This window comes from Vibrio sp. M260121, from assembly GCF_036533715.1.
In the GTDB taxonomy this organism is placed as follows: Bacteria; Pseudomonadota; Gammaproteobacteria; order Enterobacterales; family Vibrionaceae; genus Vibrio.
On the sequence record NZ_JATABF010000047.1, the window covers coordinates 1 to 41,121 of the forward strand.

Below are 41,121 nucleotides of genomic sequence, written 5' to 3' on the forward strand. Positions count from 1 at the left end.
AGCGCTTCAATCATGGCTTTCAAGCCTTTGATGCCCACATCCTCACTCAATATCGTACCACCTGCCGCTTCGAGGATGGGCTTGACCACTCCTGGCGCTTTTTCCATCACAGGAACTAAGCTCTGCATGAATGCGGCATAGGCTTCATCAGTGCCTTGTCCTGTGTTTACCGCGTGGCGCATTCTTAACGCCGCTGTCAGGACGTTCTTGCGCTCCTTGTCATCGGTAATGGCTGCAATGGCACCTGTCGTGTTGTCATCACCGACTAGCTTGGTAAATTCACCTTGATCGCTAAATCTTTCTTGGAAACTTCCTTTTAAGCTGTCCCCTAATTTGTCATAGTTCCATACGCCAGCCTGACGACCAGCGGTTAATACAGCAGAATACTGATCCAATGATATCTTATCGCCAAGCAAAGGGGCGTATTCTGCAAAGGTATCTAAGAGGTCATGGTTGTCATCACCCGTTGTCTGTCTAATTGCCGCAATGCGCTGAGCGGCTTCATTGATGCTGACACCAAACGCCTTTGCCGTATTACCAATGGCTCTCGTTAACTCTTGTGGGTCAAAGTCAGGAAAAACTTGGTTGATTCGTACCGTTGCCGCTGTAAGCGCATTTGTATCTTTATCATCAAAGCCCTGCGTTCGAGCTAATCCCATCGCTGTAAATATTTCGCCACTGGTGGCACCATCTGCAACGAGCGACGCTCTGAACTTACGCTGCTCATCTGACTTCAGCTCTGATATATCTGTGTTAGTTTGAGCTGCGTACATGAGCATGTGCTTTGCCATGTCGTTACCACGATAAAGCGTATAACCAGCTGCAGCAGTGATACTGCCAATCACGCCGAGCTTGTCGCTAAGACCTTCCATTTGAGCACTGGCATCACCAAACTTATTGAGCGCTTGAGTTTGTTCTTTTAAGGCACTGGTGGTCTTCTCTATTTTGTTTTGCAGTTTGGCTTCTTCACTGGATAAATCGTTCACATCAATGCCAGCTTTTGATAAAGAGCTGCGCATGCGTCGTAACTCTCGTTCATTCTCATTACTTGATGATGTAAGGTCTTTATTTTGCTTTTCTAGCTTACCCAGTTCGCGTCTATGACGTTCAAACTCCGAAGTGTCGCTTGCTTCTTTCTTGAGCTTTTTAAGTGCAGCGTTGTGTTTTTCAATCGACGTTAGGGTTCTGCTTTCCGCTTTGCTTAAGTCGTTGGCATCAACGCCTACTTGTTCGAGTGCTTTGCCTAGTTTACGCAATTGACGTTCGTAATCGCGAGAGCTGGTGGTAATGTCTCGATGTTCTTTTTCTAGCTTTTGCAATGCTTGAAGTTGAGGCTCAAGCATGTCTTCACTTTGCGTGCCTTTCTTGATCTCCTTTTTGAGCTCAGCAATAGCTGCCTTCTGCTTGTCGACGGCTACTTTGCTTTGTACTTGCTGCTTTTCCAAATCACCAAGCGCTTGCTTAGCTTTTTTGTAGGCAGCAATGTCACCAACGGTTTTATTGAGACTTTTGAGCTCCGCTCCTAACCGTTTAGATTCCTGAGCAGACTCTTTGCTTTGCTTATCCAGTTGACCAAGCGCAGCTTTGTGCTTTTCAACGGCGCTAGTATTTTGCTTTTGTTGCTTTTGCAACTCTTCGAGTGCTTTTTGAGATTTTTTGAATTTAGTGATGTCACCTGTCGTTTTTTGAAGTGAATCCACTTCTTTACTCAAACGCTTAGTTTCTTGCTCGATAGCTTTTGACTTGCCTGAGAACTCGTCCTGAATGCCAACAAGAAGCTCTAGAGCATAACCGTTACTTTGTTTTCTTGTTGACATTGTTGAATCTCTCAATCATGTAGGACATCTCATGCCAGTTCATACTCATTAGCTCTGAGACTGACACATTCATCTTGGAGTTTTTATTAGATAGCGATTCAAACGCCTGGTTGAACATCTCGCTACTCATTCGAGCCAGGCTTAAGCCTTTCCCAGCATGTGCGACACGTTTGCGTAATCCTTAACGGCCAGCGAATCAACAATGCAGTCAACAGGTAGTTGAGTGCTTTCCGTTAATGCTGCTTCAGTAACTCGAACGAAATTGTTCTCTTGAGTAGTGTTCATCTCTAAAACACCAAATCGGCAAGTGTCCGCAATAAAGAAAGCGCGAACGGCATCGATGTAGACACTCTCAAATTCACCAATTGACCATTGCTCTGCATGAATGCGATCTCGAATCACAGCTTCACGCTCTCGAATCATGCAGTCATAAACCTTGTTGTTGTATTTGATAGGAGCCTTAAGTGGACAAACGTCGAACTCAACGATGCACTGACCAATGATGGAGTCTGTCATTTGAACTGCTTGCGATTGTTCCGCCATATCAGTACTTACTAATTCTGTTGTTGATGCTTCTTGAGTCATGTTTTAAACCTCTTTTAAAAGACGTTTAAAGCTTATCTGCAAACAGTCACAAGCAAGGCAGCTGCCACGCGCGCGTAATAAAGATAGATAATATTTGCCCATCAAATATTGGAGTGAATCATGCTGCCAAAAATCCTAAAAAATGACATTCGAATGGAAGCGCTCTATGAGTTGACCGTCGAAGAATTTAACTCATTGCGGACTGTGATAAAGCGATTGGACATCATGGATGTATACAACGTCGATGCATCATTTTTGCCTTGGTTAGCTTGGTGGTTTCGAGTCGATGCCTGGAATGATGGCTGGAGCGAAGAACGTCAAAGAGAATCGATAGCGAATGCTCTCATTTTACGTAAGTACAAAGGAACAATCTGGGCAGTAGAGCATGCGCTTGAATTATCTCTATTCGAAGCAACAGTTGTACCGTGGTACGAGATGCTCCCAGAGGGTGAGCGAGGCACATTCCGCATCGATGCCATGCCGAGTGATAGCCGCAGTCTAACTCAAAGTGACTACGCCACATTCATTACTCTCACTGAAAGCAACAAGCAAGGTTCGCAGCACTGGAAGGGCAACATCAAGCACGACCCTAGTTTGGGTTCTGCATATGCAGCCCCAGTCATTCGAACTCGCAAACGCTGGACTTCAAAAAGCATTGTGCCACTGTACGTCTCCGACATATCTATCGAACCATCCAGCGCAACCATTCGCGAGCATGAGGGAACGATGTTAGTGTTTACGACGGTGAGCATGAGCGATGGTACAACAACACAAGACGTGCGGTATGAATCAAGTGACCCGACTATCGCCACTGTTGACAGTGATGGCCTAGTCTCCTATGTCAGTGAGGGTTCTGTAATCATTTCAGCTATATCAACGTTTGATAATGTCAGTCGAGCTGATTGTAAAATCACAACTATCGCTATCACATTTGTTATGTCAATTGGAACTAGTACGTCAGGTGTTGGATTTAGTTCGTCTGTTCCATTCGGAGGGTTAGAACCCCGTGAGTGGCATGAGCTCGCCGATACGGATTCTCTGAAAATTCATGTTGATACATTAAAGCTAACACGAAACTCCGCCTCGGTCGGCTCTCTGCTGTACAACAAGAACTACGCTGTCGGTGCAGTATTTTCAACGATGTCGTATGGATATTGGGATTTAAAATGGAGCGGATATGACGCGGTTACATTTGAATTTATTGATAGCGACGGCAATGAACATACGAGTAAGCCAATTCCGTTTTCAGGCTCGGGTGCCAACTACAGGATTGACGAGTTTAACTACGACTTAAATACCTACGATTGGCTGTATGACCGACGAAATCAAGATGTATATATTTATGTAAAGGACGGAAGTAGCGATGTCTAACGATTACTTTTCTTATGTGACCAACCTTGGTATCAACAAAATCGAAGCGGCGTACAACGCTGGGAAAACCATCAATCTGATCGAAATGGCGATTGGTGATTCGAATGGTGCTTACGTAGAGCCCGACGCTAGTTTTACTTCACTTGTTAACGAATTTTCACGAGTAGCACTCAATGACGCATCGACAGATGGCCACTTGATTCATGTCATTTCATATATAAAACCCACAGCTGAGACAGCAGAGCAAACGCTGCGCGAATACGGCATTTATGATGATGAGGGGGATATGATTATTTATGGTGCGTATCCAGAGTCACTGATTCCAAGCCTCGACAGCGCAGAGTACCTTCAGCTAGAAGTTGAGAACATTACAGAGTTAGAGAACGCTGATGTTGTGAATGTGACAGTAAGCCCTATTGTTCCTTACGCAACAGAAACTGAAGCGGGCATCGCCAAAATCATCAAAGAGGAAGATGTTGAAGCTGGCACTGATGACTCAAAAATCTTAACCATCTTTAAAATGTTGAAGCGTACAGCATCAACGATTCGCGCTGGCGTTGTTCAACTGTCTAATAAAACGGACGGCACCAGTGAAACCCTAGCCGCAACAGAAAAAGCTGTTGGAGAAGCTAAGGCGGCTGCAGATGCAGTTCAGGATGCACTGGACGACTTCAAGGCTGAGGATAATCCGTTTCCGCAATATTTGCACAATGACGAACACGCCACACAAGCACAAGCAGAGGAAGGAACAAGCGCAGGCGTTTGGATGTCCCCACTACGAGCTCGACAGTCATTTACTGCATGGTTATCTCAACTAGTTAATGGCACAAGTCAAACAACAGGTGCCAGTGAGTATGCTCTTGGTCTTGTGAACACAAAAGCAGAAAATGCTCAAAACACAGCAGACGAGAAATGGACAGCTCAAGATGCCACCGACACACAAAAGGGCATCACGACGCTCTCTCACAAGACTAATGGCACAGACAAGACTAAAGCAGCTAGTGAGTATGCTCTTGGGCTGGTTGAGAACATCGCCCAAGAGGCTATGTTAAACGGCGGCGTTGAATATGTTTTGGTTAAATCAGGTTCGTGCGACATTCCGCTTAAAAACAGCGCGCAAGGCACATACGCTGGCACAATCTCAACGGGCCTCGCTGTAAGCAGTCGTCGCCATAGCACAAACCGTTTTAAAGTAGTTTTAAAGACTGACGGAGGCGTTGAATCATCAAGCCCATCATCATGCTCATGGGGTGGCTATGTAGTTTGCCGTGAGGTCACGTATTGGAGTAGCACGCCAACCTTGGAGCTGGATGTTTTCGCATATGGTTCAAGCATTGTCTCCGGCAATTTCTCTGGTTATGAAGTTTGGGAGCTAAAAAAATGACACATTATCAACCGCTATTGCCACCCAAGAAAATTTATTTTTATTCACCATCAAAGGAGGTCTTTATACTCACCACGAACTACGTACTATTGCCACCCGATTACATAACCATGAGCTGCGATGAAATGTTAACCAAAGAAGCAGAGCTAGCAGTCAACCAAAATGAAACTAGCTGAACACCAAAGGGGACAAACTGTAACCGCATTCTGTCTCACTTAATCCCAGATAATCCCAGGTAGTCTCACATTAAAACGTGTTATTTTTGGTTTTCCGGTTTGTTATTTTTGGTTTTACGCCGTCACCAGTACCGCTGTTGAAAGTAATGCTGCCCGAACTTGGATCGGTTAACTGAACATTGCTAACAGTGAGGTTGTCGTTTTCTACGTCTGTCGCATTCGCAATAAGATCCGCTTCAGAGATAGAGAACACACCACTGTCTTCTTCAATATCCGGTAGCGTCACTGGCGTAGTTTCCGGGGTATCGTTCACCGCTGTCACTTCAATATTGAAGCTGCCGCTGTTGGTATTTAGGGTGTCATCTACCCCACCAATCACAATACCTTCATTGCCTTGGTCATCAACTGTCACGTCCACCTGAACGTCACCAAAGAAGTTCAGGTCTGGGTTGAACTCAATCAGGCCGTTTGCAATGGCATTGTTTAGATCGGCCACAGTGCCTTTCAGCTCAACGGAATCCGTACCATCACCGCTCACGGTTAGGTTGTAAGTAGTGATGAGCGTTGGGTTGAGCTCCAAGATACCGCTGTCTACATTAACATTGAGCACATACTCTGCGTTCGGATCATCTAACACCGCATCAACGTCTGTAATGCTGAAGCCATCAAGCAGTAACGGAGTATCCTCTTGTGTTTCAACATCCACTGTATTCACGAACTCTGGGCGGTCGTTAACAGCTTCTACTTCGACATTAACATCGAACTCTTTCGGTGTGCCTAGGCTTTGACTTCCATCTAAGCCAGTATCAACGGCCTGCACTTTAAACTCTAATGTGCCATTCCAAGAATTGTCGTTGCGATCGCCAGAGTTAAAGACCACTTTATCCAGATCTTGAGCATCAATCTCTAGAACGAACACACCGCCACCTTGATCGACAAATGCAGTGCCATCGGTGAGTTCAATGCTTGCACCGTCTGGCACATTCGCGATTTCTACACGAAGTGTTTCTGGATCGTTCTCTTCATAATTCGCACCATCACCAATCGACTCTTGCTTGTCGACCACGAGAGCATTGATATTGATTTCAATGTCTTCACCCTCATTACCTGAAACTAAGGTATCTGGGTTTACATCAACATCATCACCAATTGGATCAATGATCACTTTAAAGTTGCCAGTGTGTTCCGTAGGTACTTTAAGCAACTCTTCCTGTGTGAACGCTGTAATGCCAATATCAACTTCACCACTGAAGTTTTTCGGTGGTTGGATTTGAATTGAACCCAAATCAACAGATGTTTGTGTCAAATCATTCAGTTGAATACTCCACTCACCACCACCGTTGTTTTTCACCGTGTAATCAGGAGAGCTAGAAGTAACAATAAAGTCTGTCGGTAATCCAGTAAGCTTCAAGGAAACAAACTGCTCTGAACCATCATCATCATTTAGACTCACCGATACGCCGGAGCCTGACTGCGTCAATGAAATAAGAGTATCTTCATCACCTGTGACAACAATAGGTTGAGAAGGATCTGCACCACTTATCGTAATATCATCAACCACTGGTGTGATTTCAAACGACACGTTATCAGTGAAGGTGCGAACATCGGTATCGTCGCCAGGGTTAGCAAGCGTTGTTTGATCGATGATTGCTGTATCCGTGATCTCCCCTTCGATATTAATTTGAACGGTATTTTGACCGCCACCAACTGGGTAATTCTCTTTCGGCTTGAACAACACTTCATCCAATGCGCCCGCAGCAATTTCAGCAGCACTGAACTCGATACTTGTGCCTAATGAGTTGCCACTCGCGTCAACAAACTCACCTAACGTCGTGTCATCAAGCGTGAGCTTAATGTTGGTGAGCGTCTCTCTGCCCGCTTGCAAGCTATTACGGTTGTCAGCAAAGTCGACATTCAAGTTGAGCTGAATCAAGCCGTCTTCGTAGCCAATACCATCGTTGGTTGGGACATCATTGTTAAGGTCGTTCACTGGTTGCTTGTCAGCATCTAAGCCTAACGTACCAGTAATATCGACTGTAACATCTGGTGTCACATTGCTATCAAGAGGCTGATCACCCGAAGAACCTGGGACATCCGCAACTGGCAAGATCTGAACAGGTAGCGACTCTAGCGTCGTGTTTTCATCACCCGATTGAGTATCGGTGGTAACAAACAGAACTGGCAGCGTGAAGTCACCTGCCCAGTCTTCGGCAACACGTAGGGTCAAACCATCGAGGCCAGTAATGTTGCCACTCGCATCAATCGAGGCTTGGAACACGTATTTGCCGTCAACGAAGTCAACATCAGTGCCACCAATAACTAGGCCCGGAGGTACATCAGGTGATGAAGGGTCAATAACCAGCGTTAGGACATCTTCTACGCCATCGGCATTGATGGTGGTGACTTTCGATGACAATTGCGTACCCAAATCAACAGTATTGTCTTCGTTGCCATCAATTTGAACCGTGTTATCAAGGTCAATTTCAGCTGCTACGCTGGTTTGAGGCGTGATATCTGTTGGGAACTCAAGTGTGATGTCAGTTTGACGTTGAACTGTTGCGTCTTCTTCGACCGCATCTTCACCCAAGTCGTTCACTTGTGCGTAGATGGTTAAGCCAATTGAAGAAATACCGTTGTTATCACCGTCGTCGGTGTCATCATTAGGTGTAAGATCCAAACCTGCTGGCGCAATAATCGAGAAGTTCTCTTCATCAGTGATCGTCCAGCGACCACCACCTTCATTCGATGCACCAACAATGACTAGCTGATTCAAGATTTCTGGGTCAGTAATACTGAATTGAACCACCAATTGAGTCACGACTTCATCAGAAGAATCATCAAACTCTTGATATTTGATGATGTTAGCACCGGCTTGGCCACCAGCACTGGTGTTAATCGTGAAATCGATATGGCCTTGAGCATCGGCACGAACTACATCGGTCGTTGCACCACCAGATTCTTCAACCAGAAGACGAGTTTGATCAGCGACATCACCTGTTAAGCCCTCTGGTTCAACAACCGGATTCACCTGAACATTGACTGTACCATTGATCACGGTAGATGCGATGCCCTCACCCGGATTACCTGAGTCGACATACTCTGCATCAATTTCTTTCACCGTCACCTGTGTACTCAAGTTAAAGTCAGTACTTGAGTTCGGTTCAAGCTGAACTTGAATATAGCCATCTTGAGTGATTCTGGCAGAGAAGTCTTGCTCTGACTCATTGGTTCCCGGAGTGAGCGTAATACTGCCACCTGTCACGGTTTGCGCGACACCGTCAACATAAACAGTACTACCATTTGGGAAGCCACTGATTGTTAGGGCAGCAAAGAATTCGTCCGCATCCGGGCTTTGCGTTGCTGTCGGCTCCCAATCAATATTAATGCGCGTGTCTTCGTTGCCTTCAGAGCTAACGACATAGTTGTCTTGAGCATCAATCACAGGGGCAACTTTAACGCGGATTTCACCGGTTACCTCACGCGTATGACCATCGTTCTCAGTCACGATAGTGGTTGCTGTGATGGTAATATTTTCTGTCGACGAGGCTTCAGGTCGAATAACGATGCCCGAGTTTACGTTAGCATTGGTAATGTTAGCTTCGTAAATCGGTTGGCCTGATCCATCGTATCCAACAAACGTCAGGTCGATAGAGGCACCATCGTTATCAAACAGTTCTACACCATCAGGGATATTAGACAGCAATACCGTGATGGATTCTGAACTATCAGCGGGATTGTCTTTCAGCTCTCCTGACACCACGCTAAACGCGAGATCAACTTGACCGTTCTCATCGATTTCGGCTTCGATTCCTCGAACGGTACCATCATCGAACACGTTCCAAATGCCGGTTTTATCGTTCAGTTCGATGTCTGGGATATCCGCAACACCTTTCACCGATACAATCACCGATTGCGTGCCCAAAGAACGAACGTCCTGAGCGGCGCCACCTGATAGAGAGGCGTTGTCTTTCACAATACCTTCTACGTCGAACGTGAAGTCTTCATTACTGTGTAACGGAGGAAGCACTTCAACATTAGCAAGGCTTGATTCTGGAATCTCGTAGTAAAGAACATTACCGCCACTGTCTGTAACTGTATTGATTTGGCTTGAATTTGCTGTATCAAGCCAAACTAACGTCACACCATCAATGGAGAAATTGTCGATGCGTACAAACAGTTCTTCAGAGCCATCAATATCATCTGATGGGCTCATCGTAATGACCTCGCTCAACTGAAGCGGATCGTGGTCTGTCACTGGATCGACAGTATCTTGAGTTCGAGCGTTATCCTCAAAAATGTTGATGCGATTCACCACAAAGTCTGCTTGGTCAGCAACAGGGTTAACATCAATCACAATTTCTTCGGTTTCAGAACGCGCCGTTTCTTTGCCCGCCAGAGGGTTGGTACTCTCAGTCGTAATCGCGGTTACATCTAGCTTAATTTGGCCGGAGAAGTGCTCCGAAGGATCCACTTCAACCTCGTCAATACGACTCGCATCCACTAGGTATTTGCCACCCACTTCGGTAATAGGTGTACCATCAGAGTAAACCAACGTCGCATTGGCCCCCCCCTCAGTAAAGACGAGTTCGTATACGATGGGCTCTGGGTTGCTGATATCTTGCGTGTTCGCTTCAATGTCTAACTCAACATTGTTGCCATCTTCGTCAACGGTGTAATCGAAGGTGCTGCTAGCGTTCCATGTCGCAATATCTGCAACGGCATCGACCTGGATATTTAGACGTCCACCAATCGTATGGTCTGGCGCACCATTGTTGAGAATCTCAACTGTAATTCTTGGATTAAACCCTGCATCATTGGTTGAATAATGGCGATCAGGAACAAAATACAGGTTGTCTAAGCTTACAAACTCGCCGTTAAACGACTGAATAACATTAGACGCATCAAGCACTACTGTGTTACCCACAGGGGTTAGCTCAACATAGTTACCGCTACCATCACGATAATAGAAAGTGCCGTTGTGCGTGTTCGCGTTGCGAATAGTGATATCACCTAAACTCTCGTTACGGTCGATATCATGAAGGTTCACAACGAGATCAACTTTAGCTGGAGTAATATCTAATGTTGAAAGGTTATCTTGGGTATTCGCCGAGTCTACGCCTGCAACAATACCGCCTCGACCTTGGTCTTCAAATGCTAGAACGGTTGATGTATCGATTTGAGCGTTACGGTCAGTGATTGAGATATCAACATCAGCGTCGCTGGTATCGCCGTCGCCATCGGTCGCGACAACGTTAATAGTGAAATCAATGGAATCTGTTTCTGTATGATCAAGATCGTCATTCGGACGGAAAGACACGCGGCCGTCGGTTCGTACAATCAAACGACCGATTTCGGTATCCACTCCGTCAAGAACCTTGTGAACGAACACAACTTGGTTGCTGCCGTTTAAATCAACAGAGTCCGAGTCAACACCGTTTTGCTTGAAGTAAATTCCTGAGTTATCTGCGGTAAATGAGGTAATCTCTGCACCATCAGCACCGTAATTTAGGTCCCCTTCAACCGGGTCTGTAAACAGTTGTACTGTTCGACCACCCTGACCTTCTACGCGCGAGATTGATGCATCATAAATGGTTGGAACGTCATCAGTAATAGAAACAGGCAGGGTGATTCCAGCCGTGTCACCATCAACATCTGTAGCAAATACAGGAAGGTTGAGGGTTAGCTCATCCTCCCCTTGTACAGGATGATCTAATATCCCTTCCAAGGTAAATTTGTAAGAGCCATCAGCATTCAGTTCTAAGGTGAATACTGAGTTTCCATCCGGAGTCTGCCCTTGATAGGTGTAGTTGTTGTTGCTTACTGCAGTTTGAACTAACGTCACCGCGAGGCCACCTGAAGTGACTCCCGGGATCGGATTAGAAGTAAGATCCAACTGGTAAGAGACAACGGTATCTGCCCCTTCCACCGTATCGAAATTACCCGTTGCTTCTAGGCTGTCTTTATTGGTCAACTGCGAGCCGTCAACTAAGTCATCCTCGTCTAATGAAAGCGCGTCGGCTGATGTGATTTCAGGAATATCATCAACAATGGTGATTGGAAGGTTCAGTGATGATGACGTATCACCATCAAAATCTGTAACTGTAATTGGGATATCAATGACAAGGTTGTTTTCACCTTGAACAGCGTCATGGTCGATTGGCCCCAATAGTTCAAATTGGTAGCTGTCGTTATTCGCATCAAGAGACAGCGTGAAGATCTTAGTTGATGTGCCAGTAATGACCGCTTCATAACTGGTTACACCACCAACCGAGCTCACCACATTCAACTCGATACTGTTGCCGTTGGAAGTTAACCCTGACACAACAGAATTAAGGTCGGAAACTTGATAGCTGACAATCTCATCCGCCCCATCAACAACTTCAAATCCACCAGTTAATACCGTTGAATCGCTACTTGTCGTATCAGAGCCACCAGCAAGATCATCTTCATCAACGGTTTGTTGACTAGAGTCTGTCACTTTCACAATCGCTGGAACATCGTCCACCACGGTGATCGGCAAGGTGATGTTATTGGACACATCGCCGTCAAAATCGGTCGCGTTGACTGGGAAGTTGATGACTAACGAGTTTTCATCGTTACCCGCAGGATGATCAAGTGCACCCAACAGTTCAAATTCATAACTGTCTGCTGAACCATTTAGCGTCAGTTTAAAGACGGTGTCCGTCGTACCTTGTACATAAGCTCGGTACTCAATCACACCATTTGAATTTGAAAACTCAACCAACTCAAGCGGTTGACCACCTGAGGTAAGTCCAGAAACAGGCGACGTTAAGCTATCCAACTGGAAGCTAACGATAGAGTCGGCACCATCAGTAACGTCAAAGTTGCCGACAATGATATTGGATTCTGGCGTGTCGTCCGAACCTTGGCTTGGAATATCATCCTCATCCACAGACAAGGTACTACCAGAGCTAATAGCATCAATGGTTGGTTTGTCATCTACGATCGTCACTGGCAAGGTCGCAGTGATGGTATCGTTGTCGCCATCCGTAATCTTCACAGGTAGATTCAACAAAATCTCATCAGAGTTAACCGCGTGATCTAACTGACCAGATAACTCAAATTCGTATTTACCATCTTGATGAAGTGTCAACGTGAAGACCGTCACTCCACCCGGAGTTTGTCCCACGTATACAAGCGCGTCAGCAGTTGAAGCGCCAACGTCTTGAGAAAGTGTTACCTCTTCTCCATTCGATTTCAGGTTCGGGATTGGATTTGAGCTTAGATCCAATTCGAAAGCATCAATACCATCTGCGCTAGTGACTTCGAACTCACCTGATACCGTTAATGGCTCTTTAGTACCATCAGAACCGAGAGGTAAGTCATCTTCGTCGACACGCAGACTTTCAATATTGGTAACAACTGGAACATCGTCCACAACGGTAATTGGCAATGTGAAGGCTGGTGAAGTATCACCATCATTGTCTGTCGCCGTCACAGGGAGGTTAATAACAATCTCGTTTTGCTGATTACCATCTGGATGATCAAGCGGCTTCTGTAAATCAAACTCATAGGAGTTGTTCGTTGCATCCAGCGTCAGTTCGAAAACCACTTCAGCAGGATTGCCAGCGACACCTTGGTATACGTTCACGCCGTTTGCGCTAGAAGACAGAACTAAGGTGATAGCTTCACCATCTGAAGTCAGTGACGCAACAGGGGTGGTCAGGTCACTCAGCTGAATAGAAGCGACTTGGTCAGCACCTTCGGTGATATCAAAAGTACCTGAAATAACAGTATCTTCTGCACTTGCAGCATCCGTACCTGCTGGTAGGTCATCTTCATCAACGGTTTGTTCGCTGCCTACTAGTAAACCATCAATGGTCGGAACATCATCCACAACCGTAATTGGTAAGGTGATGTTGTTCGACACGTCTCCATCAAAGTCAGTCGCGTTTATCGGTAAATTGATGACCAGTTCATTTTGGCCATCAGCATTTGGATGATCGAGAGGAGCAAGCAAATCGAACGTGTAGCTATCATCAGAGGTATCGAGGGTCACACGGAATACCGGTGTCGTCGTGCCATCAATACGAGCTTCGTAAACAGAAACGCCACCTGCGTTTGATACTTCAACCATAACCAGAGATTGACCACCAGAGGTCAGGCCTTGTACTGGCGTCGTTAGGTCAGAAACGCCGTACTCCACAATGCCATCAGAGCCATCAGTCGCGATGAAGTTACCTGCAATGCTGTTCGACTGCGTACCATCAGATCCGACTGTTGGGATATCGTCCTCGTCAACCGTTTGCACACTTGTGGCTTCGATGCCACCAAGTGTCGGTTTGTCATCAACGATCTTGACAGGAATTGTCTCAGCAGACGTGTCGCCATCAAAATCTGTTGCGATGATTGGGAAGTTAAGCGTTAACTCATCACTATCAACAGCATGATCAATTGGCCCTTCTAGCGTGAAGTTGTAAGAGCCATCAGTATTCACTGTTAGCGTAAAGACCGCTTCAGTACCCGCTGTCGCCTCGTAAGTAAAGCTTCCATCACCATTTGCAGTTTCCGTCAGTGTGACTGCCACGCCTTGTGATGTAAGGCCAGCCACTGGTGTTGCAGACGCGTCAAGCTGATAGCTCACCACTCGGTCCGAGCCTTGTGTGGTGGTGAAGTTGCCATCGATTGAAATCGGGCCAGTCTGATCTGAGCCAATCGTACTTAAGTCATCTTCATCAACGGTAATCGCATCGACATCGGTAATAGTTGGCTTATCATCCACGATGGTGACTGGGATCGTTTCTGTGGTGGTATCACCATCAAAATCCGTTGCGATGATTGGGAAGTTCAGTGTCAGTTCATCACTGTCTGTCGCATGGTCGATTGGACCTTGAAGCGTGAAGTTGTATGAGCCATCCGTATTCACGGTCAGCGTAAATACGGCTTCAGTTCCTGCTATCGCTTCATAAGTGTAGCTACCGTCGCCGTTTGCAGTTTCCGTCAGGGTCACTGCCACACCTTGTGATGTTAGGCCATCAACTGGCGTTGCAGCAGCATCCAATTGGTAGCTTACTACCCCATCAGAGCCTTGCGTTGTAGTGAAGTTGCCATCGATTGAAATTGGATCTGAGCCGTCAGAGCCAATCGTCGCTAAATCATCTTCATCCACACGGATTGCGTCTACGTCAGTGATCGTTGGTTTATCATCAACGATGGTGACAGGCAATGTTTCTGTCGACGTATCGCCATCAAAATCTGTCGCGATAATCGGGAAATCAATTTGTAGGCTGTCGCTATTCACCGCATGGTCTAGTGGGCCTTGCAGAGTAAAGGTGTAGCTGCCGTCTGGCTTCACCAACAATTCAAATACGGCATTGCCATCTGCTGTAGCAGTGTAAGTAAAGCTACCATCACCATTTGCCGTCTCAGCAAGCACGACAGGATCACCATGAGAGGTTAACCCTGATACTGGATCTGCTGTTGCATCAAGCTGGTATTTAACAACGCTGTCCGAGCCTTCCGTTGTGGTGAAAGAACCCGACATAAACGCATCATCGTTTTGGTCTGATCCAATTGTGGCAAGGTCATCTTCATCCACCGTGAGTGGAACAACGTTGTCGATGGTTGGAACGTCATCAGTAATCGTGACGGGAATGGTCGCGGTTGTCGTATCACCGTCAAAGTCTGTTGCAATGATTGGGAAGTTCAGAACTAATTCATCGCTGTTTAACGCGTGATCAACCGGACCTTCCAGACGGAAGTTGTATGTGCCATCAGCATTCACATTCATGGTGAAGACCGGATTGCCATCCGCGGTAGCCACGTAAGTGAAGCTGCCATCGACATTTGCAGTCTCTACCAAAGTAACAGGCTCACCTTGAGAGGTTAACCCCAAAACAGGATCGGCCGTTGAATCAAGTTGGTAGCTCACCACACTGTCTGAACCTTGAGTAGTCGTGAACGCGCCTTCAACAAACACTGCGTCACTTTGGTCTGAGCCAATGCCTGATAGATCATCTTCGTCTACAGCCAGAGGCACAACATTATCGATGATTGGTGCATCATCCGTAATGGTGACTGGAATGGTTGCCGAAGTCGTATCACCATCAAAGTCGGTGGCAATAATTGGGAAATCAATAGTCAGGCTGTCGCTGTTGGCGGCATGGTCAATCGGGCCTTGCAGCGTAAAGTCGTACGTACCATCTGTTGCTACATTCAACGTGAAGACAGGATTGCCATCTGCGGTCGCAACATAGGTAAAGCTGCCGTCACCATTCGCGGTTTCCACCAAGGTAATCGCCTCACCTTGAGACGTTAGCCCCGCAACAGGATCAGTAGTTGAATCCAGTTGGTAGCTCACCACTCGGTCAGAGCCTTGAGTGGTCGTAAACGCGCCTTCAACAAACAGATCGCCGCCTGGGTCTGAGCCCACACCGCTAAGGTCGTCTTCATCGACACTCAACGCATCCACCGCTGTAATGGCCGGTACATCATCAACAATCGTGACTGGAATGGTTTCAGTAACGGTGTCGCCATCAAAGTCGGTTGCGATAATTGGGAAGTTAAGTGTCAACTCGTCACTATCAACCGCGTGATCAATCGGCCCTTCTAGCGTGAAGTTGTAAGAACCATCAGTATTTACAGTCAGCGTAAAGACCGCTTCAGACCCCGCTGTTGCTTCGTAGGTAAAGCTGCCATCACCGTTTGCGGTTTCTGTTAGCGTTACCGCTACACCCTGCGACGTTAAACCGTCCACTGGTGTTGCAGAAGCATCAAGTTGGTAGCTCACTACTCGGTCAGAGCCTTGTGTCGTAGTAAACGCGCCATCAATAGAAATGGGATTGCTTTGGTCTGAGCCAATTGACGCTAGATCATCTTCATCAACCGTGATTGCGTCGACGTCAGTAATCACTGGCTTATCGTCCACGATCGTCACAGGGATAGTGGCGTTTGTGGTATCGCCATCAAAGTCGGTCGCGATGATTGGGAAGTTGAGCGTCAACTCGTCGCTATCAACAGCATGATCGATTGGGCCTTCAAGCGTGAAGTTATAGCTTCCATCAGTATTCACTGTCAGTGTAAAGACCGACTCAGTGCCTGCTGTTGCTTGGTAGGTAAAGCTGCCATCACCGTTTGCGGTTTCAGTTAGCGTGACTGCCACGCCTTGTGATGTAAGGCCGTCAACTGGTGTTGCAGAAGCATCGAGCTGATAACTCACCACTCGGTCCGAGCCTTGTGTGGTGGTGAAGTTGCCATCAATTGAAATCGGGTCAGTCTGATCTGAGCCAATCGTACCTAAATCATCTTCATCAACGGTAATCGCATCGACATCGGTAATGATTGGCTTATCATCCACGATGGTTACTGGGATCGTTTCTGTGGTGGTATCACCATCAAAGTCCGTTGCGATAATTGGGAAGTTCAGTGTCAGCTCATCACTGTCTGACGCATGATCGATTGGACCTTGCAGCGTGAAGTTGTATGAACCATCCGTATTAACGGTCAGCGTAAATACGGCTTCAGTTCCGGCTGTCGCTTCATAAGTGTAGCTACCGTCGCCGTTTGCAGTTTCCGTCAGCGTCACGGCCACACCTTGTGATGTAAGGCCGTCAACTGGTGTTGCAGAAGCATCGAGCTGATAACTCACCACTCGGTCAGAGCCTTGTGTGGTGGTGAAGTTGCCATCAATTGAAATCGGGTCAGTCTGATCAGAGCCAATCGTTCCCAAATCATCTTCATCAACGGTAATCGCATCTACATCAGTAATGGTCGGCTTATCATCCACGATGGTAACAGGCAATACGATTTGACTTGTGTCACCATCGAAATCGGTAGCAATAACATTAAAATCGAGGGCTAAGCTGTCGCTATTTGCCGCATGGTCGATTGGACCTTGCAGCTCAAAACTGTACGAGCCGTCGGTATTCAAAATTAATGTGAAGACTGCGCTGCCATTTGCCGTTGCGCTGTAGGTATAACTGCCGTCTGCATTTTGCGTTTCGGCAATGGAGACGGTTTGCCCTTGAGATTGCAGGCCATTTAAAGGATCAGCATTTACATCCAACTGGTACTTTACGACGCCATCAGAGCCCTGAGTTGTCGTGAAACTGCCTTGCGCGAGCACAGAATCACTTTGATCGGAGCCGATGCTTGATAAATCATCTTCATCGATGGCTAGTGCATCAACGCCATCAATCGAAGGAACGTCATCTTGAACTTGAATGACAATTTGCGCTGCTTCTGGTGTGTTCGAACCTTCGGTAATCGAGGAGCGATCGCCATCTGCATCTACCGCATAAAGTGGCAGTGAGAAAGTAAGCGAGTCATCGTTAGCACCCGTATGGTCAAGTTGTTCATACAAATTGAATTGGTATTCGCCCAATGCAGGTGCATCAATCGCCACATCAAATACGGTGATACGCACGCCATCCAGCTCGATGAAGCCTTCGTAAGTGCGCACGCCGTTACTCTCGGACGCAAGTTCCAGTTGAACAACCTGCCCTTGAGATTGGAGTTCTCCACCAACATTAAACTCTGTAGGTTCCAACTCATAGTGCTCAATGATGTCACTTCCGAGCGCTGTCATGATCGACCCAGTACCACTTGTTAGTACCGCGCCTTCCTGTGAACCTTGGTCAACCCCCGCCTCGTCTAAAGACAATCCCGTGACGTTTTCAATCACTGGATCATCGCCATCAATAACGGTTGTTGTGAAATCGATAGACGCTTGAGTGCTGTTACCACCAATATCTGCGCCTGTAATATCAAAAGCGATATTGATTTGATCGCCGACGATCGATACTTGGCCATCAGCAACAGACGCGACGTGGTCAATACCCTGGCTAACCGTGGTAACGACCTCTAACTCTAAATCACGGCCTAAAGATGTCGCTTCGATCTCGATACGAAGTACTTCGTTACCTTCTTGGGTACCGATAATGGCATTTTGCGCTTCGTCATAAACGAACACTACTGGCTGACCACCAGAAGTAATATCACTGTTAAGCTCAGTTAACAGCGACTCTAATGAGGACGTCTCAGGTACAAATGAAGCAGCATCAAGTGCGAGATCACCAGCTTCAACCTGCACAGTGGAAGAAATGGTTTGCGGGTAGCTTGATAGAGAAATGGAGCCTTCTACTACTTGAGAAGAAAGAGATTGGCCACCATCGGCAAAAACCGTGACATTTAAGCCGTCAGGATCATCTTCAGTATCCGTGTTACCTGTCGGAGCTGAGGTTTCAAAAAACGTTGAGGCCAATACTTCAGGGTTATTGTATTCAACAGTAACAAAGCCCGCATTCGCAGAACCGGAACCACCGCCTCCGCCAGGACCTGCAGCAGTTGCTTCTAAAATGGCGGTAGGGTCGGCACCTTCCAAAATGGCTTGTTGAATCGCAGCCACGTCTTCTGCACCAAACTCAGCGTTTGCCGCTGCCGTTGGGTCAACATTGACTTGTCCGTCAACAGGCGCTTGAACGACCGCTTCCGTCGGTGCAGCTTCAGATGTCGGCGCTGGTATGCACGCCACACAATTCTCGTCTATTAGATAAAGAGAACCTTCCGCTATCACTTCAATTGAAGCGCCATTTTCCGTGATGATTACATCACCCGGGACCAATACATCTCCGACGTTAATCGCTCTAACCTTCCCCTCAAGGTTTAAAGCGTAAACATCCCCTTTGACAGCATCTACTAATACTTCTTGCGGCACAGCTTGTGTACTCATCTGACCCCCGCTAAATGGCTAACGTCTTAACGCTAGATCTTTATAAATTATTCTAGTTTATCGAAATGTGATTTACATATTCTCATAGGTCGATTTAACTAACTATTGCGTCAATAAACAATCATATTTTGCAGTTTCGTTAATGGTCAGATACGAAAACTGCACCTAGTCACAATTATGTGAAACCAAAAAAGCACTAAAATACCAACCAAAAATATGAAAACAATAGACTATTAATGAAAGCTTAGTATTTATAAATAAAAAGACGAAGTGACGTGAAATTATGAAGTTAAAACTAGTCCGCCCGTACCGATAAGAAGCGGCAAAAATGCGAACAAAATGTCGTAGCTTGAAGATCGTTTCGCAAGTCGGATAAGGAAAGGTGAAGAGAAAAACATCACCATCAAATACTGAACGACATAGTCAGACGGAATCAGAATCAACATCAGAACATGTGTTAATACGTGGATAGACACTCCCCACGAATGAGGTTTGGTACGCATCATCAAGGCAAATGAAAACAAAAAGCTAATGGCAACAGGCATAAATTACACTTAATCAATAATAATTCTCATTTTCAATGTTATGTTATCGTCCTTATTCCTTCAACTCAGTTTTGTCTATTGTTTACATCGGTATTATCAATCAACATAATAAGTAAAATTATCAATGAATTTTTTCCTAAACGTTTGCGTAATCGCTAACCTTCTCTTAACCTTGATTTGAGGCTTTCATCACGGTTTTTCCATTGCTATAGTTCATCCATCAAAACGAACAAGACCATTCGAGGCATGGAGCTTCCTCGTTAATCTCAAGATGAGAAGAAGTGGTACCGACAAAATTCGGCAGATTTAAGAGGGTCAAATAATGGAAATGAACATGGTTGAGATTCTAGGCTACGCGGCTTCTATCATGGTTGCTATCTCACTAACTATGAAAGATATCGTTAAGCTTCGTATCCTTAACTTTATCGGCTGCGCACTTTTTACAGCGTACGGTTTGATGATCGATTCATGGCCAGTAGTTCTAACTAACGGCTTTATTGCATGTGTTAACGTGTACTTCCTTGCTAAAATGCAGCAGGAAAAAAAAAGCCTAGCGCCTGAAGAAGCCTAGGAAAAACGATTTTGGAAAGCCCGTAAGTATCATGCTTACGGGCTTTTTTGTTTGCCAAATTTTCAGCACACTGAATCGACGGACGAAAAACAACATTAAAAGTCGTTTTTGAACATCAACACTTGGCGTTATACTCGCGAGAAAGGTTATCTGAAATACAGAGGTCATCATGAATATTGGTGCAGTTGCGAAATTAACAGGGTTGTCTTCTAAGTCGATTCGTATGTACGAAGACAAAGGCATCATCTCGTCACCAGCTCGCAACGATTCAGGCTATCGCGAATATTCTGACAAACACATCCAAGAGCTCAACCTTGTTTCCCGAGCGAAAAACGCAGGATTTTCACTGCAAGAATGCAAAGAATTTGTGCAACTGGCGCACAATCCAAATCGCAAGAGCAGCGAAGTGAAAGCGCGTACGATGGATAAACTTCATGAAGTGGAGCAAAAGATCGCTCACTTGTTGGAGATTAAAAAGCAATTAGAAGGTTGGGTTTCATCTTGCCCAGGCGATGCCGAGAGCCGATGTCCAATCATTGACGAGCTCACCAAGTAAGCTCGCCAACATTTCCATTTCGTTTTAATTTAATGAACATAGCTTTAATGGTAAGTGCACATACGCTTGCCATTGAGTTTAATTATATTAAAAGGTGTCTCGTAGATATCTTCGAACGTGGATGCCTGAATCACCTTCTCTACCTTGCCAGTAGCAACCACTTTGCCCTTCTTCAACGCCAGGATCTTGTCGGAGTAACAAGCCGCAAAGTTAATATCATGAATCCACTACGACCATAGCTTTATTCATATCGTGAGCAAGGCGCTGAACAACTCTCATGATCTGCAATGAATGTTTGATATCAAGGTTATTCAATGGCTCATCAAGGAAAACATAATCGGTATCTTGTGCAATCACCATCGCAATAAACGCCAACTGTCGTTGACCACCACTTAATTCATCTAAGAACTTATCTTGAATTTCTTTTAGGTCTAAGTAGTCGATTGCTTGGTCGATGATCGCATGGTCATCTTTGGACAAGTTGCCTTTTGAATAAGGGAATCGTCCAAATGAGACCAACTCTTTGACAGTAAAACGCATCGTAATCGTGTTTGCTTGGCGTAGCACCGCCAAGTTTTTCGCGAGCTCTTTGGTATCCCATTCAGCAATCTCTTTGCAATCAATCATGACACTCCCGCCATCTCGATCGGTCAATCGCGATGCCATCGAGAGCAAGGTACTCTTCCCTGCCCCATTAGGGACCAATAATCGATGTCACCTTCCCTTTCTCAAATTGGGTATCCGCGCCATCAACCACTTTGTTGGAACCAAATGCTTTGGTTAATTTATCTATAACTATCATGTTTATACGACTTTGTTTTTCAGCAGTAGATACAAGAAGTAGATACCACCAATAAAGTTAATCACCACGCTCAGCGTCGTTTCAAATGAAAACAGGTTTTCTATAATCCACTGCCCCGACAACAAGGCACAAATTGCCATCAATGAACAACCGACTAACAAGATACGATGCTGGTAAGAGTGGAACATTTCACGGCTCAAATTCGTCACCAATAAGCCAAAGAACATGATGGGCCCAACCAACGCAGTAGAAATAGCGATGAGCACCGCAGAGAGAACAAAAACGTTGCGCGTCACATTAGGGACATCAACCCCAAGACTCTTAGCATTGTCTTGGTCTAGCCAAAAAACATCTAAAGTACGATGCATGCGATACAACAACCAGCAAACGATGAGCAATATTGGTGAACTGAGATACACCAAGTTCACCTTCACATTATTGAAACTCGCGTACAGTTTAGATTGCACAAACGCAAAAGTATTTGGGTCCATAAGAAAGGAAAAGAACACCGCAATGTTGTTAAACAACTGCCCAAAGATCAGCCCAACCAATAGCAAAGTGATGAGGTTGCGCCCGCCTTTTGAAAAATAAAACCCAAACAGCAATAGCGAAAATCCCACCATGACCAGCACAGCAATCGAGAAGTTGATGTAGACATTCAGAACGAGAGCGCTTAAACCACCAAACAACAAAACAATCAGTACTTGCGTTAACACATACAACGCATCAAACCCCATGATGCTTGGAGTAAGAATCCGGTTGTGGGTAATGGTTTGGAACACCAACGAAGATTGAGCAATCGCAATACCCGCCAATACCATAGCTAACACTTTAGGCACACGTCGCGACAAAAAGTACTGGTAGTTATCTGCTGTTAAGCCAATACCAATAAACAAAAAAGCAAAAAGCAGCGCGACGGCTGCCAATAAGAACAGTTTCTTGGAATCACGCATTTTGCTTACCTCGCAACAACATCGCGATAAACACCACACCGCCCAAGATACTGATTACAATTGAAATCGGCATTTCATGAGGGAAGATGATCAATCGGCTAACCAAGTCACACGCCAAAACTAGTATTGCCCCGTACATAGCGGTAAGCGGGATATTGCGTTTGAGATTGTCACCGTAGAAGTAACTGACTAAGTTTGGAACGATGAGCCCTAGAAACGGCAGTTGACCTACAATCATCACCACACTGGCTGACATTACCGACACCAAAAGTACGCCTAACGTCACCACTTGCTGATAGTTCAGCCCAAGGTTTACTGCAAAGTCTTTACCAATGCCAACCGCAGAAATGCGTGCCGCAAATAGGTAACTTAAAAGAGCGACGGGAACAGCAAGATAAAGCAGCTCAAAATCCCCACGCAAAATGTTTGCAAAGTTTGCCACGCTCCATGCTGACAGGCTTTGTAGTGCATCGTATTTGTAGGCAATGAAAGTAGTGACAGCGTCAACAACGTTACCAAAGATAATGCCCACGAGCGGCACAAACACGACGCTTTTGAATTGAATACGTTGAATGAACTGGACGAACATCAAGGTACCCAGGATAGAGACAGCAAAGACAAGCCAAAGCTGTTCGCCATTACCAAAAAACACCACACTCATCACGTAACCAAGCATGGCACACTCAATCGTGCCTGTTGTTGAAGGCGCGGCGAATCGGTTTTGGCTAATTTGCTGCATCACTAATCCAGCGATGCTCAGCCCTGCTCCAGCAAGAAGAATGGCAAATAAACGTGGAACCCGGCTAGTAAAGAAAAGTTCTAGTGCTTTTGCATTGCCCGAAAACAACTGTTGGGGTGTCATATTTGCCACCCCCAACAAACAACGATGCAACGCTTAGAACAACAAGAACAAGCAATAACTTTTTCAAAGTTAACCTCAGCGTACTTCGCTTACAGATCGATGGTGTGTTTAATTTCACTCACCATCTTTTCTGTGGCAGTTACACCGGACATCGCTAAGTACCAAGCATCAACGTCTAGGAAGGTAACTTTCTTGTTCTTGTAAGCCGAAGTTGCTTTAACCAAATCGTTATCCAACGCTTTAGCGAGGTCATTGTCAGACTTTGCGTGAAGTGTGTTTCTATCAATAACGAGGATGTTTTTCGGGTTGGCTTCGCGAATAAACTCATAAGAAATGACGTCACCATGCGTGCCCGTTTTGAGATTCTTCACAGTCTCTGAAAAGCCAAAATCTGAGTAAATCGTGCCAAAACGAGATTTCGCACCAAATGCACTGATGTTGTCACCAATGCTTAGAATTGTGAGTGCATCATTATTGTTGGTTTGGCTGTAATCACGAATCGCCTTGAACTGTGCATCCAGGTTTTCAATTTTTTGTTCAACCTTTTCTTCCATATTGAAGATCTTGCCAACGTTGCGCCATTGCGCTTTTGTGCCCTGCCAGTAGCCTTCATTCTCACCTGATGCGAGCACAACTGTTGGTGCTATTTCACTTAACTCATCGTATTTTGACGAACCGCGAGGACCAACCAAAATCAAGTCCGGCTTTTGCATGTAGATGGTTTCAAAGTCTGGTTCGAAAAGACTACCTGCCGATGTGTAATGAGTCTTGCTGTATTTAGATAAGTACTTTGGAAGATGGGAGGCGTTCGATACCGCTACTGGATCGATGCCAAAACTATCCAGCATATCGAGCGGGCCAAAGCCAATCACAACCACTCGTTTGGGGGATTGTTCAACTTCTGTCGTTCCCATGTAATGGTCAATTTTGACGGTTGCAGCAAAAGAAGGTGAAATTATAAGCAGCGAAAGAATTGCCGCACTGACGAGTTTTTCCACTTTCAAGCCTTAATGAGATCCGTTATCATGCGCATTCGCAATATATCCTTACTCAAACAGGCATTCAACCAATTATTCGATAAGTTTACATTCGTTACACTTTTAAATAGGCTTATTAAATCAAAAAATTACACCATACAGATATCTAATTTGAGACGGTAAGCGCAAAGTTGTCATTTTGATATTTATCAACTCAGTGAATGTTTATACTAGGTTTAAATGACTCACTAGAAAGGACTAGATAATGAAGAAGTTAGCATTGGTTTTATTTGTCGCTGCACAATTGATGGCTTGTACTGAAGTTGGTAGTGAAGCATGGTGTAACGATATGAAAGAAAAGCCAAAAGGCGAATGGACAGCAAACGAAGCGTCTGACTTTGCTAAGCACTGCGTTTTCTAATTCCAAAATAAGCGCTTATCGCTCTTAGCAAAAAATGCTCATGATGACCCACAACATTTTGTATTTCGGAATTCAAACGTTGTGGGTTATTCGTAGGCACCAATAAATGCTTTTAGTGCCGTTTCATCAACAATCTCAAGCCCCTGCTCGCCTTTTCTGATCAAACCTTTGTCCATCAGATCTTTTACCGCTCGGCGATAAACACGCCCCGAAGTGCCAAATCTTTCGGCTTCTTGGTTTACTTTGCCAAATCCACCCAACAAGGTATTGGTCTGTTTTTGCACCAACAAATCATAAGCAATGTTGTAAGTAATTGGGTGTAACAATCGATTGGTGTAGATGTCCATTGAATCCTGATAATCCTCCGCCAAAGCAGAAGCAAAGAAGAACATCATGTCAGGTTGCTGATGCAGCGCCTCAGTCAGTTTTTGAATACAGATGATATCCACTTGCATGTGTTCATCAGCTACCACATTCCATTGGCAAGGCGTTTGCGTAAAGTACTCCATTTCACCATAGATATGATAGTCGCAATTGGCTTCACCCAATTGGAAACGGCGACCGTTGGCTGCAATGATACTCATCGAAACTCGCCCCACTGGCACAACATACAGATATTGAAGCTGCTCACCTTGGCGAAGGATCTCTTCACCAGAGTCAAAGTATCGACTGCCGACTTGGCATTGATAGATTAAGTCGCGAAACTCAGCACTTTTCTGTTCTAAAAAGCTTTTGAAACGTCCGGTTGGGTAAGGGCTGATTTTCACGTGAGTTTCTCTTTAATGACAACAATCTCAAATAGATTGTACTCGCTTGAATCGTTTGATAACAGCCAATAAAAAAGCGACACCAAGGTGCCGCTTTAAAAATTAACTAAGCTGTGATCTGGTTAACTCTGTGCAATTAAGGCTTCAAGAGCAGCGTAAGACGCTAAACGCTCCCCTTCCATCATCACTTGCGCTTCGTCTACGTACTGCCCTACACCTTCTTTCACATCCTGCTGATACAAAACTACATTGTTCAGAATGGAGGCAACATTCAGACCACGCAAGCGACCGACAGTAAACAGAGCCGAGGTTTCCATATCCGCGCCGAGAATACCTTTCTTGTTCCAGTATTCGCAAATCGCTTCTTCGTCGTCGGTGTAGAAGCTGTCATGGGAGCGAACCACACCTAAATGATAGCGCGCCTCTTTTTCGGCTAAATAGTTGTCCAGCGCTTTCAGTAACGAGAAGCTTGCGTAAGCCGGATACGAAGAGCGAACGTATGCTTTCGAGCCTCCTTCGTCTCTGACCGCGCCTTCAGCCACTATCAACTCACCGAGTTGAATGCCTTTTTGCATTGCACCAGCCGACCCCACACGAATCACGTCTGTCACACCACACTGCTTTAGCTCTTCCACCGCAATGATCATAGATGGCGCGCCTATGCCTGTACTGCACACTGAGATGAGCTGACCTCGGTATGTGCCCGTAAACACTCGATACTCACGGTTTTCAGAGACCAGTTCTGCGTTATCAAACAATGTAGCAATACGGTTTGCTCGATCTGGCTCACCACAGACGATCACTCGAGGTGCTATTTGAGTACTGTCTACACCAATATGGGGTTGTTTCATCATTGGCTTAACCTTGAGCTGCCGCTTGAGTTAGGGGCTTCTCACCGTTGCGTTTTGCGCTACGTGCCCACTCTCTTGTACCGTTTGCTGCGATGAACATGAGAATCGCGTATTGAACCGACATTGCGTACACACCTTGTGTCGCGTAAATACCAACGCTGATGATGTTGATTACGACCCAAAGAATCCAGTTCTCAACGTACTTACGTGTCATCAAGATTTGCGCCACGATAGAAAGCACTGTAATGGTTGCATCCCAGAATGGGAAAGCATCTGGCTCTAAGACTGGCTCAGACAAACCTGCACCGAACACATTTAGCGTATCAACAGCAATGTTAGCCAACGCAAAGAAGAATGGGTCGATGTAAATCGTTAACATCGCAATCGCAACAATGCTTACTGAACCTGTCGCGATCAGCTTCTGTTTGCTTAGCCAACGCACCTCAAGTGTCTCACCTTGTGCATTTGGTCTTGTCCATGCATACCAGCCATAGATGTTGGCGCAGAAGAAGAACAGTTGAAGCAGAAGCAATCCGTAAAGCTGAATCTGGAAAAAGATAACGGCAAAAAGTGTTACGTTCAGCAGACCGAACAAGTAGTTAATGGTTTTTTCTTGGCTCGCAAACCAAATACAAAGCAGACCGAAAACCGTACCAAACGCTTCGATCCAGCTCATTGCATAGCCACCACCAATAGGAATGTTAACAAGGGTATTGTTGATGTCTAACAGGGCAAACAGGTCCATGAAGATGTCCTTTATTATTGTGCTTGGGATGCGCTCATCTTATTGCCTCGCAGCAAACAAAAAGGAGGACATTTGTCCTCCCTTTGATGTATCCGATCATAAATCAGATCAATAATTGTTTTAAAGTGCTTTGATGCCACTTGTAACCCTATGGCGTTTACGACTCATGCCCTAAATAGCGCTTTTTGAAAGATGACGCAGAGGCAAAAAATGCAGTTGCAATGAACGTAAAAGCGATGCCCGACAAATAGACGAATTCTTCGTTTGCGAGCAGTTCATAAACACTGACTACAAATACGAACAATACCAACATTACAGCGATACGATGAAACCACGGTCTCTTAGTTGAATACTGTGCGTATCTCTTAACAAACATAAAAATTTCCATTCACCATGATAATTTATAAATCCATTTATATACTCTTCTAATAATAAGCTTTCCTGTGAATTTCTACACGATATCTTTCACTTTACGCACAAAAAATCACACTTTGATGGGCTTATTATGTAAAAAGAAGGCATTCACTTTCTAAATCCATTCAGAAAGCTAACCATTATAAGTTTAGATAAATAGCTAATTGAGAGCGAATAACTTCTTTATTCGAAGAGGCACTTCACACTGTTACGCTCAACCAATGTTGGTTCAAGCTGTACAACCTGAGCTTCATCAGATTTATCATCCAATTTTCGCAATAATGTTTCGACTGCCGCCTGCCCTAGACGGTATTTCGGTTGATGAATTGTTGTCAGAGATGGAGACATAAATTTGGCGATATGGATGTCATCGTAGCCAATAATGGATAACTGCTCTGGAATTTTAATACCTAGCTCGTTAGCCGCGTTAATTGCGCCCATTGCCATCATGTCGTTGGAGACAAAAATCGAGCTTGGTAACGGGCCACGTTCCGCCATTTTCTTGAAGGCTTGATAACCACCTTCACATTCAAAGTCAGACTCAACAATCCAGTTTGCATTGAACTCAAGCTCAGCTTCAATCATCGCTCGCTTATAGCCTTCATAACGCATTTGCGCTTGGTGCTTAATTAATGGACCGGTGATACAGCCTACCTCTTTGTGGCCGCAATCGATAAGGTGTTTAGCTGCAAGATAACCACCACGAAGCGAGTTGTCTTGGATCTTGTCGCTGGTGAACAGCATAGGGCCCCAGTCCATCACTACAACCGGAATATCAGGGTAACGTTCGAATACATCAATGCGCTCCCCTTCTAACGATGAACACATCAAAATCAAACCATCAACACGCTTTTGCAACAACGTATTAATAGATTCACGCATGCGCTCGTTATCGCCTTCAGTGTTACACAGAATCAGGCTGTAGCCTTTATGGTAGCAACTGCGCTCAACACCTTTTACGACTTCACCGAAAAACGGGTTGGTTGAGGTGGTCACTAGCATACCAATGGTTTTGGTGCGATTGACTTTAAGACTACGCGCCAAAGCTGAAGGCGCGTAGTAATTGAGTTCTTTGGCAGCGTTGTTGACTCGTTCGGAGATCTCTTCGCTGACAAAGCGAGTTTTGTTAATAACATGGCTCACAGTTGAAGTGGAAACCCCTGCCAGTTTTGCGATGTCTTTCATCGTTGCCATGTTATCTCTCCTTTTGATTATTGTTGTTCAAGGAACTCCTCAACCTCTTTACGGGTTGGAATGGAGGTTTGCGCACCAAAGCGAGTTACTGAGATCGCTGCAGCTGCGTGGGCAAACTTAATCGCTGATTCTAAAGGTAAGTCTTCCAATAAACCAGTGACTAATGCCCCATTAAACGTATCGCCCGCCGCGGTGGTATCTGTTGCTTCTACGCGGAAGCCAGGAATGATTTCACCACGACCGTTTTGACTCAACCACACTCCTTTCGCACCGAGCGTGATCATTACAATTTCAATGCCTTTCGAATGCAGGATGTTTGCCGCTTCTTGTGCGCTATCATCGTCTGTTACCGTCACACCTGTGAGTACTTCCGCTTCCGTTTCATTTGGTGTGATGACATCAATACAAGACAGTAATTCATCTGACAGCTCGCGAGCTGGTGCAGGGTTAAGAATCACGTTGGTTTTGGCATCTTTCGCGATTCGCGCTGCTTTCTCGATACCGCACATTGGCGTTTCTAATTGCATCAATAAGTAATCTGCCTGACGAATGCGCTCCAAATCGGGTTCAATCGCTTCTGCGATAAGCTTCGCGTTCGCTTCTGCGGAGATACAAATGCTGTTCTCACCGCTGTCTGCTACTTGAATCATGGCAATGCCAGTTGGGCAATTAGGCTGCATCTTCACACCAGTGATGTCGATGCCATCCATTTTGAAGTTCTCACGAATATTGATGCCGAACGAATCGTCACCCACACACGCAATAAAACCGATGTCTGCGTTTAATCGAGCTGCTGCAACAGCTTGGTTGGCACCCTTGCCACCTGGGATAACTTGATAGTTGCGACCATGTAGCGTCTCGCCAGGGCGAGGGAAAGAAGGCACTTGAAGAACATGGTCAGCGTTTACACTACCTAACACCACTAACTTATTCATACGGTTATCCTCGGTTCTTAATGAACCCTTTAATTTGAACAGGAGTAATAAGTTTACGCTCTTTGAAAAAACGTAAGCGTATTACGATTCAGCGAGATTTAATTTTCTAACTTACAGATTTCGTTGTTTGGAATGACCCAACACAATCATTGAGTCATTCCGTTATCTTCAACAAAGAAGAGTCACTGAGTCGAGCACTAAACTTACTTAGTCACGACTTTAAGCGGAACAGGAATGTACTCCTCAACCTTCTCGCCTTTCAATACTTTCGCTGCAGTTTCTACACCAAGCGCACCAATTAGATCTGGTTGCTGTGCAATAGTTGCAGCTAACTTGCCACGGTTAACTGCTGCGATGCCATCTTCAGTGCCGTCGAAACCAACAATCAGCACATCTTTACCTGATGCTTGAACTGCGCGAAGCGCACCCAATGCCATCTCATCGTTTTGAGCAAATACCGCTTGAACGTCTGGGTTCGCTGCAAGCAAGTTTTCCATTACGTTCAGACCTTTAGTACGGTCAAAATCAGCAGGTTGGCTTGCTAGTAGCTCCATGTTGCTGCCCTTAACTGCTGTCATGAAACCTTCACCACGCTCACGCGCCGCAGACGTACCTGCAATACCCTCTAGTTGGATAACTTTCGCTTTCTCACCTACTTTCTCCATGATGTAGTGGCCAGCCATTTCACCACCAACTACGTTGTCAGAAGCGATGTGGCTCACTACGTCACCACGGCTTGCACCACGGTCTAGCGTCAACACAGGGATCTTAGAACGGTTCGCCATACGAATCGCGTTTGACACAGCGTCTGAATCTGTTGGGTTAATCAGAATCGCTTTTACGCCACGAATCGTTAGGTCTTCGATGTTTGATAGTTCTTTACTCGGGTCATTTTGCGAGTCCAGTACAATCAAGTCGTATCCCAGTTCTTTCGCTTTTGCTTCTGCACCGTCTTTCATCGTTACGAAGAACGGGTTATTCAGCGTAGAAACAACAATCGCCATGGTATCTTGAGCTTGCGCCGCTACCGATACGGTTGAAGAAAGAAGTGCAGCAGAGATAAGAGTTGCGAGTTTTTTCATCGTTCTAGTCCTTTGTGTAGGGTGAGCCAGCACACGTCCTCTGGCTCGGTTTGTATTCAGGATTTAGCTTTAATGTATTAGTTGTTATGGATTACTTGTTTTTGTTGTCTACCAGTACCGCTAGCAAAATAACCACTGCTTTCGCAATCATTTGGTAGTAAGAAGAAACATCGAGTAGGTTCAGCGCATTGTTCAAGAAGCCGATGATTAAAGCACCAATCAAGGTACCCATGATGCGACCTTTACCGCCCATCAAGCTAGTACCGCCAAGAACAACCGCTGCGATAGCGTCTAGCTCGTAGCCCATACCTGCAGTTGGCTGTGCTGAAGACAGACGAGACGTCACGATAATGCCCGCAAGCGCTGCCAACATACCGCAAATTGCGTATACACCAATTTTCACACGGTCAACATTGATACCAGAAAGGCGCGTTGCGGATTCGTTGCCACCAAGTGCGTACACATAGCGACCAAAGCGAGTATGGTTTAGTAGATACCATGCCGCAGCAAAGACAATCACCATCAACCAAACTGGTACTGGAATACCAAGTGCGTAACCTGTACCGAACCATGCAAATGCATCTGCTGTGTCGGTAAAGCCTGTTGAGATAGGTCGACCGTCTGTGTAAACCATGGTTACACCGCGTAGTAACGTCATAGTAACCAGTGTTGCGATAAAGGCTTGCACCTTACCTTTGGCAATAATGATTCCGCTGATCGCTCCTAGAGCTGCACCAGCGAACAATGCTGTTGGAACCGCAATAAGCACCGGCACTTCTAACGCAATCATGCTCGCGGCAAACGCACCACATAACGCGAGTACAGAACCAACACTTAGGTCGATGCCTGCAGTCAAGATAACCAACGTCATACCTACTGCAATGATTGCGTTAACTGAGGTTTGACGAAGAATATTAAGAATGTTGTCTACCGTAAAAAAGTTCGGGTTCAAGAATGACACAACAACAATCAAGAAAATCAGTGCAATCAGTGACTTTTGCTCAATCAGCCACTCTTTGGTGAACAACTTTTTGCTGTTCGCTTCGGTTGGTTTGCTCATGGTCTTAGTACTCATGCTGCTTCCTCATTGATCTTTCTGCCTACGGCACAAGCGAGTAGTGTTTCTTGGTCGGCATCTTTCGCATCGAATTCGCCAGTAATACGACCTTCGTGCATCACCATGATGCGGTCACTCATGCCTAGCACTTCAGGCATCTCAGAAGAAACTAAGATGATGCTCATGCCATCGGCTTTAAATTTGTTGATTAGCTGGTAGATTTCTTTCTTTGCGCCTACATCGACACCGCGAGTTGGCTCATCCAGAATCAGAACTTTAGGTTTGGTCATCAACCCTTTTGCGATTGCTACTTTCTGCTGGTTACCACCAGAAAGGTTGCCAATGATTTGGTCTCGAGTCGGCGTTTTGATGTTGAAAAGCTTGATGAAGTCCTCCACCGCCACGACTTCTTCGCCGTGTTGGATTTGGAAGCCTTTGGTGAGTTTATCCAGTGCACACAGGGACATGTTCTCCTTCACGGATAACCCCAGCACCAAGCCATCGCCTTTACGATCTTCAGAGATGTAAGCAATGCCATTCGCCAAACCATCTTGTGGGCTAACAGGATTAATGGTCTTGTTGTCTAAGTTGATGACGCCACGCTCACTTGGTAACGCGCCGTAAATCACCTTCATCAATTCAGTACGCCCTGCGCCCATCAAGCCCGATACGCCAAGGATCTCACCGCGTTGAAGTGTGAAGTTAATGTCATGAACGCCCGAGCCCGTCAAACCAATCACTTCAAGACAAACATCACCATGCGTCACATCGATACGTGGATATTGTTCTTCCAACTTACGACCAACCATCATTTCGATGAGTCCATCTTCGTTGGTGTCTTTAACTTGGCATTCGCCGATGAACTTACCGTCACGTAACACAGTAATGTCATCACAGATTTCGAAGATTTCTTTCAGACGGTGTGAGATGTAAACGATGCCGCAACCTTGGTCGCGAAGTTCGTTAATCACTTTAAACAGCGATTCCGTCTCTTTGTCAGTCAACGCATCCGTTGGTTCATCCATGATGATGACTTTGGATTCGAAAGACAGCGCTTTGGCAATCTCCACCATTTGCTGCTCACCAAGACTTAAATCACCAAGCAATGTTTTTGAAGAGTGCTTTACGTTAAGGCGTTGAAGCAACTTATCTGCTTCTTCGTACATTCTGCTCCACTGAATACGTCCCATCGTGCCGGTAAATTCACGACCTAAATAGATGTTTTCAGCAATCGTCAGTTCCGGGATCAAGTTCAATTCTTGGTGAATGATACTGATGCCCGCTTCTTGAGAATCACGCGGACCTTTAAACGCCGCTGGCTGACCTTGATATTTGATGCTTCCTGCATCCATGTGGTAGATGCCTGTAAGCACTTTCATCAAGGTCGACTTACCTGCCCCGTTCTCGCCCATCAGCGCCATCACTCGACCCGGGTATACATTAAGGCTGGCTTTATCCAACGCCTTAACACCCGGGAACGCTTTCTCGATGTCGCTTAGTTGTAGAATGGCTTGAGTCATAATTTGTCCTCAATTAATTGTGGCTTAAAACACCACGCCGGCTTGGAAAATCACGTTCGCGTAAGGTGTGCACTCGCCTGTTCTAACAACAGCGCGGCTTTGTTCTGTGCGAGCTTTAAAATCTTCATGCGATATATAGTTGATCGCGATTTGCTTGCCTGTTTGCTCACTTTCTTTGGTTAACTCCGTGATTAAAGCATCATGGTGAACTGGGCTAACTTTGGCGAATTCTTCAGCAATAATGACCCCTTCTATTTGGGACTCAGACAGAATCACGCAGACGGTATCAAGAAAGCCAGGCACACCATGTGTCAACGCTAAATCAATGCGCTGTACATGATCAGGAATTGGCAAGCCCGCGTCACAAATGGTGATTTCGTCGGTATGACCCAGCGTCGCCACCAAGTAAGAAATTTCTGAGTTAATTAGGGTACTTTTTTTCATCTCATCGACCTTTCGGTTACACGTTCATACAACTGTGAGTGTCTAACTTGGATTAATTTCTATATTGACAAAACACCCATCGAAACGTTTCGATGCAATAATAGAACGCCAAAAAGAATTGACCAGTCACAGATCAACAAGGTGTGAGAATGATCCTTAATTGAGAGCTAACTGATTAAGAAAAAGATATTGGGGTCACACTTCGCCATCGAAACGTTTCGATGACATTTACTACACGGAGAGAAATTACCTTTCCCTTCTTTATAAACCTGAATTCATAAACCGAACAAATGAGTAAGCGTGTTTTGGAACAGAATAATCTGTTCAATTTATGAGACGGTGGTACCTGAGAACATGAAAAAACCTCACACGACATCACAAATATCGGAAACCTCACTGACTTTCGAAAAACACACCTTTACAATTTCTCCCGAATACAAGGAAAGTATCATCATCCGTTCGATACCTTAGGTGAGAACCAACTGGTAAAAACCATTAGGTTAGAGGCGTTTGTAGGGACACAAACGGAAAGTAAGAAATACATGAAATTAAGCAACAGAGTCGTTTTGCTTGTCGCCCCTGTCATTCTAATTAGCGCGCTGGTGTCGAGTTACATCATCTATAGCATTCAAAAAGTCACGCTAATCAAAAGGGAAGACAGCTATATCCAGCTGCAAATGGAAAAGCTCGCAGGGCAATTTCGTCAGGCCAATATCTTCCTCAACAGTTACGCCTATACCCTAGGGAAAAGTGAAGTTTTACAGGATTACTTCGTTAATCACGAAGACCCATATAGGGAACGTCAGCTATTCAACCGATTGGATGAAACAGTGGAAGTGCTTAGCCATGGTTATAATGGCGACGCGAACATGGCAATACTGGATGGCGACCAACAGCTCCTCTATTACACCGAGAATCAATTTTATGAGTCCAACGGCAGCGTCGATCCTAAGATTCTCGAATACGTAGAAAAGAGTTATGCCCAACGCGGTAAAACCAGCCATACAGGCTTTATTTACAACTCAAGTGGACAAAGCATTCTGCTGCAATACGAACTGTTCGATAAGCGAACGGGCGAGCACCCACCCAGCTTTGACCCGCACAACGCATTCTTTGTTGTCGTCTCCGTCTCTCTCGAAGCTTTTAATGACATCAAACACGAAATCGAATTTGATACCCACAGTGTCATCACATTTTCTGACAAACCGATTCACCTGGACATCCCCCTAGCCCAAACCATTGAACTCTTACCCCATTTCCACGCAATTTTGTCACCGGCCGAATATTTAATGTGGAATAAGGTCGATAAGGTTTGGTTGGAGCTGGCTCTTTCGTTTGGTATAGCGTCGTTTTGTACCATCACTTTGATTGTCTTAGTCTTGTATCGTTACGTGCTCAGCCCGGTATCGAAACTAGACAAACAACTGCGTGAGATAGAAGCAAACAAGCGCACTAACATTGAAAAGCTAAACAGTGACGATGAAATTGGTCGCCTCTCTTCGCGCTTCTTCGACATGTATGAAGAACTCAATAACATCTATCATAAAACCAAGCACTTAGCGGAAACAGACCACCTAACTCAACTCGCGAACCGTCACCGTTTTCATGAATTGGCGACTCGTGAGTTAGCCGATCCCTCTGAGCAACTTTGGGTTGTTTACATCGACCTAGATAACTTCAAGTACGTGAACGACAAATACGGCCACGAATTGGGTGACAAGCTATTGCAAGTCTTCTCTCGCCATATAAAAAATGTCTGCCAGAAGTTTACCCAACAACACAACAGCCCTTGCTTTGGCGCTCGCTTGTCTGGCGATGAGTTTGCCATCCTACTGAGTACAAACCAAAAGAAAGCTGACATACCAGATATGTTCGCTTCAGAGTTGCTCAAACCCATCCACAACTTGAGCCAATCTTCGACAAATTCATTTCCAGTGACGGCAAGCGTTGGTATTGCTCAATATCCAAGAGATGGCGCTGATATTGCCAAGTTGCTTTCAAGTGCGGATGCGGCGATGTACCAAGCAAAACGCGGCGGCAAAAACCAATACGCCTACTATTCCGCGGCGCTCAATATTGAAGCTCAACGCCGTAGCCAGATCGAACGTGCTTTGCGTAAAGCCAATGTGGAAGACGAGTTCCATTTGGTTTTCCAGCCATACATGAACAGTCACGCCAATGAAATCGAGGGGCTGGAGGTTCTCTTACGTTGGGAAGCGGAAGGAATTGGGCCGATTCCACCGAAGGAATTCATCCCTATTGCGGAACAAACCGGGTTGTTCGAGAAAATCGACCGCTGGGTGTTTGCTAACGCAATGGAAGAGTACCACCAGCTTAAGAGTATTTTTGGCAAGGACATCATTTTATCCATCAACCTATCATCTGCAGAGTTGAACTCCCTCTCCATGGCTGAGTTCATCCACGACAAAGCGAAGCAAAATGGTGTACCCCCTCACTGTATCGAGTTGGAAATCACAGAAACCTTCTCCGCTGACCAGCAAGGTACTGCCCTGCTCGATGAACTAGCACAACTCGGCTATAAACTGGCAATAGATGACTTTGGCTCAGGCTATACCTCATTAACACAATTGGTTCAGTACCCTGTTCAGAAAATCAAATTCGACCGAGAATTTCTGCTCACCTTGATGAATACTGACAACGGCCACGTCATCAAACCAATCATTGAACTGTGCCATGCGCAAAATAAAAAGGTAACGGCAGAAGGGATTGAGCATAATGTGATGCACGAGTGGCTATCTTCGTATCGTTGTGACTTCATGCAAGGCTACTTGTTTGGTAAGCCCATGAACAAAGAGCAGCTTGATCAATGGTGGAAATCGGCTAACGACCAACCTTTCACCCGTTCTGATATTGCGTAACTTAACGGCTTATATCGTTCATTACAGAGCAATTGAAACCCAACAAAAAAAGCAGCACCGCGTGTGCTGCTTTTTCGTATTCTCAAAAGACAATTTAATCTAGTGAACGTTTTCTCACATGCGCTTTAGCATATTAAGGGTAATGTTCGCTGAGTTGTCGGCCGTTGCTTTTTTAAGATCTGAGTAGACAACATCTGCCGAACCATCCGCTTTATCTGAAATCGTACGGATAACCACGTAAGGTACTTTGAACGCATCAGCTACTTGGCCTAATGCTGCGCCTTCCATTTCCACAGCCATTGCATTGTATTCTTGGTAGATGCCAGTCACTTTCACTTTGCTTGCAATGAACTGGTCACCAGATGCGATAACGCCACGGTAAACACTCTCTTTGCCAAGCGTATCAACGGCTGCATCAAATGCGTATTTTTGCAGTGCTTTATCTGCGTAAAAGTAACGCTCTTCGTAATCAGGCAGTAGACCTTTCGGCATATTGAATGCGGTTAGATCGACATCATGTTGAACCAAACGCGTAGAAACCACGACATCCAACGGGTCCAATTTAGGGTCGCTAGCACCAGCAATACCCGTGAAGATCAGTTGGTCAACACCGAAAGATTCAATCAGAAGAGTGGTCGTCATTGCCGCATTGACCTTACCTACGCCAGATTTCGTCACGACAACGGTTTTGCCCTCTAACTCACCCGTGTAAAAGCGATGGCTACCAATTTTCTTTACTTGTTGGTTTTGGATTTTTGGTAATAGCGCTTCAACTTCGACATCCATCGCACCGACAATACCGATGGTCGAACCTGCAACGGAAGGAAGTGAGTACGCAGCAAGCATTAGAGCAAGAGATTTCTTCAACATGGGAATCCTGAAATGTAATACGCGCCACCAAAGTGTGACGCGACGCAAATTATACAATACATTCCCAATGGAGCAATCGTTTGCATCAATCAACTAATACTGATTGATTAAGAAATTCTCAATTAATGAGAACGACTTAGCCATTTTTACTTTTCAAAGGAGAAACCACACGATCTTTAACCCGGATCGTTGGCATAAAATAATCGCAAGCTGCACGGTTGGCATCTGTTGGATGCCCCCAAGCGCCGCAAATATCAGCGCTGCTCTTCTGCCTTGTAAACTGGCGACATTGTCCGCATCGATAATTCATAACTCTTCCTTGAGTGATTTAATCCTGTCGATCAACTCTGTAAAGAATTACGCTTCATTCAACGCAGCTTCCACCGCGGCCTTAGCGTGAATCTCTGTTGTATCGTAAAGCTTCACTTCTGTGTGCTGAGGTTCAACTAACATCGCAATCTCAGTACAACCAAGAATGACCGCTTCAGCGCCTTCTTCAACTAACTTATCGATAATAGCGAGGTACTGTTGACGAGAGTCCTCACGCACTTCTCCTTTGCACAGCTCGTTATAGATAACCTCATGGACAATCGTTTGGTCATCTGAACTCGGTACGACGACATCAACACCAAATTTATCGATGAGTCGCTGCTTATAGAAGTCTTGCTCCATGGTAAAACGCGTACCAAGCAAACCAACCTTCTTGATACCATCCACCACCAGCTTTTCGGCGGTCGCATCTGCAATATGGACAAGCGGTACATTGACAGCTTGCTGAATTTGGTCCGCGACTTTATGCATGGTATTAGTACAAATCAGAATGAAGTCCGCACCGCCTGCTTCCACCGATTTTGCAGCTTGAGAGAGAATCGTGGCCGTGTCTTCCCATCGACCTTGGTGTTGAAGTGTTTCAATTTCGGCGAAATCGACACTGTACAGACAGACTTTTCCTGAATGTAAACCACCTAAACGCGCTTTCACTTCACGGTTAATGATCTGGTAATAGTTCGCGGTGGACTCCCATGACATACCACCAATTAGACCTATCGTTTTCATTTTCTTCCTTAATCGACGTGTACTTGAAAATCTTCACTGTAAAAAGCATCGAAGACCATTTCAATATCTCTTGGTAAAACTCGGCTCTGTGAAAGTGGTGGAATCTTATGCTGCGCGAAGAAGTCGATTTCCGAAACTTCAATGTTCTCTTTAGGCTCACCAGAAACGTATTCACACAAAAAGAACATCTTATAGATGTGGAATGGGTAAGGCGGCTGATAGTCATGCATCGCTCTGTCACGAATCGCAATTAGTTTCGGTTTAGCAACTACGAGGCCAGACTCCTCCAACACTTCGCGTACCACCCCACTACTTGGCGTTTCACACACGTCAGCCCAACCACCAGGCAAAGTCCACCCTCCGTCTTCGCGCTCTCTTACGAGAAGAATCTTGCCATCTTTTATCACCCCAGCACGTAGGTCGACTTTGGGCGTAGGATAACCCGTTTCAGGGATAAACAAGTTTTGAATATCGGCAACTGACTTATCGCTGATGTCAGCAAACATCTGATGAGCGATGTCTTCGACCATTTTGAATCGTTCTAGATCGTAAGCATCTTTACTGTATGCTTCCCCTGCTTGAGCAATCGCTTGGAGCTGCTTTGCCCAATCTAACCACTTCGACATACACTTCCCTTTTTCAACTTACCTTTGCAGAAACTAGCATAACCAACTGAAAGCAAAGTTTATTTTTGATCAAGTTTTCGCAAAATATTTATCCACTATATTTTGTTCACAAGATAATTCGAATATTTTCGATATTTACAATTCAATCAAAAATATTATTACTCGTCACAAATATTATTTATGGAACTTCATTTGTTAAACACAGTTCTTAGCGCTGTATTTAATCGAAGATATTCACTTAATGCGACGCGATCGACTTCCGTCGAGACTGGTGCATTTATTATTGGATACCAGTTAACAGATTCCGCTTCTAAGCTCTGAATATCACCTTACCAATTGGTCACCACATAATAGTGAATCAATTGCAGTTCTGTAGTTGGGTGATATAAAGAACGTAAATAACCAAATTGAAGTGGCTTGATATTGAGCTCTTCTTCCAATTCTCTAAACAACGTTTGTTGTTGGGTTTCGTTAAACGCCATATGACCGCCGGGTATTGCTATTGCCCCAGGGTCAGATTCCTTGTCCTTCGCTCTAGTTTCTAGCAACACTTGATCGCCCTTAACTAAGATAAATGAGATACACTCATGAACTTCCATCTTCATCGCCCTTTGATAACAGTTTTATAGCAAACTAACATAAATCATTTCGATGATGTGAACAGCAATAGTCAATAAATTGACCACATACAACAACCTAGCTGAACGTTTAGTTGAATATGCAGAATTAGGTATTCGCTTAATCTATCAATTGTCTGTAGCCGGGCAATGATTTGTTACGACTAGGATCACAGTCTAAAAAATTTTTGCACAATTCTAAGTATGAAATAAATACATTGAATTCAAACGGTATTTTTATTTCATTCATAATTAAACGATGTTTTATTAGCACCACTGCTTAGTAAATCACGGTAAACACAGTTTTATTAATTACCTAAATCGGCTAGTATTTGTCTTGAAGATTTTTAAAGTCATCGATTAACCTCTCAATGTTGATTAATTTCAGCGAGTTAGTTGGCGGAACTCTACCAAATACCAAAAAGGGTTCGGTAATACGTGTCACTACGCATAATAGGAAACGTTGGGAATAGAATTAAATTGATGTGCATGCTGTATTAACGACTGCAAGACGCAATCGCTGAATTTGCTACACCAAGAGTTTTATTTAGTACAAATGAAAAAGCTATTTTTATTATTGATATGGACATCGCTTACAGTTTCACCTTTTGCCTTTGCTCACCACTCTTCAGCAAAAGCAACGGAAACTAAAGCTACGAAGCAACTTGTTGAAAAGACATTTAAAGAAGCCAACTTGGAAGGAGTCATCGACTTCAGTCTATTCAACGACGCATTTTTAGCTTACAAAAAAGCACATGACCGCAAAAAGCCTGTATTAACCATCATCGACTACAGCAAACCCTCTACTGAGAAACGCTTTTATGTGGTCGATTTAGATAAGAAAAAACTAATATTTAATACCTATGTTTCTCACGGAGTAAATAGCGGCAAAAAGACTGCGACAAAGTTTTCTAACGTAGTGGACTCTCGTAAGACTTCTTTAGGTACGTTCCTAACAGATACCACTTACTATGGTTCTAACGGATACTCACTGCGACTCGATGGATTAACATCTGGCGTTAATGATAAGGCACGTGAGCGTTACATCGTGGTTCATGGCGCAGACTATGCAAACCCCTCTTTTATCAAGAAGAATGGCTATCTTGGCCGCAGTTGGGGTTGCCCAGCACTGCCGCAAAAGTTATCGAGAGAAATCATTGATACCATTAAAGGTGGAAGCGTTATCTACGCAAGTGCTTAACGCCGCTTTTACCAAGTTCAAAAAGGGAGCAGATTTGCCTGTCTCTTGATCACAAGTCTAGTGATCAAGAGACATTGCGAGCTCGTAGCCTTCAAGGATGGTTTGCAGTTTAAACCATCCTTCCCAAAGTGCCTTTATTGAAGCTCTGCCCGT

Annotated in this window: 27 protein-coding genes and 3 pseudogenes; 7 read left to right on the top strand and 23 right to left on the bottom strand. The window is 45.1% G+C overall.

What is annotated here, in order from left to right; genetic code table 11:
* Together QTO06_RS20920 and QTO06_RS20925 are read right to left on the bottom strand one after the other, a co-directional pair.
* A partial coding sequence (locus QTO06_RS20920) for a phage tail tape measure protein (RefSeq protein ID WP_331409650.1) occupies nucleotides 1–1,817 on the bottom strand: 1,817 nt, incomplete at its 3' end.
* Between the two features lie 141 nt (nucleotides 1,818–1,958).
* A complete protein-coding gene (locus QTO06_RS20925; RefSeq protein WP_140093382.1) occupies nucleotides 1,959–2,402 on the bottom strand; it encodes a hypothetical protein in 444 nt (147 codons plus the stop codon).
* Between the two features lie 120 nt (nucleotides 2,403–2,522).
* Here QTO06_RS20925 and QTO06_RS20930 point away from each other — a divergent pair, with 120 nt between their 5' ends.
* On the top strand, nucleotides 2,523–3,773 hold the full coding sequence (locus tag QTO06_RS20930; RefSeq protein ID WP_140134026.1) for a phage tail protein I: 1,251 nt from the start codon (nucleotides 2,523–2,525) through the stop codon (nucleotides 3,771–3,773).
* A complete protein-coding gene (locus tag QTO06_RS20935) occupies nucleotides 3,766–5,157 on the top strand; it encodes a phage tail protein (protein WP_031426963.1) in 1,392 nt (463 codons plus the stop codon). The genes QTO06_RS20930 and QTO06_RS20935 overlap by 8 nt, the downstream gene beginning before the upstream one ends.
* Before the next feature lie 246 nt (nucleotides 5,158–5,403).
* On the opposite strand, the gene QTO06_RS20940 is transcribed toward QTO06_RS20935, so the two are convergent.
* Entirely contained in the window at nucleotides 5,404–19,023 is a 13,620-nt protein-coding gene (locus QTO06_RS20940) for a retention module-containing protein (protein ID WP_331409654.1), read from the bottom strand.
* 281 nt (nucleotides 19,024–19,304) lie between these two features.
* On the bottom strand, nucleotides 19,305–19,568 hold the full coding sequence (locus tag QTO06_RS20945; RefSeq protein ID WP_331409655.1) for a hypothetical protein: 264 nt from the start codon (nucleotides 19,566–19,568) through the stop codon (nucleotides 19,305–19,307).
* Between the two features lie 322 nt (nucleotides 19,569–19,890).
* On the opposite strand from QTO06_RS20945, the gene QTO06_RS20950 reads away from it, so the two are divergent.
* Entirely contained in the window at nucleotides 19,891–20,139 is a 249-nt protein-coding gene (locus QTO06_RS20950) for a YgjV family protein (RefSeq protein ID WP_005431786.1), read from the top strand.
* Nucleotides 20,140–20,308: 169 nt separating this feature from the next.
* The gene (gene cueR / locus QTO06_RS20955; protein ID WP_331409656.1) at nucleotides 20,309–20,695 is read left to right on the top strand and encodes a Cu(I)-responsive transcriptional regulator; all 387 of its coding nucleotides are present in this window, start codon (nucleotides 20,309–20,311) and stop codon (nucleotides 20,693–20,695) included.
* A gap of 44 nt (nucleotides 20,696–20,739) precedes the next feature.
* Here cueR and vctC read toward each other — a convergent pair.
* The 4 genes and pseudogenes from vctC to QTO06_RS20975 form a co-directional block, all read right to left on the bottom strand.
* A pseudogene (gene vctC, locus QTO06_RS20960) lies at nucleotides 20,740–21,497 on the bottom strand (iron chelate ABC transporter ATP-binding protein VctC).
* A 2-nt stretch (nucleotides 21,498–21,499) separates the two neighbouring features.
* Nucleotides 21,500–22,450: an iron chelate uptake ABC transporter permease subunit VctG gene (gene vctG / locus QTO06_RS20965; RefSeq protein WP_331409658.1), complete on the bottom strand. Its 951-nt coding sequence runs from the start codon at nucleotides 22,448–22,450 to the stop codon at nucleotides 21,500–21,502.
* Nucleotides 22,443–23,379 (bottom strand): annotated as a pseudogene (vctD, locus tag QTO06_RS20970) (iron chelate uptake ABC transporter permease subunit VctD). The gene vctG and the pseudogene vctD overlap by 8 nt, the downstream one beginning before the upstream one ends.
* 22 nt (nucleotides 23,380–23,401) lie before the next feature.
* The gene (locus QTO06_RS20975) at nucleotides 23,402–24,310 is read right to left on the bottom strand and encodes a siderophore ABC transporter substrate-binding protein (protein WP_331409659.1); all 909 of its coding nucleotides are present in this window, start codon (nucleotides 24,308–24,310) and stop codon (nucleotides 23,402–23,404) included.
* A gap of 244 nt (nucleotides 24,311–24,554) precedes the next feature.
* Here QTO06_RS20975 and QTO06_RS20980 point away from each other — a divergent pair, with 244 nt between their 5' ends.
* Nucleotides 24,555–24,710, top strand: coding sequence for a DUF3012 domain-containing protein (locus QTO06_RS20980; RefSeq protein ID WP_005431817.1), 156 nt, complete (start codon nucleotides 24,555–24,557; stop codon nucleotides 24,708–24,710).
* An 86-nt stretch (nucleotides 24,711–24,796) separates the two neighbouring features.
* On the opposite strand, the gene QTO06_RS20985 is transcribed toward QTO06_RS20980, so the two are convergent.
* The 10 genes from QTO06_RS20985 to rbsD form a co-directional block, all read right to left on the bottom strand.
* Nucleotides 24,797–25,477 carry a Crp/Fnr family transcriptional regulator gene (locus tag QTO06_RS20985; RefSeq protein WP_331409661.1) on the bottom strand — a complete coding sequence of 227 codons (681 nt, stop codon included), beginning with the start codon at nucleotides 25,475–25,477 and terminating at the stop codon, nucleotides 24,797–24,799.
* A 122-nt stretch (nucleotides 25,478–25,599) separates the two neighbouring features.
* The gene (locus tag QTO06_RS20990; protein ID WP_331409663.1) at nucleotides 25,600–26,331 is read right to left on the bottom strand and encodes a nucleoside phosphorylase; all 732 of its coding nucleotides are present in this window, start codon (nucleotides 26,329–26,331) and stop codon (nucleotides 25,600–25,602) included.
* A 4-nt stretch (nucleotides 26,332–26,335) separates the two neighbouring features.
* Nucleotides 26,336–27,073 (bottom strand): nicotinamide riboside transporter PnuC, encoded by a 738-nt coding sequence (gene pnuC / locus QTO06_RS20995; protein WP_331409664.1) that lies wholly within the window; start codon nucleotides 27,071–27,073, stop codon nucleotides 26,336–26,338.
* A gap of 157 nt (nucleotides 27,074–27,230) precedes the next feature.
* Nucleotides 27,231–27,449, bottom strand: coding sequence for a hypothetical protein (locus QTO06_RS21000; RefSeq protein WP_331409667.1), 219 nt, complete (start codon nucleotides 27,447–27,449; stop codon nucleotides 27,231–27,233).
* 221 nt (nucleotides 27,450–27,670) lie between these two features.
* Nucleotides 27,671–28,681, bottom strand: coding sequence for a substrate-binding domain-containing protein (locus QTO06_RS21005; RefSeq protein ID WP_331409668.1), 1,011 nt, complete (start codon nucleotides 28,679–28,681; stop codon nucleotides 27,671–27,673).
* Between the two features lie 17 nt (nucleotides 28,682–28,698).
* Nucleotides 28,699–29,616, bottom strand: coding sequence for a ribokinase (gene rbsK / locus QTO06_RS21010; RefSeq protein ID WP_331409670.1), 918 nt, complete (start codon nucleotides 29,614–29,616; stop codon nucleotides 28,699–28,701).
* A gap of 203 nt (nucleotides 29,617–29,819) precedes the next feature.
* Nucleotides 29,820–30,698 (bottom strand): ribose ABC transporter substrate-binding protein RbsB, encoded by an 879-nt coding sequence (gene rbsB / locus QTO06_RS21015; protein WP_331409671.1) that lies wholly within the window; start codon nucleotides 30,696–30,698, stop codon nucleotides 29,820–29,822.
* A 91-nt stretch (nucleotides 30,699–30,789) separates the two neighbouring features.
* Nucleotides 30,790–31,773, bottom strand: coding sequence for a ribose ABC transporter permease (gene rbsC, locus QTO06_RS21020; RefSeq protein WP_005435746.1), 984 nt, complete (start codon nucleotides 31,771–31,773; stop codon nucleotides 30,790–30,792).
* Nucleotides 31,770–33,275, bottom strand: coding sequence for a ribose ABC transporter ATP-binding protein RbsA (rbsA, locus tag QTO06_RS21025; protein WP_331409673.1), 1,506 nt, complete (start codon nucleotides 33,273–33,275; stop codon nucleotides 31,770–31,772). The genes rbsC and rbsA overlap by 4 nt, the downstream gene beginning before the upstream one ends.
* Before the next feature lie 24 nt (nucleotides 33,276–33,299).
* A complete protein-coding gene (gene rbsD / locus QTO06_RS21030) occupies nucleotides 33,300–33,719 on the bottom strand; it encodes a D-ribose pyranase (RefSeq protein ID WP_331409674.1) in 420 nt (139 codons plus the stop codon).
* A gap of 542 nt (nucleotides 33,720–34,261) precedes the next feature.
* Between rbsD and QTO06_RS21035 the strand changes: the two genes are divergently transcribed.
* Complete coding sequence (locus tag QTO06_RS21035; protein ID WP_331409675.1) at nucleotides 34,262–36,598, top strand: EAL domain-containing protein; 2,337 nt, start codon at nucleotides 34,262–34,264, stop codon at nucleotides 36,596–36,598.
* 114 nt (nucleotides 36,599–36,712) lie between these two features.
* Here QTO06_RS21035 and QTO06_RS21040 read toward each other — a convergent pair whose 3' ends face one another.
* The 5 genes and pseudogenes from QTO06_RS21040 to QTO06_RS21060 form a co-directional block, all read right to left on the bottom strand.
* Entirely contained in the window at nucleotides 36,713–37,468 is a 756-nt protein-coding gene (locus tag QTO06_RS21040; RefSeq protein WP_038895372.1) for a 5'-methylthioadenosine/adenosylhomocysteine nucleosidase, read from the bottom strand.
* Between the two features lie 136 nt (nucleotides 37,469–37,604).
* On the bottom strand, nucleotides 37,605–37,778 hold the full coding sequence (locus QTO06_RS21045) for a hypothetical protein (protein WP_181137796.1): 174 nt from the start codon (nucleotides 37,776–37,778) through the stop codon (nucleotides 37,605–37,607).
* Between the two features lie 47 nt (nucleotides 37,779–37,825).
* Nucleotides 37,826–38,524 (bottom strand): aspartate/glutamate racemase family protein, encoded by a 699-nt coding sequence (locus QTO06_RS21050; RefSeq protein WP_331409677.1) that lies wholly within the window; start codon nucleotides 38,522–38,524, stop codon nucleotides 37,826–37,828.
* An 8-nt stretch (nucleotides 38,525–38,532) separates the two neighbouring features.
* Complete coding sequence (locus QTO06_RS21055) at nucleotides 38,533–39,150, bottom strand: NUDIX hydrolase (RefSeq protein WP_009704131.1); 618 nt, start codon at nucleotides 39,148–39,150, stop codon at nucleotides 38,533–38,535.
* Nucleotides 39,151–39,338: 188 nt separating this feature from the next.
* Nucleotides 39,339–39,749 (bottom strand): annotated as a pseudogene (locus tag QTO06_RS21060) (NUDIX hydrolase).
* A gap of 574 nt (nucleotides 39,750–40,323) precedes the next feature.
* Between QTO06_RS21060 and QTO06_RS21065 the strand changes: the two are divergent.
* Nucleotides 40,324–40,968, top strand: coding sequence for a murein L,D-transpeptidase catalytic domain family protein (locus QTO06_RS21065; RefSeq protein WP_331409678.1), 645 nt, complete (start codon nucleotides 40,324–40,326; stop codon nucleotides 40,966–40,968).
* Nucleotides 40,969–41,121 lie beyond the last annotated feature (153 nt).

Coding starts and splice junctions, on each gene's coding strand:
- QTO06_RS20925 (WP_140093382.1), bottom strand. CDS start 2,402: ATGACTCAAGAAGCATCAACAACAGAATTAGTAAGTACTGATATGGCG.
- QTO06_RS21000 (WP_331409667.1), bottom strand. CDS start 27,449: ATGTTTGTTAAGAGATACGCACAGTATTCAACTAAGAGACCGTGGTTT.
- rbsK (WP_331409670.1), bottom strand. CDS start 29,616: ATGAATAAGTTAGTGGTGTTAGGTAGTGTAAACGCTGACCATGTTCTT.
- pnuC (WP_331409664.1), bottom strand. CDS start 27,073: ATGGACCTGTTTGCCCTGTTAGACATCAACAATACCCTTGTTAACATT.
- QTO06_RS21055 (WP_009704131.1), bottom strand. CDS start 39,150: ATGTCGAAGTGGTTAGATTGGGCAAAGCAGCTCCAAGCGATTGCTCAA.
- QTO06_RS20930 (WP_140134026.1), top strand. CDS start 2,523: ATGCTGCCAAAAATCCTAAAAAATGACATTCGAATGGAAGCGCTCTAT.
- vctG (WP_331409658.1), bottom strand. CDS start 22,450: ATGCGTGATTCCAAGAAACTGTTCTTATTGGCAGCCGTCGCGCTGCTT.
- QTO06_RS20945 (WP_331409655.1), bottom strand. CDS start 19,568: ATGCCTGTTGCCATTAGCTTTTTGTTTTCATTTGCCTTGATGATGCGT.
- QTO06_RS20935 (WP_031426963.1), top strand. CDS start 3,766: ATGTCTAACGATTACTTTTCTTATGTGACCAACCTTGGTATCAACAAA.
- QTO06_RS21065 (WP_331409678.1), top strand. CDS start 40,324: ATGAAAAAGCTATTTTTATTATTGATATGGACATCGCTTACAGTTTCA.
- QTO06_RS21005 (WP_331409668.1), bottom strand. CDS start 28,681: ATGGCAACGATGAAAGACATCGCAAAACTGGCAGGGGTTTCCACTTCA.
- cueR (WP_331409656.1), top strand. CDS start 20,309: ATGAATATTGGTGCAGTTGCGAAATTAACAGGGTTGTCTTCTAAGTCG.
- QTO06_RS20980 (WP_005431817.1), top strand. CDS start 24,555: ATGAAGAAGTTAGCATTGGTTTTATTTGTCGCTGCACAATTGATGGCT.
- rbsA (WP_331409673.1), bottom strand. CDS start 33,275: ATGACTCAAGCCATTCTACAACTAAGCGACATCGAGAAAGCGTTCCCG.
- rbsD (WP_331409674.1), bottom strand. CDS start 33,719: ATGAAAAAAAGTACCCTAATTAACTCAGAAATTTCTTACTTGGTGGCG.
- rbsC (WP_005435746.1), bottom strand. CDS start 31,773: ATGAGTACTAAGACCATGAGCAAACCAACCGAAGCGAACAGCAAAAAG.
- QTO06_RS20940 (WP_331409654.1), bottom strand. CDS start 19,023: ATGAGTACACAAGCTGTGCCGCAAGAAGTATTAGTAGATGCTGTCAAA.
- QTO06_RS20990 (WP_331409663.1), bottom strand. CDS start 26,331: ATGATGAAACAACCCCATATTGGTGTAGACAGTACTCAAATAGCACCT.
- QTO06_RS21045 (WP_181137796.1), bottom strand. CDS start 37,778: ATGAATTATCGATGCGGACAATGTCGCCAGTTTACAAGGCAGAAGAGC.
- QTO06_RS20950 (WP_005431786.1), top strand. CDS start 19,891: ATGGAAATGAACATGGTTGAGATTCTAGGCTACGCGGCTTCTATCATG.
- QTO06_RS21035 (WP_331409675.1), top strand. CDS start 34,262: ATGAAATTAAGCAACAGAGTCGTTTTGCTTGTCGCCCCTGTCATTCTA.
- QTO06_RS21040 (WP_038895372.1), bottom strand. CDS start 37,468: ATGTTGAAGAAATCTCTTGCTCTAATGCTTGCTGCGTACTCACTTCCT.
- QTO06_RS21050 (WP_331409677.1), bottom strand. CDS start 38,524: ATGAAAACGATAGGTCTAATTGGTGGTATGTCATGGGAGTCCACCGCG.
- rbsB (WP_331409671.1), bottom strand. CDS start 30,698: ATGAAAAAACTCGCAACTCTTATCTCTGCTGCACTTCTTTCTTCAACC.